This is a genomic window from Meridianimarinicoccus sp. MJW13, from assembly GCF_014901205.1.
Lineage (GTDB): Bacteria > Pseudomonadota > Alphaproteobacteria > Rhodobacterales > Rhodobacteraceae > Meridianimarinicoccus.
This window is the reverse complement of sequence record NZ_JACNMU010000003.1, coordinates 286,120-343,233: the sequence shown is the minus strand read 5'-3', so window position 1 is coordinate 343,233 and position 57,114 is coordinate 286,120. Positions and strand designations below refer to the sequence as shown.

The following is a 57,114-nucleotide window of genomic DNA, read 5'->3' as shown; positions in this document are numbered from 1 at the left end:
ATGCCCGAGATCGACGGCATGATGTTCCTGAAGCGGTTGATGCACCATGACAGTGCGCTGCCGGTGATCCTGATCACCGGTCACGGCGATGTGCCCATGGCGGTCGAGGCGATGCGGATCGGGGCTTTCGACTTTCTGGAAAAGCCCTTCGATCCGGACCGCATGACGGAGATCGTGCAGAAAGCCTGCAACGTGCGGGAAACGGCGCTGAAGAACCGCGCCATCCGCAGCGAATTGTCGGGCGGGTCGTCCGCAGTGTCGAACCTGATCGGCGCCAGCGCCGCGATGCAGGCGCTGCGGGACGAGATCCTCGACGTGGGGCAGGCCGATGGTCACGTGCTGATCGAGGGCGAGACCGGCACCGGCAAGTCGCTGGTAGCCCGTGCCCTGCATGCGGTCGGCGCGCGCGCTTCGCGGCCGCTGGTGCAGGTGTTCTGTGGCCAGCATGACGAAGACAGCCTGATGGCCCGTCTGTTCGGCGGTGCCGACGGTCTGGCCGTCGACAATCCGCCGGCGGTGCAGGAAGCCCGTGGCGGCACCTTGCTGCTGGAAGACATCCAGCTGATGCCCGCCGCGGTCCAGACCCGTCTGGGCGCCTATATCAGCGATCCGGCGCAAGAGGCGATGCCGCGCATCCTGTCGGTTTGCGGACAGACCGTGGAAGGCCTGCCCTGCGATCAGGCCCTGACCGCCGATCTGTTCCATCGGCTTGCCTCGCTTAAGTTGAGCCTGCCGCCGCTGCGCACCCGGGGTGACGACATCCTGATGCTGTTCGCGGAATTCTCGAAAAGCTTCGGCGAGGAATACGGTACCGAAGCCCCGCAACTGACCGCACAGGAAGCCGCGCAGTTCCTGCAGGCGCCCTGGCCGGGCAATGTGCGCCAGTTGATGAACGTGGCCGAACGCGCGGTTCTGCAGGCGCGACGCGGCGGCGGGTCGATCACCTCGCTTCTGATTTCCGACAACGAAGCGGTGTCGGTTCCTTTAACCCAGGAAGGCAAGCCGCTGAAAAAGCACGTGGAAGCCTTCGAGCGCATGTTGATCGACAACACCCTGCGCCGGCACAGCGGGGCCGTGGCCAAGGTCATGGACGAATTGTGCCTGCCGCGCCGGACCCTGAACGAGAAGATGGCGAAATACGGGTTGGTCCGCAGCGACTATACCTGAACACCGTGGCGGTGTTGCATCGAGAAAACTCTGTTTGAGCCATTGTCATTTCACACTTGACGGGTTTAATGAGACATCGGGGCCAAGCGCCCCGAGAGATTTCCCTGCCTTTGCGCTGACCGACCCTTTCGGACCGGGCGCCACAGGCAGACGAAAGACAGCCCCCCTGGGGTAGTATCACGGCCCATCATCAGGCTTCTGCCGCATGGGTTTTCAACGGCGCAGCACGCGCCAAGGACCAGAATGCGATGCATTGCGCACGGAACATGACTGACGCAGCGACGGCCCGGATGGCCGGCCGCGTGTGGCGGCATGGGACTGGGGCAGGCGTCGCCGCAACTAGACACCCCCACCGCAGGCCAGAGCAGATTGCCCACGCGCCTCCGCCGGGTCGGTGCAAAGAGATTACATGGCTAAGAAAATGCTTATCGACGCAACGCATGCGGAAGAGACCCGCGTCGTTGTTGTTGACGGAAACAAGGTCGAGGAATTCGACTTTGAATCGGAGAACAAGCGCCAGATTGCTGGCAACATCTATCTAGCAAAGGTTACGCGGGTCGAACCGTCGCTTCAGGCGGCCTTTGTGGACTATGGCGGAAACCGTCACGGGTTTCTGGCGTTCTCGGAAATCCATCCCGACTATTACCAGATCCCGGTCGCGGATCGCGAGGCGCTGCTGGCCGAGGAACAGGCCTATGCCGATCAGATGCGCGACAATGACGCCGAGGACGGGGAAGAAGAAAAACCTTCGAAACCCCGCCGCTCGCGCACGCGGTCGCGTCGGAAGTCCGACAAATCGAAGGATGCCAATTCTGACACGCCGGTGACCGAGGCTGCGGCCGCGGTTGAGCCCGCGATTCCGGGCATGGATGTGGTCGATCTGGGCGAAGATGACCAGACGCAGGACGCAGCCACGCTGGTGGACGATCTGCCCGCCAAGGTGGATGCCGAGGCTGACGTGACCGTGGACACCGCCGAGGTTGCCCCCGCATCCGAGGCCGAAAGCACTGCCCCCGAAGTGGAGCCTGCCGCCGCCCCCGAGGTTGTTGCCGCCGCCGCCCCCGAGGTTGATGCCGCCCCCGAGACCGTTGACGTTGCCGTGCAGGCAGAGACGCCGCAGGACGAAGTTGCGCCGCAGGCCGACACCCCCGAGAACTCCGAAGACGCTCCGGCAACGGAAACTCCCGCTCCCGCAGATGACGCCGCACCTGAAGAGACCCCCGACACCGACGGCCCGCGCTCCATCGCGGCCAGCACCCCGTCGGACGTGGTGACCAGTGCCGATCCGGAAACCCTGAAAGACACCGACGACGATACCCCGGCGGCCGAGGTGGCCGACGAGCCGGCCGATTCGCTGCCGCCGCTGGCCGATGCCGCCGCGGATGATGACGCCGAACTGCCCATCGAAACGCCCGTCGAAGAAGTCGAGTCCAAGGACGGAGACGATCAGATCGAAGACGTGGCCGATGATGACACGGTCGAGGACATTCGCCCGCCGCGCCGCCCGCGTCCGCGTCGCTACAAGATCCAGGAAGTGGTCAAGGTCCGCCAGATCATGCTGGTGCAAGTGGTCAAGGAAGAACGCGGCAACAAGGGCGCGGCCCTGACCACCTATCTGTCGCTGGCCGGCCGTTATTGCGTGTTGATGCCCAACACCGCCCGTGGCGGCGGCATCAGCCGCAAGATCACCAACGTCGCTGACCGCAAGAAGCTGAAACAGATCGCCGCCGAGATTGACGTGCCCAAGGGCGCGGGCCTGATCGTGCGCACCGCCGGTGCCAAGCGCACCAAGGCCGAGATCAAGCGCGACTATGAATACCTGCAACGCCTGTGGGAACAGATCCGCGAACTGACGCTGAAGTCGGTCGCGCCCGCGAAGATCTATGAAGAAGGCGACCTGATCAAACGCACAATCCGCGACATCTACAACCGCGAGATCGACGAGGTTCTGGTGGAAGGCGAAGGTGGCTATCGCATCGCCAAGGACTTCATGAAGATGATCATGCCGTCCCACGCCAAGAACGTGAAACACTACAACGAACCGATGCCGCTGTTCTCGCGGTTCCAGGTGGAAACCTACCTGAGCGAGATGTTCAATCCGACCGTGCGCCTGAAATCCGGCGGCTACATCGTGATCGGTGTGACCGAGGCGCTGGTGGCCGTGGATGTGAACTCGGGCAAGGCGACCAAGGAAGGCTCGATCGAGGAAACCGCGCTCAAGACCAACCTGGAAGCCGCCGAGGAAGTGGCGCGCCAGTGCCGCCTGCGCGACCTTGCCGGTCTGATCGTCATCGACTTCATCGACATGGAAGAGCGCAAGAACAACGCTGCCGTCGAGAAGCGTCTGAAAGACAAGCTGAAGACCGACCGCGCCCGTATCCAGGTGGGCCGGATCTCGGGGTTCGGCCTGCTGGAAATGTCGCGTCAGCGTCTGCGTCCCGGCATGATCGAGGCCACGACCCAGCCTTGCGCCCATTGCCACGGCACCGGCCTGGTGCGGTCGGACGACAACGTCTCGCTGGCAATTCTGCGGGAGTTGGAGGACGAAGGCACGCGCAACCGCTCGCGCGAGGTGCTGGTGAAAGCCCCGGTGGTCATCGCCAACTACCTGATGAACGCCAAGCGCGAACACATCGCCCATATCGAGACGCGTTACGGCATGGCCGTTCGGGTCGAGGCGGATGTGACCCTGATCAGCCCCGACTACTCGGTCGAGAAGTTCAAGACCGCCACCCGCAAGGTGGAAGTCGCAGCACCCGTGATCTCGATCGACATGTCGAACATGCCCGAGTTCGAGGAAGAGGATGACATCGTCGAGGAGGCCGAAGATGTCACCGTCGAGGCCACCCCCGAGACCCAGCCCGAGGGCGAGCAAGAGCGGACCGAAGCCCGCGAGGATGGAGACGACAAGCCGCGTAAGCGCCGTCGTCGCCGGCGTCGTCGGCGCGGCAATGGTGCCAACGGCGAAAACGGCGAGGCCACTGCGGCAAGCGGCGAAGACGCGGCCGCAGATGCTGGGTCCGAATCTGCTGCCGAAGCTCCGCAGCAGGACGATCCGCAGGTCGCGGCGGCCCCCGTCGATGCCGCACCGCAGGACACGGCAGAGGAAACCCCTCTGACAGAGCCCGAGGCCACACCGGCAGAGGAAACTCCGGCTGTTGTTGCCGAGGTGATCGAGGTTCAAACCGAGGCCGAACCCGCGCCCCAGATGGATGTCGTACCGCAGGCTGATCCTGCCCCGCTGGACAATCCGGCGCCGCAGACCGATGCCGCCCCGGCAGTGGTCCCGCTTGCCGAGGCAGATCTGGCCGAAGCGGTGATCAATGGCGCCACGGTCGAACCGGATGCACCTGAAGAAAGCCCCCCTGCGCCGGACACCGCCCCGGAACCGGAGGCCGAGCCCACTCCGGCCCCGGCCATCCTTGCGGAACCGGTGGTCGAGGAGACCGCTGAAAGCGCGCCCGCAGAGGACGCACCGGCAGAACCGGCCAAGCCGAAAAAGCGCGGATGGTGGTCGGCGGGTCTCTGACCCGCGCCGTCTATCCCTTGCGGATCAGGTAGCGCGTCACCGCGCCTTCGCTGGACTGCGACAGCAGATCGTGCCCCGCTTCATTGCAGAAGTGGGGCACATCTATGACCGCTGCAGGATCATCGGCCAGCAGACACAACACCTGCCCGGACGACAGGCCTTGCAGGCGCTTGCGCGCGCGGAGAACGGGCAGGGGGCACAGCAGCCCCAGGGCGTCGACTTCAAGATCATGGGTCATGGCCAACGAAATAATCCGCACCGCGCACAAAGACCACGGGAATGTGACATTCGGCGACGTGACGCCCCTCGGCGCTTGAGATAAGCCAAAGCCATGTTTGGGATCGAAATCATCGACGCAGGGCTGCTGCCCGCCATGGCCGTGGCGCTGGTCGCCGGAATGCTGTCTTTCCTGTCGCCCTGCGTGCTGCCCATCGTGCCGCCGTATCTGGCTTACATGAGCGGCGTGTCGCTGGCCGACCTGTCCGATCGCGAAAGCACCCAACGCAACCGGGCGATCTTGCCCGCGCTGTTCTTCGTGCTGGGTCTGTCCACGGTGTTCCTGTTCCTGGGCTTCACCGCCTCGGCCATCGGGACGCTGTTTCTCAGCTACCAGGGATATTTCAACACCATCGCCGGCATCCTCGTGATGATCTTCGGTGCTCACTTCATCGGCGTTTATCGCATCGGCATTCTGGATCGCGAAGCACGTCTGGATGCCGGGGACCGCGGCGGCTCGGCCCTTGGTGCCTATGTGCTCGGCCTCGCCTTCGCCTTTGGCTGGACGCCCTGCATCGGGCCGCAACTGGGCGCAATCCTGTCGCTGGCCGCGTCCGAAGCCTCGCTCACCCGCGGCACGCTGCTGTTGTCGATCTATGCCATCGGTCTGGGCGTGCCCTTCCTGCTGGTCGCGGCCTTCCTGCCGCGCCTGACCGGTGTGATGGGCTGGATGAAGCGCCATATGGAGCAGATCGAAAAGGTCATGGGCCTGCTGCTATGGACCATCGGCCTGCTGATGCTGACCGGCGGGTTCTCCTCGTTTTCCTATTGGCTGCTGGAGCATTTCCCGGCGTTGGCCGCCCTTGGGTAATCCCAATGCGCCGCTGATTTTGCAAGGCTCGTCCCGGAAGATTCGAAATACCCGGCATGCGTTAATTCCCGCACGTTTTTGGTGAATTTTATTCTTATAGGTTGTCACACGAAATTGAGAGAAGAATGAACGCGGTATAATTTCTCAATTCATCAGGGGCTGCCGGGAAATTCAGTCGCAAATCCCAATTTGTTCTACCTCAAATTTATTCAATAAATTTGATATATTGGAGGGACTTTCAAAAGGGAGGGTCTACCAATGGCAATGCGCATCCTACTTGCGGCAGGGCTGGTCATGAGTGTCTCTGCACCTTCGGCGATCAATGCCGACAACCCCAACTGGAGCGAGGCAAAGAAGCACCAGATCGAAATCAACCGAGAAGCGAATGCCGGCAAGGGCAACGGTGGTGAATTCCGCGGCAGGAAAACGCCGTCTGAGTCCGGCAGGGATCTTGATCCCGGAAATTCCGGCGATCACAATCAGGCCGGTAAAAAGAAATAGCCTGCCTGACGTAATTCCACGGCTGACGTAGATATTTGCCGTAGCTTCTTCTTGGTAAAAATACTCACGGCCAAAAGCCTGCCACTTATTCGGCGGCAGGCTTTGGGAAGCGCGTGTTCCAGAATGTCTCCAGTTCAGGATCTTCCAGCAATTCTCCTGGATCGGTAAAACGATTGCGCTTCCATCCCGTCGAGGTGCCGCGACAGTGCAGCAGGCTGACCTGTGTCTGGTTGGTGAACAGATCCTGCAACGGGCCGCCAATATGATGAACGGCCCAGCCAAAGCGATCCTGTACGCCGCCTGGGCGCAGGCACCACTTGCGGTTGCACGGACGATCCGGGCTGCGGCGAAACCCATGCGCCGCGTGTCCCACGGGGCCATCGGTGTCGGGGTCCGGATAGACCCAGACTCCGTTCAGCGTGGCCATGCCGACCATGTTCCCCACCGCCAAATCGAAAATGCTGGGTGCGTCGTCGGCCTTGCGGGCGATCTCGTCGATGTCCACGCTCAGCACCGCGCGGGCGCGGGCCAGCGGATCGCGCCGCCCGATGTTCAGCATGGCGGTCTGGAAGAACCGCGGGCTGACCTCCAATTTGCGCGACCGGTCGGTCGGGCCATAGGGATAAGGTGCCGAGATCACCGCCGAGCGGGCCAGTCCCCGCACCTGTGACAGCCGCGCGTTCACCTCGGCCAGCGTGTAGTCGGTCGAGCCGTTGTCGAACAGCACGACGCCCTCGGCCCCATGTGTCTGCGCGTAATAGGCGGCCCAGTCGGCGATCCAATCCAGGCGGTTGTTCTTGTTCACCGCCACAAGGCAGTTCAGCCCGGCGAAGCAATCGCCGATGCCATCGCGAAAGGCGACCGGCGCGGTCTCGCCCTGCCAATCCAGCGTCAGGCTGCCGCGCGGGGCATGCACTTCGACCTGTTCACAGCGTAGCCACTTGCGCCGCGTCACTGCCCGCGTCTTTTTCCCGTTGACCCGCAGCCCCTGCCGGAACGGCCTCCAGAGGTTCAGGAACCGCGGGGCGGTGAACAGATAGCTGCGCCGCTCGGCCAGGTAGACGCAATCGTAGTAGAGCGTCGTGCGATCGAACCGCTCCAGGTATTGCTGGGTGCGGCGGTCGGGTTTGCGCACATGGTCGCGCACGATCGGGCCGTCCGGGTCCAGGACCCGGCCGCAGGCCTCGAGGATCAGGTGGTCACTGTGCAAATCCAAGCTCCTTCACCTGCCGCTCCAGATCATCCATCAGGCTCTTCAGTTCCGGATCTTCGCGCAGATCCCCGTTGGCCTTGTGCCGCGCCTTGAACGGATGCCAGCCGGTGGAACAGGCCCGGCAATGGACGATTTCATGCGCTGTGCTTTCGCGGTTCAGCTTGAACGCCTCGCCGCCGACATGATGCACGTACCAGCCCATCTTGCTGAGCAAGCCACGCGGTGCCACACACCATTTGCGCGGCGTGCGAGTGCGTGTCGGGTTGCGCCAGCGATGCGCCCATTGCGGCGACGGGCCCTGGGTGCCCGGCGCGGGATCGGCCCAATAGACCGGCAGCCGCGCCGCCCCCCAGGGTTTCGATGCCGCCCGGTCGAAAACCGAGGTGCCATCGCGGCTGAGCACCAGCTCATCAATATCACAATTCAGCACCGCCCGCGCCTGCCGCAGGAACGACCCGCGCGCCAGGTTCAGCATGGCCGGTTGCAGGAAATTCGGCCGGGTTTCGCCCTTCAGCACCTTGTCGGTGGTGCCATAGGGGTAGGGGGCCGAGGCCACGCAGATGGATTTCAACCCCGGCACCTGCGCCAATGCCCCGGCCAGATCCTCGGGCGTGTAGTCGGTCGAACCATTGTCGAAGATCAACACCCCCTCCAGCCGATGCTGCCGCACATGGTGCAGTGCCCAGGTCTGCACCCAGAGCAGCGGGTTGTTGCGGTTCATGGTCACCGCGCAGTTCAGGGCGGAAAACGGTGGCGCGTCATCGGTTCGGGGCAGAATCTCGGTCACTTCCGAGGGGCCGTGAAACGTCAGTCGGTCATGCATCCCGGCGACCCGGATCTGGGCGTACTTGTCGAAATCCCGGATGCGCAACCGCAGCGGCGCGTCCTGCGCATCGCGCAACCCTTCGGTCAGCACCGGTCGCAGGTTCATCAGCGGTGGGGCGGTGATCAGCAGGTCGCCACGCTCGGGCCGGCGGACGACGTCGTAGAACAGCGTCGTGCGGTCATAGGCCTGCTGATAGTTCTCGGTGTGCCGCGCGGGCGGGCGCATGTGATCCCGCAGCACCGGGCTGTTGGCGGGCAGGGTCAGGCCGACAAGGCGAAGGGTTTCAGGCGCTTGCATGGGTTCCGCAGTTCTGCCGCGCCCCGGTTCGGGTCCGACGGTCGCAAAAGTGGATCGACCGCGACCCTACAGAGGCGGCTTGGAAATGTCATCTGCTGTCACTTGCACCTGTGACCGGGCGCGGGCCAGCGCCTCTTGCGTGTGCGACAGCACGAACAGGCGGATGGCGGTGGCAAGCCCCACTTCCAGCCCGCGCGCCTCATCGACCTGGGCCGCCAGCGCGTTGACCGACAGCCCGTCCTCGATGGCGATCTGGCGGAAGGCATCCCAGAAGGCATCTTCCAGCGACACGCTGGTGGCATGGCCGTGCAGCGTCAGCGAGCGTTTGCGCGGACGGGCCGTCATGCGTCGGTGGCGTCGTCGCGGCGGGCATGATCCAGCAGACGGGTGACTTTTGCGACCTCGGCGTTGTCGCGGGTCTTCTCGGCGCGGGTGCGGCCATGGCTCACCGCATTGGCATCGGCCTGCCGCTTGCGCTCGGCGCGCACCTTGGCCTTGCGAAACCGCGACAGGTTGATGGGGGTGTCCGCCATGGGTCAGAGATCCCTTGCCGAGAAGGTGTCGCAGGCTTGTGGATTGCCGGTCTGATAGCCTGCCGCGAACCAGCGCTGCCGCTGCTCGCTGGTACCATGGGTGAAACTGTCGGGCACCACCACCCCGCGGCTGGCCTTTTGCAGGGCGTCATCGCCGATCCGCGCGGCGGTATTCAGTGCCTCTTCGATATCGCCGGACTCCAGCACGCCGAAGCGGTCCTGCACGGCGCGGGCCCAAAGGCCTGAATAACAGTCGGCCTGAAGTTCGACCCGCACCGAGATGGCGTTGGATTCGGCCTGGCTGGACTGGGCGCGCAACCGGTTGCTGTGCTCCAGCGCCCCCAGAAGGTTCTGGACGTGATGGCCAACCTCATGCGCCACCACATAGGCCTTGGCGAAATCGCCGCGGGCGCCCAGTTCGGTGTCCATGATCCGGAAGAAATCGGTGTCCAGATAGACCTGCTGATCGTTGGGGCAGTAGAACGGGCCGGTGGCCGCATCCGCCAGCCCGCAGGCCGAAGACGTGCGGCCGGTAAACAGCACCAGCTTCGGCTCCATGTATTGCAGGTTGGAATTGCGGAAGATCTCGCCCCAGACCTCTTCGGTGTCGGCCAGCACGACAGCCACGAATTCCTCGGAGCTGTCGTCGATCTGGTTGGGGCCGGTGGGGGCGGGCGCCGGGCTCATGCCGCCGCCGCCCAGAAAGGGAGTGACATCGACCCCCAGAAAGGCGCCGATCAGGACCACGGCCAAAAGGCCGATTCCGCCCAGTTTTGCGGGGCCGCCCGTCATGCGGCGGCCACGCCGGTCTTCGATGTTACGACTTGTCCGCCGTCCTTGCCAACGCATCTGACCTTCTCCTCCGGTTTCTGGAAGTGTCCCTGAAACCAGAGGGGTGGGTCAACCGTCTGGCGAAGGAAACACCAATCAGCTTTTCGGGCCGATCATGTCTTCGGGGCGCACCACAGCGTCAAAGGTGGCCTCATCCACGAAGCCAAGGGCGATGGCTTCTTCTTTCAGCGTCGTGCCGTTCTTGTGGGCAGTCTTGGCGACCTTGGTGGCATTGTCGTAGCCAATGGTCGGCGCCAGAGCCGTCACCAGCATCAGGCTTTCCTTCATCAGCTTGTCGATGCGCGGCTCGTTCGCCTGGATGCCCAGCAGCATCCGCTGGGTAAAGCTGTCGGCCACGTCGCCCAGAAGCTGGATCGACTGCAGCAGGTTGTAGGACATCATCGGGTTGTAGACGTTCAACTCGAAATGGCCCTGGCTGCCGGCGAATTTTATCGCCGCGTCGTTGCCCATCACATGGGCGGCAACCTGGGTCATGGCCTCGGCCTGGGTCGGGTTGACCTTGCCCGGCATGATCGACGAACCCGGCTCGTTCTCCGGCAGGATCAGTTCGCCCAGACCGGAACGCGGGCCGGAGCCGAGGAAGCGGATGTCGTTGGCGATCTTGTACATGGACCCGGCCACGGTCGCGAGCGCGCCGGACATGAACACCATCGCGTCATGGGCCGACAGGGCTTCGAACTTGTTGGGGGCGGTGACGAAGGGCAGGCCGGTGATCTCGGCCATATGGGCCGCCACGGCCTCGCCCCAGCCCTGCTTGGTGTTCAGGCCGGTGCCGACGGCGGTGCCGCCCTGGGCCAGTTCATAAATGCCCGGCAGCGCGGTCTCGACGCGGGCGATGCCCTGGCGGATCATATGCGCGTAGCCCGAGAATTCCTGGCCCAGCGTCAGCGGCGTGGCATCCTGGGTATGGGTGCGGCCGATCTTGATGATGTCCTTGAACTCTTCCGACTTGGCTTCCAGACCCTCGGCCAGCTTGGTCAGGCCCGGCAGCAGCACGTCGCGCACCGACATGGCGGTGGCGATATGCATGGCGGTCGGGAAGGTGTCGTTGGATGACTGGCCCATGTTGCAATGGTCGTTCGGATGCACCGGGTCTTTCGAGCCGATGACGCCGCCCAGGATCTCGATCGCGCGGTTGGCGATGACCTCGTTTGAGTTCATGTTCGACTGGGTGCCCGAGCCCGTCTGCCAGACCACCAGCGGGAAGTTGTCGTCGAACTTGCCCTCGATCACTTCACCGGCGGCTTCGATCACAGCATCGGCAATGCGGGCGTCCATATCGCCGGTTGCCTTGTTCTGCATGGCGCAGGCTTTCTTGATGACGCCAAGCGCGCGCACAATGGCCACGGGCTGTTTTTCCCAGCCGATGGGGAAGTTCATGATCGACCGCTGGGTCTGGGCGCCCCAATACTTGTCGGCAGGAACTTCAAGCGGTCCGAAGCTGTCGGATTCGGTGCGGGTCTGGGTCATCGGGATATCCTCTGAAAACAGGTTCCCGATGCCTATAAGCGGCGGCTGGAGGGCTGGCAATGCGACGGGGAAGCGGGTTAGCGATATCAGCCGGTTACCCGCGCGCCCTGCCTACTTGCGGAAACTGTCCAGGCTGACGACTTCGGCGTCTTTCGGCCCGGAAGCCTGTTCTGCCTCGGGATCCACGTCCTCGGCCATGGGGGCGGCTTCCAGGTCGTCGTCGTCCTCGTCGTCCTGGGTTTCGAAGCGCAGGCCGAATTCCACAGACGGATCCACGAAGGTGCGGATGGCATCATAGGGAATATACAGCGGCTCGGGCCGGTCGCCGAAATTCAGGGTGATGGCAAAACCGTCGTCATCCACCACCAGATTGTCGAACCAGTGCTGCACGACGATGGTCATTTCTTCCGGGTAGCGGTCCGACAGCCAGTCGGCCATTTGCGCATCGGGGTGCAGCGTATCGAAGGTGATGAAAAAATGATGCTCTCCGGGCAGGCCGTGCTCGGACACCTCTTCCAGCACCTGCCGGATCAGGGTGCGCATGGCGCGGTGCATGAGATTTCCGTAGTCGATGCTGCGTGACATATGGCTCGGCCCTCTTTCCTTTCTAAAGGTCTATCGGAAGGGGGGCGGGAATGAAAAGGGCAGAAAACGCCCATTCTTTCAGATGCCCGCCAGCCCGAGCGCCAGCCCCAGCCCGGCCGACACGGCCAGAACCCGTGGCAGCGGCCAGTGCAGGCGCAACAGGCACAGGGCGGCGATCAGGCCAAGGGCGGCGGCTGGGGTGTCAAAACTGGCCCAGTCGGGGCGCAGCAGGGTGACGGGGCCGAAGCGTACCTCGGTGACCTGTCCGAACAGCACATGCAGGGCGAACCACACCGACAGGTTCAGGATCACCCCCACCACCGCGGCGGTGATCGCCGACAGGGCGCCGGACAGGCGCGGCTGATGCGCCAGCCAGTCGATGTAAGGGGCACCCGCGAAGATCCACAGGAAGCAGGGCACAAAGGTCACCCACAGCACCACCGCGCCCGAGGCCAGTGCCAGCCCCACGCCGCCACGCAGATCGCCCGCCAGCATGCCGACGAATTGCGTCACCAGAATCAGCGGCCCCGGCGTGGTTTCGGCCAGTCCCAGTCCGTCGATCATCTGCTGCGTGCTGATCCAGCCATGCTCGGCCACCACGGCCTGGGTCATATAGGCCAGCACCGCATAGGCGCCGCCGAAAGTCACAACTGCAAGCTTCGAGAAGAACAGCGCCAGATCTGTCAGGAAAGCGGCATCCGCCAGCCACAGGGCCGCGACGGGCAGCAGCCACAACCCGCCCCAGACGGCAATCGTGCGGCGCAGATGCCCGCGCGGCAGGGCGGTTGCGTCGTCAGGGGGCCGGGCGCGGGTGCTGAGAAACCCATAGGTCCCGGCGGCAAGGATGATGGCCGGAAACGGCAGGTGCAGGAAGAAGATGCCCACGAAGGACAGCCCGGCGATGGCCCAGCGGTCGGTGGACTTCAGCGCCTTGCGGCTGACCCGCAGCAGGGCCTCCAACACGATCACCACCACCGTGGCCTTGATGCCCACGAACAGCGCCGCCACCAGAGGCAGCGTGCCGAACCGGGCATAGAGCAGGGACAGCGCCGCGATCACCGCCGCACCGGGCAGCACGAACAGCGCCCCGCCCAGCAGCCCGCCGGGCACCCCGCGCAACCGCCATCCGGCATAGGTGGCTAGCTGCATCGCCTCGGGGCCGGGCAGCATCATGCAGAAGGACAGGGCGCGCAGGAACTGGTCCTCGGTCAGCCAGGGGCGATCCTCGACCAGCTCGCGATGCATCAGCGCGATCTGCGCCGCCGGGCCGCCAAAGGACAACAGGCCGATGCGGCCGAACACGCGCCAGAGTGCGCCAAGGGAAGGGGAAGGCGAGGCCATGCGAATGTGTGACCGCCACGGGCCAAGGGCGCAAGCCGAAGCCTGCGGGTGTCACGACAGCGTCGCATGTTGGGGGGGAAGTGCAGGTTTCTGTTGCCAGGTACCTGCGAACCCCGCCAGCCGCTGCAAAGCGACTGGACTTAAGATTTCGGTATTAGGCACTGCTTACGCAGCGACTGCCACCGGAGCACGATTGTTGTTTGCAACTATGCTTTTTGAACCGATAACGGTGGTATCTCACCGAGACAAAGCTAACCCCTTTAGACGTCCGTCGATCCTGTTTCGGCCCCATGATCCCCAAACAAAGGATTTTTGGTGGAGCCGCCGGGTACCGCCCCCGGGTCCAGTCCGTGTATTACGAGCGCGTTTATGTCCATAGTTCCGAAGAACAATCCAAATGTAGGCGCTGATGCGGCCATGTGCAAGCGGCCGCAGGCAGGATCGGGCTTGATTTGTCGTTTGGACGCGATACAACGGGGATAGAATATTAGAACGGTTCTAAAAAAGGTGGATCCATGTTGTCCCGTTTCACCGGCCGTCGGCGGTTTTCCGACCTGACCGAGCAGGAAGTGCTCGCCCTTGCGATTTCGTCCGAGGAGGACGACAGCCAGATCTACCGCAGTTTCGCCGCGCGACTGCGTGAAAGCTATCCGGCCAGCGCAAAGATCTTCGAAGGCATGGCGCGCGAGGAAGAAGGGCACGCGCAGCGGTTGATCGACCTGCACAAGGCGCGGTTCGGTGACACCATCCCCCTGATCCGGCGCGAGCACATCGCCGATTTCTACACCCGCAAGCCGGTCTGGCTGATGGAGAACCTGTCGCTGGACGACATTCGCGGGCAGGCCGAGGAAATGGAACGTGGCGCGCAACGCTATTACGAGGCCGCCGCTCGCCGCAGCACCGATGCCGACACCCGCGCGCTTCTGAACGATCTGGCCGCCATCGAGGCCGGGCATGAGGCCAGGGCCGCCGATCTGGCCGAACAGCATCTGACCGAAAGCGCCAAGGATGCCGAGGAAAAGACCCGGCACCGGCAGTTCGTGCTGACCTGGGTGCAGCCTGGACTGGCAGGGTTGATGGACGGCTCGGTCTCGACGCTGGCACCGATTTTCGCCGCGGCCTTTGCCACGCAGGACACCTGGCAGACTTTCCAGGTCGGGCTTGCGGCCTCGATCGGGGCGGGCATCTCGATGGGCTTCACCGAAGCGGCCTCGGACGATGGCGAAATCTCGGGCCGGGGGGCAGCATGGAAACGCGGCGTGGCCTCGGGGGTGATGACCACGATCGGCGGGCTTGGCCACGCGCTGCCCTACCTGATCCCGGATTTCTGGACCGCGACCACGATTGCCGTAATCGTCGTCTTCATCGAGCTTTGGGCCATCGCTTGGATCCAGAACAAATACATGGACACGCCGTTCTTCCGGGCAACCCTGCAGGTGGTTCTGGGCGGCGCGCTGGTGCTGGCCGCAGGCATCCTGATCGGCGTCGGTTAGCGACGCCCTGTCTGCCAGACAAGGAAAAGGCCCCGAAGTGGGGCCTTTCTTGTCAGGGGCTTAGAAGCCGGCCTTGATGCGTTCGAACTCTTTGACCATCTGCTCGCGCAGGCGGATGTCCATGGGCACCTGGTTCAGGACCGGCCCGTCGATGGGGTTCAACCCGACCTCTTCCAGCGTGGCGGCGTCGATGGCCTCCATGGCAGCGGCATTGCCGTGACCATAGCCCCATTCGGTGACGATATATTCGGCGACCGAGGGTTGCAGGAAGCTTTCCATGAAGTCATGCGCCTTGGCCTCGTCGCCCGGACCGTCCTTGATGTTGACGTAGCCGCAGAACCACATGGAAGATCCTTCCTGCGGCTCGCGTTCAAAGGCAATCGGCTGGCCCTCGTCGGCCAGTTGCACCGGGGTTTCGTTCCAGGCCCAGCTCAGCAGCACCTCGCCGGTGCCCATCAGTTGCGCCAGTTCGGCGCCATCGGTCCAATAGGTGCGCACAAGCGGATGCACTTCGCGCAACCAGGCGCTGGCCTTCTGGAAATCCTCCTCGGTGGCCTGCGTCCAATCGGTGGTGCCGGTGGCCAGATAGGCCAGCGCATAGGCATCATCGACCACATCGGGCAGCGAGATCCGCCCCGCCAGCGCCGGGTTGGTGAAGACCTGAAGCGTCGAGACATCCTCGGGCGTCAACTCATCAGTGTTATAGGCGATGGCGGTGGCGCCCATGTCGCCGGGGATGAAATAGACCTTGCCATCCTGCACGAAGGTCGGGTCGGTGCGGAACACCTCGGCCACCTGCATGTAGCTGGGGATCTTCGACACGTCCCAGGGTTCGATCAGGTCGGCCTCGATCCACTTCTGGACGGATTGCGGGCAGGGGTGGGCCACATCCGCGCGAAAGCCCGAGCGCAACTTCTGAAACGCTTCTTCCTCATCCCCGAAGAAGGAATAAGTCGGCATGTCGCCATGTTTTGCGGCGTAGGCTTCCCAATAGGGATCTTCCTCGAACCCCGACCAGTCAAGGATCAGCAACTCGCCGTCGTCGGCCTGTGCCGGCAGGGTCAGGGCCAACAGCGATACGCCGGCCAGAAGGGAGAGAGAGGAACGCATCTGTTGGAGACTCCTTGTTTTTCTGCACATCGACCCGATCTTTTTGACCATGGCCGCAATCACATTTGATTGACGTGGCAACCAACGGTAGGCAAGGCCGGGAAAATCCGTCAAGCATGACCCAAGGACGGCATTAACGGATTCCGGGCCGCTTTCACGCGATACAACCGGATAAAACGACAAGGGGAAACGATGTTCAAAGCACTGGTGGTTCAGAAGAACGAAGCCGGAGAAACCTCGGCCGCGATCGAAGACGTGTCCGTAGATCGCCTGCCCGAGGGTGACGTGATTGTGGCCGTCGAATATTCGACGGTGAACTACAAGGACGGGCTGTGCCTTGGATCGGGCGGCGGGCTGGTGCGCACTTATCCGCATGTGCCGGGCGTTGATTTCGCGGGCGTGGTCGAAAGCTCCGACGATCCGCGCTTCACCCCCGGCGACCGGGTGGTGCTGAACGGCTGGCGCGTCGGCGAAAACCGCTGGGGCGGCTACGCCGAGAAAGCCCGCGTCAAGGCCGACTGGCTGGTGAAACTGCCCGAGGCGATCACCACCCGGCAGGCGATGGCGGTGGGTACGGCGGGCTATACTTCGATGCTGTCGGTCATTGCGCTGGAAAACCACGGGCTGACGCCTGACAAGGGTCCGGTTCTGGTCACCGGGGCTGCCGGCGGTGTGGGCTCGGTCGCCACGGCGATCCTTGCCAACCTCGGGTACGAGGTGGCCGGTGTGACCGGGCGGCCCGAGACCGACGACTACCTGAAATCGCTGGGCGTGTCGCAGATCGTGCCGCGCGACGAGATCAACGAGACCGTCAAGCGTCCGCTGGAGACCGAAACCTGGGCCGGCTGCATCGATGCCGTCGGCGGGCCGATGCTGGCGCGGGTGCTGGGACAGATCAAATACGGCGGATCGGTGGCCGCCGTGGGACTGGCGGGCGGAGCCAATCTGCCCGCAAGCGTCGTTCCCTTCCTGCTGCGCGGAGTCAACCTGCTGGGCATCGACAGCGTGATGCGGCCCATCGAGGACCGGGTCGAGGCGTGGAATCGTCTGGCCACCGACCTGCCCATGGACAAGCTTGAAGCGATGATCCAACCCGCGACCCTTGCCGATCTGCCGCGACTGGGGGCGGATATCCTGAAAGGACAGGTGCAGGGCCGCGTTGTGGTCGATGTGCACGCCTGAGTGATCCGACCCCGATCCCGCGCCGTAAGATATTGTAAAGGCATTTGACGCGCGTGGGGGCGGTATGAGTAGCAAGGATCCGGTCATCTGGTGGGTCAGGCGTGATATGCGCCTGGCCGACAACCCCGCGCTGCGTGCGGCCATCGACCGGGACGTCCCGGTCCTGCCTGTGTTCATCTACGACGAAGTCATGGAAACCCACGGCGCGCTTCCCGGATGGCGGCTGGCGCTGGGGGCGGAGGCGCTGGACAAGCGCCTGCGCGACGCCGATAGTCGCCTGATCCTGCGCCGGGGCAGGGCGCTTGATACCCTGCGGGCGCTGATTGCCGAAACCGGGGCGACGGCGGTCTACTGGTCGCGTCTTGTGGACCCGGACAGTCGCGCGCGCGACAGTTCGGTCAAATCCGCGCTTGTCGACGACGGCATCGACGCGCGCAGCTTCGCGGGCCATCTGCTGTTCGAACCCTGGACCGTGGACACCAAGCAGGGCGGCTATTATCGGGTTTATTCGCCCTATTGGCGGGCCGTGAAGGATCGTGATCCCGGCCTGCCGCTGGCCACACCTGCGCGCATTCCGGCCCCCGACACCTGGCCCGCGTCAGAGACCATTGCCGACTGGCAGCTTGATGCCGCCCTGAACCGCGGGGCCCAGGTGGTCCGCCCGCATCTGGGGGTCGGAGAGGAGGCCGCCGAAACCCGTTTGGCGCGGTTTCTGGACGGGCCGGTCGACGACTACCGCAAGATGCGGGATTTCCCGGCAGAGCCCGCGACCTCGTTCCTCAGCGAGAACCTGACCCATGGCGAGATCAGCCCACGCCGGTTGTGGCACGCCGGGCAAGAGGCCGCGCGGCAAGGCGCGAAGGGGGCCGATCATTTCCTGAAGGAGTTGGTCTGGCGCGAATTCGCCCACCATTTGGCCTTTCACACACCCCGGATCACCACCGACAACTGGCGCGAGGGCTGGGATCGCTTCGGCTGGTCCGGCAAGGAAGACAGCCCCGAGGTGATGGCCTGGAAACAGGGGCGCACCGGGGTGCCCTTCGTCGATGCCGCCATGCGCGAGATGTATGTGACCGGCCATATGCACAATCGGGGGCGGATGATCGTCGGATCTTATCTGACCAAGCATCTGATGACGCATTGGAAAATCGGGCAGGCGTGGTTCGCCGACTGCCTGCGCGACTGGGACCCGGCCTCTAACGCCATGGGGTGGCAATGGGTTGCCGGCAGCGGCCCCGATGCGGCACCCTATTTCCGGATTTTCAATCCGGTGACACAATTGGAAAAGTTCGATCCCGGCCACGGGTATTCCGGGCGCTGGCTGGCCGAAGGACGCGCCAACCCCTCTGCCGATGCGTTGGCCTATTTCGATGCCGTGCCCCGATCCTGGGGCCTGAGCGCCAAGGATGCCTATCCCGACCCGGTGGTCGGCCTGGCCGAGGGGCGCAAACGCGCGCTGGCCGCCTATGAGGCACGGGATTTTTGAAAGACGCGGGGGGACAACCTCGCCACTGCAACAGGACAAAGGAACGAAGATGACATTCTTGACCAGCACCAAAGGGCAGACCGATTTGCCGCGTTACTTCGGGGCGGCTTTTGCCCAGGCCGCGCGGCTTCCCTGCGGGCGTCTGGATGTGCATCTGGACGACGGGCGGGTGTTTCGCGTCGAGGGGGCATCGCCCGGTCCGGTAGCGGAAGTGCACATTCACAACCGTGAAGTGTTCGCGCGCCTGCTGCGCGAGGGCGACCTTGGGTTTTCGGAAGCCTATATGGACGGGTGGTGGAGCACGCCGGACCTTCAGGCTTTCATGGATCTGATCAACACCGCCGACGACGCCATGCTGAACGGATTCCCGGCCATGGGACTGGTGCGGGCGCTGGAGCGGCTGCGGTTCTGGCTTCAGTCGAACTCGCGGCGTCAGGCCAGGAAGAACATCTCGCACCACTACGATCTGGGCAATGATTTCTATGGTCAGTGGCTGGACGAGACGATGACTTATTCGTCGGCCCTGTTCGACACCGGGCAGGAAAGTCTGGAAGCCGCCCAGACCGCGAAATACGCCGCGATGGTGGATGGCATGGACGTGGCACCGGGCGAGCATGTGCTGGAGATCGGCTGTGGCTGGGGCGGGTTCGCAGAGTATGCCGCGAAAGAACGGGGCCTGAAGGTGACCGGGCTGACCATCAGCAAGGAACAATACGACTATGCCCGCGCGCGTATGGCACGGATCGGCCTGTCGGATCGCGTCGAGATCAAGTTGCAGGATTACCGCGAAGAAACCGGGCAGTACGATGGCATCGCGTCCATCGAGATGTTCGAAGCGGTGGGCGAGAAATACTGGCCGGTCTACTTCAAGACCCTGCGCAACCGCCTGAAACCGGGCCGTGCCGCCACCTTGCAGATCATCACCATCGAGGATCCCCGCTTTGACGCCTACCGCAAGCAGGTGGATTTCATCCAGAAGTATATCTTCCCCGGAGGTTTCCTGCCCAGTCCTAGCGTGCTGCGTCGCGAGGTGGAAAAGGCGGGCCTTGCGGTGGCGGGATCCATCGAGTTCGGCGAGAGCTACAGCCAGACCCTGCGCCGCTGGGCCGAATCCTTCAATAATCGCTGGGACGAGATCTCGCGCATGGGCTTCGATGATCGGTTCCGGCGCATGTGGGACTTTTATCTGACCTCCTGCGCGGCGGCCTTCCGCACCGGAGTCTGCGATGTGACCCAGATCACCGTGCGCGCGCCCGCCTGACCCGTCGCGGGGGTGGGGCCATCTGACGGCTGGACCCGCCCGCGCCAAGAAGGCACCAACGGGCGACAGGCGCAAGGAGATCGCATGGCGAGCTACAAGGTTCAGGGCCCGTTGGCCGACGAGACATTGCTGACGACCGTGTTGGGCAGCGGCGCCTACCAACTGGCACACCTGAGCGATCCCGAAGGCTGGCCGCAGGCCGACCTGACGCTGATCACCGCCGAGGCTCAGGCGCGTCTGGACTACTATCTGGCCGCGCATGGGCTGGACCTGTCCACGGAGTTTGCACAACTCCTGCCGGACAATCAGATACTTGCGGGACGAACCTTCAGTGCGGACGTCTGGACGCCACGGTGGCGCAACATCTGGCGTGCGGCGGCGGAAGAGATCATGCTGCACCGGACGTCGCGCTCGCCCGAGACGCTGACGACCTGGTTGAACAACATCTGGTCGCGCGCGGATTCGCGACTGCGTGCGCAGGCGGCGCGGCGGGTTTGCCCCAGCGGGTTGGATCGCGATGACCTGACCGTCCAGCACAAGTCCTATGGCTACTATCAGTATTTTACCGTGGTCGATTACATCTATGACCACGCCCATTTCGACGGCACCCGCAGCGAGGCCCTGACGCGCGGGGTGTTCATGGCTTCCGACGCGGTGACGGTTCTGCCCTATGACCCGGTCCGCGACCGGGTGCTGGTGATCGAGCAGTTGCGCGCCGCGCCGCTGGCGCGCGGCGATCGCGGGCTCTGGCTGATGGAACCCGTGGCGGGCCGGATCGAACCGGCTGACGATCCCGAGGACACCGCCATCCGCGAAGCCTGGGAAGAAGCGCATGTGCAGGTGACGGGGCTGCACAAGATCGGCGAATACTACCCCTCGACCGGCGCGTTTTCCGAGTACCTGTATTCCTTCATCGGACTGGCGGATCTGCCCGACGATGCCGGAAAACTGGCGGGTCTGGACATCGAGGGTGAGGACATCCGCGGCCATGTCATGAGTCGCACCGGGTTGATGGCCGCCATCACGCGCGGTGACATTCCCGTGGGGCCATTGATGATTTCCGCCTACTGGCTTGATGCAAACCACCACAGGCTTGGTGCGGGCGGTTGAAACCGCCGCCTTGCGTGCCTAGACAAGGCAGACACATCTGCATTCTGGAGTTCCAATGGCGATTTACCCTGACCTGGCATCCGCAATCGGCAACACGCCCCTGATCCGCCTGAACAAGGTCAGTGACGCCACCGGCTGCGAGATACTCGGCAAGGCCGAATTCCTCAATCCGGGCCAGTCGGTCAAGGATCGCGCCGCGCTTTATATCATCCGCGACGCGGTCGCCAAGGGCCAGTTGAAACCCGGCGGCACCATTGTCGAAGGCACGGCGGGAAACACCGGCATCGGGCTGGCGCTGGTGGGCTGCTCCATGGGGTTCCGCACGGTGATCGTGATCCCCGAGACCCAGAGCGAGGAAAAGAAGGAGATGATCCGTCTGGCCGGGGCCGAACTGGTGCAGGTGCCGGCGGCCCCCTATCGCAATCCCAACAACTACGTCCGCTATTCAGGCCGTCTGGCCGAGAAGCTTGCCAAGACCGAGCCCAACGGCGCCATCTGGGCCAACCAGTTCGACAATGTCGCCAACCGGCAGGCGCATGTCGAGACCACCGCTCCCGAGGTCTGGGACCAGACCGGCGGCAAGGTCGATGGCTTCATCTGCGCGGTCGGCTCGGGCGGCACCATCGCCGGGGTGGCCGAAGTGCTTCAACCCAAGGGCGTGAAAATCGGTCTGGCCGATCCCGAGGGCGCGGCGCTGTACAACTTCTACACACAGGGTGAGTTGAAGGCCGAGGGCGGCTCGATCACCGAAGGCATCGGGCAGGGGCGGATCACCGCCAACCTTGAAGGCTTTACGCCCGACATGTCCTACCAGATCCCCGACGCGGAAGCCTTGCCCTATGTCTTCGACCTGCTGCAGGAAGAAGGACTGTGTCTGGGCGGATCCTCGGCCATCAACATCGCCGGCGCGGTACGCATGGCCCGGGACATGGGGCCGGGCCACACCATCGTGACGATCCTGTGCGACTATGGCACCCGCTATCAGTCCAAGCTGTTCAACCCGGCCTTCCTGAAGGAAAAGGGGCTGCCCGTGCCAGCATGGCTGGATCGGGCCCCTGCCAGACTTCCCGCCGTGTACGAGGATTGACACGCATGATGACGCGCATCGCGGCGCATGTGCGCCTTGCGGCGATGCTGGTGTTGCTTCTGGCGGCACCGCTGTCAGCGCAGGATCTCACCGAGGAGACCTTCGCCGACTGGGAAAGCATGGCGGGACGCATCGAGCGTGTGCTGGAGGCCGACACCGCCGATGATGCGACGTTGGAACGGCTGCGCAACGATCTGGCCGAGTATCGAGAGCGGTTTCTGGCCGCGCAGAACACCAATGAATCCCAGGTCGAGCGGATCGAGCGTCAGCTTTCTGCCCTGGGACCGGCCCCTGCTGAAGGCGAGGCCGAAGCCGAAGAGGTCGCCAACCGTCGCGCGGCACTGAACACGCAGCTTCTGGAACTGCGCCAACCGGTCCTGCGCGCCACCGAGGCCTTTGTCGAAGCAGACGGGCTGGTCAGCGAGATCGATGCCGTGCTGCGGGACCGACAGGCGCGGCAGGTTCTGAAACGGTACTCCAGCCCGATCAACCCGTTCAATTGGGGATCGCTGCTCGGCGATTTCTCAAAGGCCTTTGGCCGCCTGCCGAGCGAGATCCTCCTGATTCTGCGGGACGAACACCAGCGCCAGTCGATCATCGACAATCTGCCAAGTGTGTTGATCTCGTTTTTGGCGGGCATCTTTCTTCTGTTCCGCAGCCGCCACTGGCTGGAAAAAGCCTTCCAGAAAACAGCCAAGATCCGAAATCGCGTGCTGCAGCATGTCGTCCGGGTGGTCCTGGCGGCGGCGCAACTGGTGCTGCCCTGGGCCGGTCTTGGCCTGCTGCTGGTCGGGCTGCAACTGACCGGGCTGTTCGGCCGGACGGGCAGCGCGCTTCTGGCCGGCTTTGCCTCTTTCGGGTTCATGCTGATTTCGGGGATCTGGCTGACACGCCACCTTTTCCCCAAGGAGGGTCCCGACGAAACACCGCTGCGCCTGCAAAACTCGCAGGTTTCCGGCGGACGGATGCTGTCGCGCACCATGGTGTTGACCCTGGCGCTTGAGCAGGGGCTGAGCACCTTTTCCCAACGCATGCAGTTCATGCCGCAGACCGAAGCCTATGTCGGCCTGTTGCTGAGCTTCATTTGTGCCTATGCGCTGCTACGCATGGGCCGGTTGTTCCGCCACACGGTCGCCCAGGACATCTCGAAGGATCACGGGTTCTCGAACGGGGTGGTCAACTTCCTTGCTCTGGCCGGGATGTTCCTTGCGGTCGTCGGCCCGCTTGCGGGCATTGCCGGCTATGCGGTGCTCAGCAAGCAACTGGTGTTTTCCACCGCCGGCACCTTTCTGGTGTTGGGTCTGATCTCTCTGCTGGATCGCGAGTTCAGGCAGACCATACAGATGTATCGGACCAGCCGCGGCAAGGACGAGGCTGACGAGGGTCTTCTCCCGACGCTGGTCGCGGCGGCGCTGATCCTGGTGTCGTTGCCGTTCATTGCGCTGATCTGGGGCGCGCGGGTCACCGACCTGACCGAGATCCTGGCCAAGGTACGCGAGGGCTTCAGGGTCGGCGAGATACAGCTGTCGCCCATGGTGTTCTTCACACTGGCTGTGGCGTTCGCGGCGGGCGCGGGCCTGACCCGGCTGGTGCAGGGTGCCCTGCGCAACACGGTTCTGCCCAAGACCCGGCTGGATCTGGGGGCGCGCACAGCCATCGTTTCGGGCGTTGGCTACATCGGGTATTTCCTGGCCGCGATCGTTTCGGTGACGCTGGCGGGCATTGATCTTTCGAACCTCGCGATCCTGGCCTCGGCGCTGGCGGTCGGCATCGGTTTCGGCTTGCAGACCATCGTGTCGAACTTCGTGTCCGGCATCATCCTGCTGGTGGAGCGTCCGGTGTCGGAAGGCGACTGGATCGAGGTGGGCGGCGTCATGGGCTATGTCCGCCGCATCTCGGTGCGCGCCACAAGGATCGAAACCTTCGACCGCACCGATGTGATCATTCCCAACGCCGATCTGGTCTCGGGGCAGGTTACCAACTGGACCCGAGGCAATCTCATCGGTCGCGTTATCGTGCCGGTGGGCGTGGCCTATGGCACCGACACCCGCAAGGTCGAAAAGATCCTGCTCGAGATCGCCAACGAGCATCCCATGGTGGTGATTTCGCCGCCGCCATCGGTCTACCTGATGGGGTTCGGCGCAGACTCGGTCGACTTCGAGATCCGCGCCATCCTGCGGGACGTCAACTTCCTGCTGGGCGTGAAGTCCGACATGAACCACGAGATCGCCCGCCGCTTCGCGGAAGAAGACATCGAGATCCCCTTCGCACAGCGCGACCTGTGGCTGCGCAATCCCGAAGCCCTCGGCGAAATGGCAGGCTCGGGGGCTGCCCCCAAGGTCACCCCCATGATGCCGCCGCCCCAGCAAACGCGCGGAGCCGACCCGGGGGAGCCCGAAGGCGACGATCCCGACTAGGCCCTGACTGCGGGGGTGGTTTCGGCACGGCAGGGCAGGGATCGAGGCCGGGTCGCGACGCAGCCGCGCGCGGTTTGCATCGGTGTGGAAGAATGCAGCCGCGAGCGACAACGACCCCACCGGCTGTCGCGTCAAACGTCTGGCATCCAGTACGAAAAAACACCAAAACCACCTTGCCCTCGGTTCCCGATCTCTGCTAACCGTCCGCCTCACGGAGAGGTGGCCGAGTGGTCGAAGGCGCACGCCTGGAAAGTGTGTAGGCGGGAAACCGTCTCCAGGGTTCGAATCCCTGTCTCTCCGCCACTTGCCCCCGCGAAAGCGTTCTCCCGATCCGGCTGCGGCCGGATTTTTCCGTTGTTTTGGAGGGTTATGCGGGAGGGGCTGTTCACCAGCTCCGGTGCGAAGAGGGCCCAAAGCGTTCTCTCGGGGCCGATATTCTCCGGACCTGTTGACTGCGCCAATCTGGTGAAAAGCTTACAAGCATCTGTTCTGTAACCTATTTTTTCCGGCGTCCACGCGGACTCCGATCCCGGTTCCATTTGGTTGACATGCCACTGGCGTCGAACTCCCGATCTGACCGTGGCGCTCTCGCGGGTCGTTGACCTGCCGCCTTCATTGTGATCATTCTGACCACAAATCAGGGAGGGGCCCATGAAGGCCGTGTCTGCCCGTGAGGCCAAGCATCACTTCGGCCAGTTGATCGACGAGGCGCGGGCCGAGCCCGTTGTGGTCGAGAAGCATGGGCGCCCGGTAGTCGTCGTCCTTGCGGTCGAGGAGTACCAGCGGCTGACCGGCCGGACCGTGGAACCCTCCGGCAAGAAACGAGAGGACGAGCGGTAGCGCATGCCGATACTGAACTGGCTGACACGGGACGAGGACATCCGCACGGCGCAGCATGTGCCCTATCGCTTGCTGGAGGAAGTCCCGGATCAGTCGGCGGGCGACGGTGGCGCGGGCAACATGCTGATCCAGGGCGACAACCTGGAAGCGCTGAAGGCCCTGCTGCCCTTCTATGCCGGTCGGGTGAAATGCATCTACATCGACCCGCCCTACAACACGCGCTCCGCCTTCGAGCACTACGACGACAACCTCGAGCACACGCAATGGCTGGCCATGATGTGGCCCCGGCTGGAACTGCTCCGCGATCTTCTGGCCGAGGATGGCTCGATCTGGGTGTCCATCGACGACAACGAGGGGCACTACCTAAAGGTCATCATGGATGAGGTGTTCGGGCGACGAAATTTTATCGCCAACACTCTCTGGCAGAAGGTCTTTTCGCCGAAGAACACTGCGCGCCATTTTTCAGATGATCACGACCATATCCTCGTTTTTGCCAGGAATGCCGATAAGTGGGTGCCAAACCCCATGCCGCGTTCCGACCGCATGAACAAAGGCTACAAGAACCCGGACAATGATCCACGCGGCCCTTGGACTTCCGGCGACGTTTCCGCGCGAAATTTCTACGGTGCCGGAAGATATGCGATTACCTGTCCCAGCGGCCGGGTGATCGCAGGTCCTCCGAATGGCATGTATTGGCGCGTGTCGGAGGAGCGGTTCTGGGAGATGGACCGCGACGGCAGGATCTGGTGGGGCAAGGACGGCAACAACACTCCGCGCATAAAGCGCTTCCTTGCAGAGGTGAAGCAGGGAGTCGTACCCCAGACTTTGTGGATGAACACTGAGGTTGGAAACACCCAAGAGGCCAAGAAGGAAGTCGTAGCTCTGTTCGGTGAAGTAAATTTCATGACTCCGAAACCCGAGCGCTTAATTCAACGCATCATTAACATTGCAACCGATCCGAACGACCTTGTGCTCGATTCCTTCCTCGGGTCCGGCACAACCGCCGCCGTCGCTCATAAGATGGGCCGCCGATACATCGGCATCGAAATGGGCGAGCATGCCCACACACACTGCGCGCCGCGCCTGCAGAAGGTCATCGACGGTGAACAAGGCGGCATTTCGGAGAGCGCGGGTTGGAAGGGCGGCGGCGGTTTCCGCTTCTACCGGCTCGGCCCTCCCGTCTTCGACCAGGAAGGTCACATCCGGCAGGACATCCGCTTCCCCGTGCTGGCAGCGCATATCTGGTTCTCGGAAACCGACCGTCCGTGGGACGGCAGTGGCGAGAACCCGCTGCTCGGCATCCATGACGGCCGCGCGCACGCGCTGCTCTACAACGGCATCCTTGGCGACAAGAGGCCTGGCGGCGGCAACGTGCTGACCCGCTCGACCCTCGCCCTGATCTGTGAGGATATCGCCAAGCTGGCGCCGGACTTCGACGGCCCGCTGACCGTCTATGGAGAACAATCCCGGCTGACGCCCGCGACGCTCGACCGTGAGCGCATCACCTTCAAGCAGACGCCCTACGACGTCAAAGCGCGGGCCTGAGGGGGTATCGGATGAAACTGAAGCAATACCAGACCGATACTCTCTCCGTTCTCCGCCGGTTCTTCGAAGAGGCGCGCGTGGCGGGCCCGAAGGGCGCGTACGAGGCGATCACCAAGGAGCCGGACCAGACCAAGCGGCTCGGCCGGTACGGCGGCAGCTACACGCCGCTCGCGGAGTTGCCGGCCGTTCCCTATGTCTGCCTGCGCCTGCCCACCGGGGGCGGCAAGACGATCCTCGGGGCCCACTCCATCGGCGTCGCGCGCGACGCCTGGGTGGAGAAGGACTATCCGATGGTCCTGTGGCTGGTTCCGTCGAACACGATCCGGCTTCAGACGGCTGAGGCGCTGAAGAACGCCCGCCATCCCTATCGGCAAGCGCTGGACGAGGCCTTCGACGGCCGGGTGCGCGTGTTCGACATCGCCGATTTCACCCACATCCGCCCGCACGACATCCGCGACCATTGCTGCATCGTCGTGGGCACGATCCAGACCCTGCGCGTGTCGAACACCGAGGGCCGGAAGGTCTATTCCCACAACGAGAACATGGAACCGCACTTTTCGGCGCTGCCCAAGAGCCTGCCGGGGCTGGAAACGCTGGAAGGCGGCGGCGTGAAGTTCTCTTTCGCCAATCTGATGCATATCCACCGGCCGCTGATGATCGTGGACGAGGCGCACAACGCGGTTACCGGCCTGACGCGCGAAATGCAGGCACGGGTCAATCCATCGGCGATCATCGAGTTCACGGCGACGCCGCGGCTCAACTCGAACATCCTGCACAGCGTGACGGCACAGGAGCTGAAGCTCGAGGAGATGATCAAGCTGCCGATCATGCTGTCCGAGCACGACACCTGGCAGAACGCCGTGAATGGGGCCGTCTCGTCACGGGCGTCGCTGGCCGAGGAAGCAGAGAAGGACACGGCGTACATCCGACCCATCGTCCTGTTCCAGGCGCAGCCCAAGAACCAGGAGGTGACGGTCGAGGTGCTGAAGAAGCACCTGATGGAGGTCGAGCAGATCCCCGAACACAAGATCGCCGTGGCCACCGGCGATCAGCGCGAACTGGACGGCATCAACCTGTTCGATCCGAAATGCCCGATCGAGTACGTCATCACAGTCGAGGCGCTAAAGGAGGGCTGGGATTGTTCCTTCGCCTATGCTTTCTGCTCGGTCTCGCGGATCCAGAGCGCGGTGGACGTCGAGCAGTTGCTGGGGCGAGTCCTGCGGATGCCTTATGCCAAGCGCCGCAAGGCCGAGGATTTGAACCGCGCCTATGCGTTCCTGTCGGAGCCGTCGTTCGGCGAGGCGGCGCGGTCGCTGGCCGACAAGCTGGTGGCCATGGGCTTCGAGGAGGATGAGGCGCTCGACAACATCGAACCTGCGCAGACCTCGCTCGATGCAGATACCGGCCTCTTCGGCCCGCGCGACAAGCCGAAGCCGACCTTCAAGCACACGGTGACGGCGACACCTGAGGTGGTTGCCGAACTGAAGAAGCGCGAAGGGGTGAGCGTTCGCGAAACCGACGATGGGAAGGTCGAGATCGCCGTGACGGGGCGTGTTGACGGCGGCCTCGAAAAGGCGATCGTCGAGGCTCTCCCCGAGACCGAACGAACGGGGTTCTCGGCGGCCGTCACCAAGTATCGCGTCGAAGTGAAGGACCAGCTATCGCCTGCAGAACAGGGCGAGGCGTTCGAGGTCCCCCGCCTGGTCTCCGAGATCCAGGGCGAGTTCGAGTTCGCCGACACTGACGTGTTCATGGAGTTTCACGACTGGTCGCTGCTCGACCACTCGTCGAAACTGGGTGAAGGCGAGTTCGCGATCCGCGAGACGGCACGCAGCTTCGAAATCGACCTCGACGGCAACCGCATAACCTACCAGTTCGCGGACGAAGAGGAGCAACTGGCACTCGACGTCGATGTTGAAGGCTGGACACCGGAGGCGCTGGTGTTCTGGCTCGACCGCCAAGTGCGCCAGCCGGACATCCATCAGAGCGAATTGCTCCGCTGGCTGCGCGACCTTGTCGGCCACCTGATCACCGTACGCGGCATGCACATCGCGGCGCTGATGCGGTGCAAGTTCATCCTCGCCCGCAAGGTTCGCGAGAAGCTCGCCGCCATCCGTCAGCAGGAACGCGATGGCGTCTACCAGCGGTATCTTTTCGCCCCGGAGGCCAAGGTCGACGTGTCCTTCGACCAAGCCTTCGCGTTCAAGGACGGGATGTACTGGGATCAGCGCCGGTATCGTGGGCGCTGGAAACCTCGTAAGCATTTCCTTGGGCCGGACCATGTACCTGCTTTCGACGGGGCCGAGAACGGTGAAGAATTCCAATGCGCGCAAGCCATCGACAGCTTGCCGGGCCTCAAGTTCTGGATCCGCAACGTGGCCCGCCACCCCAACTCGTTCTGGTTGCCGACGGCCACGGACAAGTTCTATCCGGATTTCGTGGCTCAGTTGGAGGACGGCCGACTGCTCGTCGTGGAGTACAAGGGCGCCCACATCGCCGATGGCCCCGACACCGCCGAAAAGCGGACCATCGGTCAGCTATGGGAGAGGACGAGCAGTGAGAGGGGCCTGTTCATTGTGGTCGAGAGAACCGTCGATGGACTGGGCATGCGTGATCAGATCATCGGGAAACTCAGCGCCCACATCTAAAGGACGTAATCGCGAAGGTAGACAACTCATGCGTGCTAAGCGGTTAATCCGGAAATGCTGTAACCCTATCAAGTCACCGCTATTCGAGCTCGATAATCACCACGGAAGGGACCTAGCCACTCGCAACCCTAGCGAGTGGGACCTATTCTTAATGACATGACAGGCCCCGCCTCACACGACCGACATGGCTCCAACGCCGGGCGCGGCTTCCGCTTCCAAGACGCGGTTGCCGCCTTGCTGGCTGTGCGTGTCTGGGCGGGGATCGATGCGCCGGCGACGATTATCCCCGAGGGCAACGACGACATCGAGCGGAGAGGATCCAATCGTACATGGCTGGTCCAGGTGAAAAGCCGACGCGAGCACATGGGCGAGACACCCCTCGCCACTGCCCGCGACTATGTGAAGGACCTGTGGACCCGCCATGACAAGTTCACGCCGGCTCCCGGAACGCTCGAACTGATCCTTGAGAGACCGATCGTCGACCATCCGCCCCAGGCCGACAACACGATTGCCCCGAACGCCCGCCTCAGGTCTAGGCTTCCTGGTGGCGCGCTTGGCAAAGCCCTGCTCGCCAAGACGATCATCCAGCACGTCCCGGAACCGCACGAGGTGGCTATAGCAACGATCGTCGCGAAGACGGGCTGCAGCCCGCTGACTGCACAAATCTGCTTCGCGCAGTTGCTCGTCGAGATCGGGAACCTATCCAACCAGAACGGCCGTCTGCAGTCAGCGGACTATCGGGGGCTTTCCGCGAGCGACACGGATTCTGTCATCACCACCACGCTCGAGGCGGTCGACATCGATGCGATCGAGCAGGCGATATTGGATGGCGCTTGCGAGCCCGTCGACTTCCTGACGCCTCTCGACGACCCGGAGTTCTACCTCGGCGTTGATGTCCAGGCCGGCCACGTGGCCGCAGGACTCGTCGTCCCGCGAGCCGAACCCGAGGCGGGACTGGCACATGGGCTTGAGCTCCGCCGCGCCGCGCTCGTAGTCGGACCGTCGGGTGCTGGCAAGTCAGCCATCATGTGGCAGACCGCCCATGGTCTTCGGCACACGGTGCGATGGTATCGGCTACTTCGCATCGAGCAGCGCGATCTACCTAACTTGCGTCGGCTGCTCCGAGCGCTGCGCGCCAGTGCCGACGCGCCAGTTGGGTTTGTCGTGGACGACATCGGCCGGCGCGGCGCCGAGGGATGGGATGCGCTCACCCGCGAACTCAACACGATCCCGGGCGCCTTGTTGCTCGGCTCAATCCGCGAGGAGGACCTCTTCCTACTCGAAGGTCGCTCGCGTGCAGCAGAGATCCGGGCCGAGCCAGACAACGACCTAGCGAAGCGCATCTTCGACGAGCTCAATCGGAGTGGGAAGACCCAGTGGGGCGGGTGGCGCGAGCCCTGGGCGCTGAGCAATGGCCTCGTCCTCGAATACACACACATCCTGAGCGCCGGGGAACGCTTCGAGCAAACGCTGAGCGAGCAGGTTGACGCTCGGCTGCGTGACCAGGAGCGCACAACCGAGCTTGCGACGTTGCGGATTGTATCACTTGCCGCCGCCGCCGGCGCGGCCGTCGACCTGCGGCAACTTCCGCAGGTTTTGGAGTTCTCGGCGGACAGCATCGCGCGTGGACTGCGGCGCCTGGTTGAGGAACATCTTGTGCGCGACGGTGGGGACAGCCTCCTCACAGGCCTACACCAGCTTCGCTCCGCCGAACTCGTCCGTCTTACGCACCGTAATGTACCACCCTTCATTAGTGACACCTTTGCACAGGCGGTGCGCTCGGTGCCCGCTGCGAACGTCGAGCAACTGATCGCTGACTCCGTGCGCCACCGGGGCGTATCGACGGCAGACGCTGTGGGGATTGTTGCCGAGTACATTCGGCAGAGCCCTAGCATTGCTACCCTTTCGGCCGCCTTGCGCGGGTTCGGAACCGTTCGGATCGCGACAGCGGTCGACCTGTGGCTCGAGACTCCCGAGGTTCGGGCGCTTCCGGCAACGCAGATCGGTACCGCGATGATGCTGAGCTTCGCTGGCACCTCGCTCTCCGGCATTAACGAGAATCTAGCGCGCGCGACGGAGGCTGGAGCTCGGCTCGCCGAGCTACGCGAGGAGTATGTCAACGATCCGCGCACGGCTTTGCTTGAAGCGCTGCCCCAAAGCACCTTGGCCGCCGTGATCACGCCCGTGGCCGATGTCGTAGGACTGGATCAGTTGCTGTCGGCTCTGATGGGCTTGCCTCTCCACCCCAAACTCGCTGACGCGCTGACATCCAGGCCTGCGGACCTTCTCGGGGCACCGTTCGATCCGGTAGTGCGATTGCTAGGCTCGCTGGCGGCCATCGATCGCGAACGGGCAGTCGCCTGGGTCGACGCCGCCGGCGCAGAAGCGTTGATCGCCCGCATACCCTCTGAGATCCCTTGGGCGGTCCAGCCCTTGTTGGAGGATGCACCGGAAGGAAGCTTGATACGAGTCGACCACTACCACCTCGGCATCCCCGGCGCCGACAACGCCCACGACGAGGTCGTGCGGCTCTGCGAAGCGGCGCTTGCCCTGTCCCCTCGATCCGACGTTGCCGCCTCGTCGGCGATTCTTCCTAACGGAGAGCTCGCAAGTTTCGCAGGCCATAACCTTGCCGAGAAACGGATACCCCGCGCCAACCTACCTCCGGCAGCGCTGCCGGCGTGGAACCGTCTCTGGGGCGAGACCATCGGAGCACGCATCGCGACGACGAGCCAGACGGCTTATCTCGCGGCTGCCTCACAGCTACTCGACCGACTTGTCCCGGCACTACAGCGCATCATCAACACGATCCTGATCGGCAAGAGCGTGGTAAACGCCCAGCTCACCTCCGCGAATGCCGTTCACGATGCCGCGCGCGAACTCACTCCGCCGAACGTGGTAGCCGTCGGTGCAGAAAAGGACACGCAGGGGGTTCACGTCACGCCGCTTCAGAACGTTCTTTTCTCGGCGAGCACCGACGTAATTCGCCGCTTCCATCAACTGCCGAACGGAGCACCGGCCTTCATTGGCTGGATGGCCTCGTTGATAGACAACGTCGACAACGCCTATGCGAACGAGCCCTGGCATCTGATCGGTGGCCCCCCAGCGTCGCTCGGTAGGTTGCGGGAGATGCTCGTGGCGATCAGGAATATTGCCGGCGATGTAGCTGGCGGGACCTACCCTCCTTCGTTGAAGCACCGCGCCTTGATTGGTCAGGCGCGGCCGAACAACGCGTTGCGCCTCATCGGCACCCGCTTCGCTGCTGCAATGGGCGCCGGTCGCACTCGTTTCGCGAACGAGCTGAGGGATGCTCTCGCCGACCAAGGTATCACGGCGCAGGTCCGAGCGCTCGAGGCAACGGACGCGATCGTTCCCTGGCCGCCGAGCGAGATGGCCGTGCTGATCCCGATCGACAGTCTCGAAGAGCTTGAGGTTTTCGACGTCGCGGCTAACGCTGCCCGCGCCGCCGCCCACGAATATATGAACGTCACCGCCATCCCGGTGATTGGAGGCCGCCTCGCACCGACCTGGGGCAAGTCGGGCCACAGTCTCATGGTCAACCTCTTCGACCGTGCCGCGGAATGGCCTGCCCGCCTCGGGATGCCGGCCTTCATGCCGATCGCTTCCGCCTTGTTCGACGCCGTCGCTGCATCCGCTGCTTCACTGCAGTCAATGGACCACCTCAGCCTTGGCATCGACGGTCGGCCGAGTGCAGAGATCGATGCGCGTGCAGCGCTTGAAGATCAACTCGCAAGCGGACGTGACGAACTGGCCTCATTGACCGCACTGCTGGGCACCGACCTGGCGGAAGCGGCTGCGAATTGCATTGATGAGATCCGCTTCGGCGAGATGAACTACATTGACGCCTCGCATTCGGCCATGAATGGTCGCGAGGTCGCGGAACTGATGCTGCTGGTCAGCTTGCTACGCATCCGACTCGATCAAGCGGAGATCGATGCGATTGAATAAAACCCGCAGCTCGAGCCGCTGCTCAGAGTGGCCGCTCGACCACCACCTGGTCGATGTCCGCTTCAAGCCATAAATTCGGTCGTCCAGCTGGGATCTGGCAGCTTCAGAAAGCTGCCATCTCGTCGGAGGCTGCCACGGCAATCAGGTGAGGTTCTGTAGCTGCTCGATCCACCCCATTGAAAATGGCTCCAACATCCGCGCCAACGTTACCTCTGGCCGCTGCCTGCCGTCCAAGATCGCCTCAACGATGTCGGGCGCGAGCAGTGTCAGGCGCAGGACGCGCGTCATGTAGGAGAGCGCGATGCCTTCGCGATCCGCGAGCTCGGCGATTGTTGCGTACTCACCCGACTCCAACATCCGCTTCCATCGGAACGCGCGCGCCAGAGCCTTGATCAGCGTGTTTTCGGTCCGGCGCGGCTGCACGGCACCGTCCGGCATCTGCATCTCCTTCCGCCCACCGCGCTTCGCGACGCGAAATGGGACGTGGAGCGTCACGGTGTCGGGGATCGGTGCGCCGAGTGTCATGCTGCGGCCTCGATTTCGCCGGCCAGAAACTCGCGCGTGAGGCCACGAAGGCCGTCCACCCGTAGCCGGACGTTCAAGCCATCCACGCCGATGTCGACGCGCTCGACCAGCAGCGCCACGATGCGGGCCTGCTCGGCGGGGAAGAGTTCGTCCCAAAGTGGGTCGAGCTGCTGCAGGGCCCTGCGAGCGTCGGCTTCGGTGATGTCGTCGGCGTGAGCGCGCGCGACCTTCCACGTGCCCGCCACGATCTCGGGCTGGCGGAACACAGTCCGCAGCTGGTCGATGACAGCCGCTTCGATCTCGCCTGCGGGCACACGACCGATCGGGCACGACCCGGCACCGTGCTTCAGCACCGTCTGGCTGACGTAGTAGCGGTACAGCCGGTCGCCCTTTCGGGTGTGCGTCGGCGAGAAGGCGGCGCCGTCCGGCCCGAACAGCAGCCCTTTCAGCAGCGCGGGCGTCTCGGCGCGGGTGCGGGCGGCCCTCTTGCGGGGGCTCTCCTGCAGGATGGCGTGGGCGCGGTCCCATATCTCGCGGTCGATGATGGCGTCGTGCTCGCCGGGATAGCTGTCGCCCTTGTGGACCGCCTCGCCGATGTAGGCGCGGTTGCTGAGCATCCGATAGATGTATTTCTTGTCTATCCGGTTGCCGCGCGGCGTCCGGATCCCGCGTACGCCAACCTCCCGCGCCAGTTCCGTGCAGGACCCGATCTCCGAGAATCTGGCGAAGATCCAGCGGACGTGCGCGGCGGCTTCCTCGTCCACCAGCAGTTTGCGGTTTTCCACCCGGTAGCCGTAGGGTGGCACTCCACCCATCCACATCCCCTTCTTCCGGCTGGCGGCGACCTTGTCGCGGATGCGCTCGGCCGTCACCTCCCGCTCGAACTGGGCGAAGGACAGCAGGATGTTCAGCGTCAGCCGCCCCATCGACGTGGTCGTGTTGAAGCTCTGCGTGACCGACACGAAGGTTACGCCGTTCCGGTCGAACACCTCCACCAGCTTGGCGAAATCCGCCAGCGAGCGGCTGAGGCGGTCGATCTTGTAGACCACCACCACGTCGACCAGCCCGTCCTCGATGTCCTCCAGCAGGCGCGTCAATCCCGGGCGTTCCAACGTGCCGCCCGAGATACCACCGTCGTCATACTGATCGCGGACAAGCACCCAGCCCTCGGAGCGCTGGCTGGCTATGTACGCCTCGCAGGCCTCTCGCTGGGCGTGGAGCGAGTTGAACTCCTGCTCCAGCCCTTCCTCGGAGGATTTGCGGGTGTAGACCGCGCAGCGCAGCTTGCGGACGATCTTGGTTTTTTCGGGCGGCTTTGTCATGTCCGCCCCCTGTGGTTCTTGAGCCCGAAGAAGATCCAGCCGTTCCAGCGCGTGCCGGTGATCGCGCGGGCGATGGCGGACAGCGACTTGTAGGGTCGCCCCTGCCACTCGAAGCCGTCGGCGGTGACGGTGACGATCTGTTCGACGCCCTGCCACTCGCGCAGCAGCCGCGTGCCAGTGATCGGGCGGTCGCGATCGGCGCGGATGCTCCGCTTCGCCCGATCGCCGCCGTCCAGTTCGTCGCCCAGCCGTTCCAGCCGCCTGATTGTCTCGGGCTTCAGCCCGCCGTAGGCGAGTTCCTGGATGCGATAGGCTAGGCGTGATTCAAGGTAGCGCCGGTTGAAGGGCGGCGGCTCGCTGTCGAACAGGTCGCGCCACTGTTTCTTCAGGTCGGGCGTCGGCGTGGTCTTGAGCGCGGCTAGGCGCGCGGGGATGGGATCGGGCTTGTTCATGCATTTCTCCGGTGCGTTGGAGTTGCATGACGGCATTGGTCGGGCGGATAGTGTAGGCAACGTTCTCCAGTATCCTCAGATACTTCGCCCCCATCCCGCATCCGTAGCCGAACCAGCCCGAGCGCCAACAGACCGCATAATTCGGCACGGCGCTCTGCGGGCGTCATCTGGTCGGGCGGGAGCGGATTGGGGCGTTTCATGCATGCCTCGGAGCAGTCGTCTCCTCTGGCCTCTACTCGTTGATGTCGGAAAGCGTCCCAAGCGATCCCGCACAGGTTGAAGAATCGATCAAAAGAACGTAACAGGAACACTTGTCTTGCAGGAAAGGGGATTCGTCGTGGCCGGCAATTTGAAAAAGTTCGTGAACCCCCGGTTCATCAAGACAATCGATCTCGCCCTGATGAGGCCGCTGCTGGCGCGGCACGAGGGCAAGTACAAAGGCTTCTCCGTCGACCTGCTGGACCAGGAGGAGGATGCCGCCCGCGAAGCGCTGGAGAAGCTGCTGACCGGTGCCGAGGACAGCTATCCCGAGGGGCTGCGCGGCGATCTGCACCGCATCGCGGAACTGGGCGATGCCCGCGGCCTCGAGATCATCCAGGCGCAGGCTGCCCGTCAGGGCGTCGATCTGTTCCCCGACATGAAGACCGGCGACGAGGACTCGCCGAACAAGGCGCATGATCCCAAGCACATCGCCGTCCGGGTGTTTCTGGAGCATCCCGATCTGTTTGACGCGGCCGCCGATCACATGGCGATGCTCACCGCCGACCGCCTCCATGAATATGCCGGGCGGGAACGTGGCGTCGCGATCGATCTGACGGCGGAGAAGGTCGAGGCGTTCCGGACGGCCGTTGCTGCGCTCTTCCGTGACGCGTTTCTCGGGGACTACTGCCGGGTGGGCGACTACGACGACGATGACGAGATCAACCTCGTGGTCAGCCACGGCTCCATGGTTTCGACCATGCCGGTCGTCGAGGGCCAGGTCGAACGGGTCATCAGCGTGCGCCAGATTTCCCACGCCGTGCTGCGATACTCCGAGAACACCGGCATGCTGCGACTGGCCCGCATCCGGAAGGCGCATCAGCCCGAGATCGCGGAACTCTTCGCCTCGATCATCCTCGACAGGCCCGGCTTCTTCGACGGCGACGATGCGCAGGACCTCTATACCCTGCGCCCGGTCGAACTGGCCGGACCGGGCTTCGCCTTCGACGCCGCCTACGATCCACTGATCGACAAGGTGCTGATCATCGAGGCGGCGGCCGACCTGATGGCACCCGGCAAGAAGGGGTATCCCCGTGTGGTGCGCACGCTGCGCTCGCGGGATCTCGGCGGTGATGCGCTCCAGCATTTCGGCAGCACGCCGGTCTCTTTCGGCGGCGCCTGGCGGCTGGGCGAGCTCGTGTTCCGGATCCTGTTCAAGGGTGACGGCAAGCGCCAGCCGCAGGTCACGGTCAAGCTGCGGCCCCCGGGCGTCGTGCAGTTCCGCCGTACCCAACATGAGGCGCGGGTGATGAAGCTGATCGAACGGAACGGGCTGATGAATGACCGAGACGATTTTGAGGTTGTTGACGCGGCTGAGTGAGGCTGGCGACGACGCAATCCTGCCCGGCGAGCTTGCCGCGCCGTTCTTTGGTCCGGTCTTCGACCGGCTGCTGGCGAAACGTGTCCTTGTCGAACAGGCGCCGCTCGCCGATTGGGACGTCTGCGATGCCTGTGAATGCGGGCTCCCCTGTCGGTCGATCCGGAAAGCTGGCGATGGATATCGTGCTGAATGTCCGCTCGACCGCCGGCAGGACATCGATCTCACCGAGGACGATCTGCGCGTGTTCCGCATTGGTGGTGACGCGCTGGCATCCGTGATCGGCGCGGCGGCGGGATTCCGGGCGGCTCCGAAACGCGCCGCGGCGAACTTCTGGCGGCTCGGCGATACGCCAACGGGTCGGGCGGTGTTTCTTTCACTGGAGCCTGCAGCCATGACCGGCGACGGCATCATCGTATCGTTGCGCCAGGCGGCGCAGGGCTCGGACGTCACGATCCTCGCGCCGCAGTTGCCCGAAGAGATTGTCCGGCGACACCAGGATGCGGGCTTTCATCTGGTCGAAACCCTCGCGGTACTGATTCCTGCCTCGGATGGCCTCGGCGTCGCAATCGATGTCGCGGCTCTGGCGCCGGTTCCGCTGGCGCCCGTGCTTCGTGTGCGAAGGGCAACGGCCGAGGTTCAATGGGACGGTCGCTCCGTCATTCTGTCGCGTCAGATTTTCCCCGTGTTCGAACGCCTGCTGGAGAAAGCGATGTCGCGCGATCAGGTCGCCTCCGGAGCCCATGTCGAAGGCACGACGGCGCGCGAGGCCAAGGATTTGATCCGCGAGCTGCGCGACGCGTTCAAGGCGGCAGGGTTTACCGATGCCGAGAGCAAGGCCCTGATTGCGACAGTGCGAAACAGGGGCTACCGGCTTGGCGTTCAGGCTGCAGAGATCGTAGCCGACGGTTGACCCCTCTCGGTCTATCCGGATTTCGCTACGATCAGTAACTTACTGTGGACCGATAGACGTCTGCCTGCGCATGATCGCTACAACGAACACGGTACTACATGATAGGATTTATTGGTGTGATGGGCCGGCTAAATGACACTCGGAAATCAGGCGAGAGCTTGCAGTGATTTTGTTTTATTATGATGAAGTGAAATATAATCCGCCTCAACAAGATAGTTTTTGGTTGGGAGGTATCGCGGTATCGAGCGCAATTGTTGCTGAGGTTGAAAATATGGTAAATGCTGTTTCTCAGGATGCGTTCGGCAGCAGTCTTCTCAGGAAGAACACCGAGTTTCACGGTAAGGAGATTTGCCGTGGAAACGGTCATTTCAAAGGTGTTTCGGAAGATATCCGAATTTCATATTTGAAGCGTCTACTCGAAATAATAGCGAGAGATGATGTTCTTAGAATACACATTGAGATCAGGCCAGGCAACATTACACACTCTTCTAAACCTCACGACGAGATTGCCTTCATGTACCTGACAGAGCAGTTCAACAGTTTACTTCATGAGCATGACACGATTGGAATGATGTTTGGGGATTATGATGAGCCTGCTATTGGCACTTCGGTAGCGAGCTTAAGTCGCTTCCGAAGGGGGGGCACTGAGTGGAGCCGAGCAAAGGAAATAGATCGGATCATTGATACTGTGCATTTCGCCAAATCGCACCACAGTCGCATGATTCAACTGGCAGACATATTCCTTTACTGCCTGCAGTTCATATACGGCGACAATTCGGCTCCATGGCGCAATCGCTTACAAGATGTCATCCGGGCGTCCAATATACACATTTGCGCGAAGTCGAGAACATGGCCGACCGAAAAAATGTGGTATCGTTGAACTGCGACCGACGTCCGTGAGGACTGGCAAGGTTGTGCACCAATGCGCTGTCAGTCGCGGATTACATGTGCAAACGGGTGAGCCGTGTTGTCAAGCTCTTCCGCCGCCTGCCCGCTGATCGACCGTATGCTGCTTAAGTCGAGTATCGCTGAACGCGTGGGCTCCCTTTTCTGAACAGGCAGTGTCTTCGCCTACGGTGACTGGCTAGCCAGACCGGCGCGGCCCACCAAACCCCCACCTTATTCCCACCCCGTTCCCACCTGCGCGGCGACCGCATCCGGCACCTTGGGCTCATCAGAAACGATGACCGAGGCGCACAGCGATGCAGATCGAACTTTCCCCCGACGACATTGAAACCATCATCCGCGAGGCCGATGCGGCGGCACAGCGGCTCCGACGCAAGCTGTGTCTGCCGGTCTTCGAACGCGAGGATCTGGGCCAGGACCTTCTGGTCGATCTGCTGCGCCGCTTGCCCGCCTACGATCCCTCGCGCGGCAGCATCGGCGCCTTCGCCAACATCGTCCTGCGCAACCAATCCTCGCGGATCGCGATGCGCCACCACCGCCAGCGCCGTGCGCAGGGTGGGTCGCTGTTCTCGCTCGAGGTGCCGCTGGCCGGCGCCCGCGAGCCGGTCGGCAACACGCTGACCGAGAACGACGGGCTTGCCGCCTGGAACGGCCAGACCTGCTGCGCCGCGGCTGTGACCGAACTTCACCACGCCCTGCAGGCCGCCCTCGCGCGGCTGCCGGCCGAGGATCGCCGGTTCTGCGCGGCGCTGGCGCATCGCCCCGTCACCGCGCTCGCGGCCGAGGGTTTCGGCAGCCGGTCCGCGCTCTACCGCCGCCTCGCCGATCTTCGTCACGTCCTCACCGCCCACGGTCTTGGTCCCGCCTGGGACGATCTCGCGGCGGCCTGAGTAGAGGCGAAAGGAGGAGATCATGTTCATGGGCACCACACCCTTCATCACGGTCCGCGCCCGCCGACCGCTCACCGAGATCGAGTTCTGCGCCTGGGTGGCGCAGGCCGTGCCGGGCGACCGGCTGGAATACCATCGCGGCTTTCTGGTCCTCGACATCTTCCCGATGTTCGCCCGGCTCCCGGATCAACAGCGCGCGGAACTGGCCCGGCTCGGGTCCCGCGCCTTTTGGGCCGCCGAACAGGGCCTCGTGCACCTGGTGCAGGAGCGCACGGGCCCCGACCAGTTCGCCTACATCGCCGTCGCCCGCCCCAAGCCGAAGGCCGCAGCCGTGTCGTTGTCCGCGCTCCTGCTCGCCGAGCGAGAGGCCGCGTGATGACCGCCTTCCAATCCCTTTTTGCCGATCATGGAGACCCTTACATGCCGTTCCCCGCGAACACTCCCACCGTCGACGACCTGCCGGGCCTCGGCCTGCAGGACATCGCCCAGCTGCCCGTCGAACTGCTGGCCATCCTGCAGCGCGACGTCGATGAGCGCATCAAGCGGGACAAGGCCGCGAAGGCCCGCCTCGATGGCGCGCTAACGGTCCGTTACGCCACCCGCGCCACCGAGGAGCGGCAGGCCGCAGGCAAGGACACCGGCACAGTCCGCTTTGACGACGGTGATTTCACCGTGGTCGCCGATCTGCCGAAGCGGGTGGATTGGGATCAGGACCGTCTCGCTGCCATGGTCGAGCGCATCAGCGCCGCCGGGGACGATCCCGCGCAGTATGTCGACATCGCGTTCAAGGTGCCTGAGCGCAAATACGCCGCCTGGCCCGATGCGATCCGTGCTGGTTTCGAGCCCGCGCGCACCGTCCGGCCCGGCACGCTGAAGATCGAGATCGTCCCGCAGGGGGGCGATCAATGAGCCTTCCGATCATCAGCGCCGACCAGCGACTGGCCGAACCGCGCGGGATCAAGGGCTGCATCTTCGGCAAGTCCGGCATCGGGAAGACCTCGCTCCTCTGGACCCTTAACGCATCGACGACCCTGTTCATGGATCTCGAGGCGGGCGATCTCGCCATCGAGGGCTGGGCGGGTGACAGCATCCGGCCGCGAACCTGGACGGAATGCCGGGATTTCGCGGTGTTCATCGGCGGGCCCAACCCGGCGCTGCGCGACGAGCAGCCCTACAGCCCGGCACATTACAGGGCGGTCTGCGACCGCTTCGGCGATCCGGCCGCGCTCGACCGCTACGACACGATCTTCGTGGACTCGATCACCGTGGCGGGTCGGCTGTGCTTCGGCTGGTGCAAGGGCCAGCCCGAGGCGCTGTCGGAGAAGACCGGCAAGCCGGATGTGCGCGGGGCCTACGGGTTGCACGGCCGCGAGATGATCGGCTGGCTCACCCATCTCCAGCACACACGGGCGAAGAACGTCTGGTTCGTCGGAATCCTCGACGAGAAGCTCGACGACTTCAATCGCAAGGTGTTCCAGCCGCAGATCGACGGCTCGAAGACCGGGTTGGAGCTGCCGGGGATCGTCGACGAGGTGATCACCATGGCCGAGCTGAAGGCCGATGGCGATCCCTATCGCGCCTTCGTCTGCCAGACGATCAACCTGTGGGGCTTTCCGGCCAAGGACCGCTCCGGTCGGCTGGATCAGGTCGAGGAGCCTCACCTCGGCCGCCTGATGACGAAGATCCGCGCCCCCGTCCCGCCAGCGCCCAGGCGCCTGACCTACACCCCGCCGCCCGCCGATGCGGCGGCCGACGCCCCATCCCAACCGCAATCCTGATCAGAAAAGGAGGTTCCCCATGGGTTCCTGGAACGATTTCAACGACGCGCAGAGCAACACCAACCTGATCCCCAAGGGCACGCTGGCCAAGGTGCGCCTGACCATCCGCCCCGGCGGCTTCGACGATGCCTCGCAAGGCTGGACCGGGGGCTATGCCACGCGCGGCTCGACGGGTGCTGTGTACCTCAACGGCGAGTTCACCGTGACCGAGGGCCAGTACGCCCGGCGCAAGATCTTCACCCTGATCGGGCTCTACAGCCCGAAGGGGCCGGACTGGGCGAACATGGGCCGCAGCCTCGTGCGCGGCATGCTGAACTCGGCCCGCGGGATTTCCGACAAAGACATGTCGGCCGAGGCGCAGGCGGCGCGGCGGATCAACGGCTTCGCCGATCTCGACGGAATCGAGTTCATCGCCCGCATCGATATCGGCACCGACGCCAGCGGCGACGACAAGAACGAGATCCGCAGCGCGGTCACGCCGGATCATCGCGATTACGCGCAGATCATGGGGACGGCGCCGCTGCAGTTCGGCGGACACGGTGCAGCCGGGCATGTCCCGCAGCAGACCGCCCCTGCGGCACCCGCACATCAGCCCGGCCAGCCCGCGTCCGCCCCCGGCGCCGCCGGTCGGCCGAGCTGGGCGCAGTAAGGGGGAGACCGGCCATGCGCCTGCGCCCCCGCCAGAAGTCTTTCGTCGAGCGCAGTGTGGCTGCGCTCGCCTCCCGCGGCAACACGCTGGGCGTGGCGCCCACCGGCGCGGGCAAGACCATCATGCTCTCGGCGGTCACCGGCGAGATGATCGGCGACGGCGCCAAGGCCTGCGTGCTGGCCCATCGCGACGAGTTGACGGCGCAGAACCGTGCCAAGTTCCAGCGCGTGGTGCCGGGCGTCGCAACCTCGGTCATCGATGCCACCGAGAAATCCTGGAACGGCCAGGTCGCCTTCGCCATGGTGCCGACGCTGGCGCGGGCTTCGAACCTTGCTGACATGCCGCGCCTCGACCTGCTGGTCGTCGACGAGGCGCACCATGCCGTCGCCGACAGCTATCGCCGCATCATCGACCGGGTGCGCAATGCCAATCCCGACGCCTGCATCTTCGGGGTCACGGCGACGCCGAACCGGGGCGACAGGAAAGGTCTGCGCGAGGTCTTCGACAATGTCGCCGATCAGGTGCGGCTGGGCGAGCTGATCGCCTCGGGTCACCTAGTGCCGCCGCGCACCTTCGTCATCGACGTGGGCGTGCAGGACGAACTGCGCTCGGTCCGAAAGACCATGTCGGATTTCGACATGGCGGAGGTGGCGGGCATCATGGACCGCGCCCCCGTCACCGACGAGGTGATCCGCCACTGGAAAGAAAAGGCGGGCGACCGGCAGACCGTGGTGTTCTGCTCCACCGTCGCCCATGCCGAGCATGTCACCGATGCGTTCAGGGCGGCGGGCGTGTCCGCGGCGCTGATCCACGGCGATCTGGCGGCCGAGACCCGCAAGGCAATCCTCACCGATTACGCGGCGGGGGATCTCCGCGTCGTCGTCAATGTCGCGGTGCTGACCGAGGGCTGGGACCACCCGCCCACCTCCTGCGTCGTGCTGCTGCGCCCCAGCTCCTACAAGTCAACCATGATCCAGATGGTCGGGCGCGGCCTGCGCATCGTCGATCCCGAGGAATACCCCGGTGTCGTGAAAACCGACTGCGTGGTTCTGGATTTCGGCACCTCGAGCCTGATCCACGGCACGCTGGAACAGGATGTCGATCTCGACGGGCGCGTTCCGACGCTGGGGGAAGCCCCCACGAAGCTCTGCCCCGAATGCAAGGCCGAGATCCCGATCGCGGTCACCGAATGCCCGATCTGCGGGTGCGAGTTGCCGCGCGAAGGCGCGGAGCCCATCGACAGTTTCGTCATGACCGAGCTCGACCTTCTCGAGCAATCGAGTTTCGCGTGGGTGGACCTGTTCGGCGACGACGCCGCGCTGATGGCCAACGGCTTCCACGCCTGGGGCGGCGTGTTCTTCCTCGAGGGCCGCTGGCACGCGGTCGGGGGCGCCAAAGGCAAGGCGACGCGGCTCCTGAGCGTGGGCGAGCGCATCGTCTGTCTCGCGCAGGCCGACGACTGGCTGAACACCCACGAGACCGACGAGAGCGCCTTCAAGTCGAAGGGCTGGCTGAAGCAGGACGCGACGGAAAAGCAGCTGAACTGCCTGCCGCCCGAGTTCCGGCGCGACTACGGCCTTACCAGATATCGCGCCTCCGCGCTGATCTCGTTCCAGTTCAACAAGCGCGACATCCGGCGCCTCGTCACGGCGGCCGAGCCCGAGCGGAGGGCGGCGTGAATCATGTCGCGCAAGTCCCATCCCCGCCCGCAGCGCCTGCGGATTGCCCGGAGCGTATTCGGCTCTGGCACCCGCGCCTCAAGCCTTGCGCCGTCTGTCTGCGCCCCGCGCGCGGCTTCGGTTTCTTCAACCCCATCAAACCCCGCCCCCGCGAACACCGCTGGTTCTGCTCGATGCACTGCCAGGCGTTCTTCGCGGCTCGCCACCGGAAAGGACTGACCATGCAGGGAACCACTGAAGAAGAACGCCTCGCCATAGCTCTGGTGATGAAGCGGCTCGGCACGACCATGGACGAGATCGGCTGGGACAAGCGGCTGCGGGACCTGGATGCGACAGAGGTCACCGCGCTGATCGAGGAGGTTCTGGAAGGCTACAGCGCCGAGATGTCCCGCATCGCCGCCAGGAGCGAGGTGCCGTTCTGATGCTGGATTTCAACCCGCGCCCCTCCATGGCCGAGCGGATCAACGCGCTGGTCGATGCAGCACTCATCGCCGAGCGGGAGGCCACGCCGCCCCGGACCTATCTCGGCGCGTCCCGTCTGGGGCATGCCTGCGAACGCGCGCTGCAGTTCGAGTTCGCAGGCGCGCCCAAGGATGAGGGCGCGGATTTCGGCGGGCAGACGCTGCGCATCTTCGCCATCGGCCATCAGCTCGAGGATCTGGCGATCCGCTGGCTGCGGGTGGCGGGGCTCGACCTCTACACCCGCAAGGGCAATCGGCCCGATGGGGATCAGTTCGGATTCTCCGTCGCGGGCGGTCGCATTCGTGGCCATGTCGACGGGATCGTGGCCGGCGCCCCGGCCGCGCTCGGTCTTCGCACCCCGGCGCTCTGGGAATGCAAGACGATGAACGCGAAGAACTGGCGGGCCTGCGTCAAGGACGGGGTCGCCGTCTCCAAGCCCGTCTATGCCGCCCAGATCGCGATCTACCAGGCTTACATGGAGCCCTCGGTGCCAGGCATTTCCTCGGCCCCGGCGCTGTTCACGGCGATCAACAAGGACACGGCCGAACTGCATCACGAGCAGGTCGCCTTCGATGCCGATCTGGCGCAGCGCATGTCCGACCGCGCGGTGCGGATCCTGCAGGCCACCGACGCGGGCGAGCTGCTGCCCCGCATCGCCGCAAGCCGCGACTTCTTCGAATGCCGGTTCTGCGCCCATGCCGAACGGTGCTGGGGGTTGGCGGCATGAGCGACGACAAGATCATCCACTTCAACCCGTGGCGGGATTTCAACGATGCGGCGCCGCTGCCCGATCCCTTCGCCGTGGAACCGGACTCCGCGCAGATCGCGCGCTTCGTCGACGTGGTCTTCGGCTATTCCGAGGGACTGATCCCGGTCCGTGGCTTCGTCGACAAGGGTCAGGGCAAGGACGGCCGGCCCCACAACATCTGGATCGACGCGAACGGCACGGCGCCCGACAAGCTCGCCACCTTCGCCGCCTGGGGCGCGCGCGAGGGCGCGGCGGTCTATGTCATTCCCGGCACGGTGGCGGAGACCGGACAGGCGCGTGCCGTCGATGTCCTGCAAATGCAGAGCGTCGTCGTCGATCTGGACGCGGGCGACATCCCCGCCAAGCTCGATCACCTCGTCCACCATATCGGGCGACCGACGCTGATCGTCGAGAGCGGCGGGCGCACAGCCGATGGCGCGACCAAGCTCCATGTCTGGTGGAAGCTGACCGAGCCCGCCGAAGGCGCCGATCTCGCGCGGCTTTGCCGGTTGCGGGGCGATATCGCGCTCAAGGTCGGCGGCGACATGCATTTCCGCTCGGCGCACCAGCCCATCCGCGTGCCCGGCACGGTGTATCACAAGGGCGGACAGGAACGGCTCGTCCTGATCCGTGAAGCCAGCGATCTCGAGTTCGATCTGGCCGACATGCTCGAGCGCGCGGGCGAGATGCCGCCCATGCCCGGCGTCGGCATGGCGACGGCCGAGCCGCGTGAGAAACCCTGCGTGGACGTAGCCCTTACCACACCGGTCCGCGAGGGCGGCCAGGACGCCTGGACGCGGTTCGAAGGCGTCAGCATGGCCATCGGACACTATGTCCGAATGGCCCATGAGGGGCGGATGAGCCGGGAGGAAGCCTGGCGCGCGATCGGCGAATACAACGCGGCGATGATCCGGCCGAACTGGCCGGAAGACCGTCTATGGGTCGAATACGAGCGGCTCTGGTCGCTACACATCGTGAGGAACGGCCCGCCGCTCATTCGGAACGACGGCGCTCCTGCGGCAAGAGAGATCGCCACCTTCACCCTGGGCGCGCTGCTGGACGACGGCACTCCGATGCCCGACGACATCATCGGCCCGCGCGTCCTGACCCCGGGCGGCATGCTGGTGCTCGGCGGCGCGCCCAAGGTCGGCAAGAGCGATCTCGTCATCAGCTGGCTGGTGCAGATGGCTGCCGGTGTGCCGTTCCTTGGCTTCACGCCGCCACGGCCGCTGCGCGTGTTCTATCTGCAGGCCGAGATCCAGTACCATTATCTGCGCGAACGGATGCAGCAGATCGGCCTGCCGCCCGGGGTGATGGCCGCCGCCCGCGAAAATCTTGTGGTCACGCCGAAGCTGAAACTGCTGCTCGATGAGGGTGGCAGCGCGCTCGTCGCGCAGGCGATCCAGCAGGCGTTCCCGGCCGAACCCGTCGACATCCTGTGCATCGACCCGATCCGCAACCTGTTCGACGGAGGACCTGACGGCGGTGGCGAGAACGACAACGCCGCGATGATGTTCTTTCTCAAGGACCGGGTCGAGGTGCTGCGCGACCACGTGAACCCCGACTGCGGAATCATCCTGATCCACCACACCAAGAAGCTGAGCAAGCACCAGGTGAAGGAGGATCCGTTCCTCGCGCTTTCGGGTGCCAGCGCCCTGCGGGGCTTCTACACCTCCGGGCTGATCCTGCACCGCCCGGACGAGGACGCGTCCGAGCGCAAGCTGGAGATCGAGTTGCGCAACGGCCCCGCGCTGCCCTCGAAGCTGATCGACAAGCGCGACGGCCAATGGGTCGAGATCAACCCTATGAACGAGCGCCTGGTGCGCGCCGAGGTGGGCGCCAAGCATGACGCCGAGCGCATGCGCAAGCACGACGTCATCCTCGGCCTGCTCTACGAGGAGGCGCGACGCGGCAAGCTCTACACATTGGCGCAGTTCTCCGAAGCTTTTGAGAATACCGGGGGCCTCGGCGGGCGGACCATCGTCCACGACCGACTCAGCGTTCTCGCCACCAAGGGCAAGGTCAAGTTCATCCGCGGCCCCGCCGCCACGCGCATCGGCTTGGCCGCGGAGCGGAGCAAGTACGGCTATCTCTGCGTCGAGGGAATGCTGTTCGGCACGGGCGGTGAGACCGTCGATCCCGACACGGGCGAGGTCAAGCCGGAGCTGATCCCGGCGCTGCCCAGCCACTACAAATGCCCGCAGACCGGGGCCGTTCTGCCCGTCGAGAACCCCTCCGTCTGGGTCTATCAGGAGGAGGACGAGGCATGACAATTCACACCGTTCCGCGCCGCAAATTCTGGCTCCGCAGCCCCGGATTCTGGCCAGAATCCGCAGATTCTGCTCCCCGCGCGAATTCTGGAATCTGGCTTTTCCGATTTCATTTCAGTGGCTTGGAAGGTGCTTCCCAGAATCCGGAAGGGCCTTTCCGGATTCTGCTCCGGAGTCTGGAAGTTCTGTTTCTGATCAATGCCTTGGAGCAGATTTCAGAATTCGGAAAACGCCCCCCTAAAGGGGTAGGTGACCTCCCCGCCAAGCGCGGGAGGGTCACCACCTACCCCTGGGCAATCTCGCGGGCTGGATGCCCCGCCCGTCACCCCATCGAGCAGCAACCCGGAAAGGAGCCGATCATGGCCCACGCATCTCTGACCCCGACACCCATGAGCGCCCCGTTCCCGGGCGTGCCGGTCGTCCTCGCCCTCGATCTCGGCACCACGACTGGCTGGGCCCTGCAGGCGGCGGACGGTCTGATCACCAGCGGTACCGTGTCCTTCCGGCCCAGCCGCTACGACGGCGGAGGCATGCGCTACCTGCGGTTCCGGGGCTGGCTCGAGCAGCTGGCCAACGACGCCGGCGCCATCACCGCCATCCATTTCGAGGAGGTGCGCAGGCACGTCGGCACCGACGCGGCCCATGTTTATGGCGGGCTGCTCGCCACGTTGACGTCGTGGGCGGAGACCGCGGGCGTCGCCTATCAGGGCGTGCCGGTCGGCACCATCAAACGCCACGCCACCGGCAAGGGCAACGCGAACAAGGACGCCATGATGGCGGCCGCCCGGGCGCGCGGCTTCTCGCCCGCCGACGACAACGAGGCCGACGCCATCGCGATCCTGCTCTGGGCGCTGGAGACCCGGGGAGGTGTGCAATGAACGGCATGCGGTTCACGCCGAAGGGATACGGCGGTCACCGTCGCAATCCCGACGAGGTCAAGCGCGACGGCTGGAAGGAACAGGGGCTGCTGGCCGTCGCCGTCGATGACGACCGCCTGACCTGGCCCGAGCGCGAACTGGTGCGCCAGCTCGGCGAGCGGCTCTACGGCAAGCGGGAACGGGAGGCGCGTCATGGGTGAGTGGACCACAGCACAGGTGCAGGATCGGCTGGAACTTGCGGCGGGCGTGATGCGGCAGATGCCGGGCGTGATGCCACAGGGCTTCTTCAACGCATGGCCAGAGTACTTCCACAGCTTCGCCGACAAGGTCGGCCAGGAGCCGCAGATGCGTCGCCCGAGGCCCAGCCCGCGACAGATCACGCAGGCCGAGGAAGCGATGCTCTGGCTGCGCTGGCTCGAGCCCGAGGATGGGCGCCTGGTCTGGGCCCGCGCAGACGGCATGGCGTGGAAGCCGATCTGCTGGCAGTTCGGTCTGTCGCGCACGGCCGCGACCAAGCGCTGGCAGTACGGCCTTGCGGTGATCACCTGGCGGCTGAACGGTCGCATACCGTCGCCCCGGCGCTCGCAGCAGTTCGTCATCGAGAACGCCAATCGCCTGTCAAGAAAAATCGTCCTTTGAGGAAATTTTCGGGTGTACATCGCAGGGCCTTACACATTTCGTCGAGGCCGTTAGAAAACCAATATGCTCGGGAGAGGAGCGCGCAGGCAGACGCCGCGCCGCTGGCTTCCGGGGTCCAGTGAAGGGTCCAGCCGGGGTCCAATGGGCTAACCCATTGAGTTCTTGGTTCCTTCCTCGTGATATTCGTATGCTGGCGGGCGAAGCGCGGGACATCGCCAGCGACAGGGCCGGATTTTTTAGGAAGCCACCCGGAAGCCGGAGCGACGCGCACCCCGCGCAAACACCAATGAACGCTGGCCTTCCGACCGGACACCGCTGGTGCCCGCTGGACCCCGTGTGGAGTCCGGCCCGGCATCCGGAGTCCGGAAGCCACCGGCATCCACCCGACCGAGGAACCTTGCCCACCATGACGCTGAGCTTCGCCCCGGACGCGATCGAGACCTGGCCGCTTGCGCGCCTGCAGCCCTACGCGAAGAACGCGAAGGCGCACGGGCCGGACCAGGTCGCGAAGATCGCCGCCAGCATGGCCGAGTTCGGCTGGACCGTGCCCTGCCTCGTGGCAGAAGGCGGAGAGCTGATAGCGGGCCACGGGCGCGTCCTGGCCGCGACGCAGCTTGGGCTGACCGAAGCGCCGGTGATCGTGCTGGGGCACCTGACCGAGGCGCAGCGGCGGGCCTACCGGATCGCGGACAACAAGCTGACCGAACTCGGCACCTGGGACGAGGCGCTGCTGTCGGCGGAACTGAACGATCTGCTGGCCGAGGATTTCGACCTGTCGCTGGTCGGGTTCTCCGACGGCGAGTTGGACAACCTGCTGGCCTACGTCGCGGAAGACGACGGGGAAGAAGGTGGCGCCGGGGGCTCAGTGCCGCCGGTGACCATCCCCGAACCGCCGCGCAACCCGGCGTCGCGCACTGGCGATCTCTGGATCCTCGGCGATCACCGGCTGCTCTGCGGCGACAGCACCAGCGCGGTCGATGTGCGCCGTCTGATGAATGGCGAGCGGGCGATCCTGTTCGCGACCGATCCGCCGTATCTCGTCGATTACGACGGCTCGAACCACCCGACCCGGAACAAGGATTGGTCGGCGTCCTACGGCACGACCTGGGACGACAGTTCTCAAGGCGCGGAACTCTACGACGGCTTCATCGCCGCCGCCGTCGCCGAGGCGATCACCGAGGACGCGGCATGGTACTGCTGGCACGCCTCGCGCCGCCAGGCGATGCTCGAAGCCTGCTGGGAGAAGGCGGGCGCTTTCGTGCACCAGCAGATCATCTGGGTGAAGGATCGTGGGGTTCTCACCCGCTCGCATTACCTCTGGAAGCATGAGCCCTGCTTCATGGGCTGGCGCCGCCCGAACCGCCCGCCGAAGGTCGCCGAGCAGACGCTGCCCTCGACCTGGGAGATGCCGTCCTTCGCCAAGGACGAGCGCCCCGACCACCCGACGCCGAAACCGCTCGACGCCTTCGGCATCCCGATGCGCCAGCATGTGGCGCGCGGCGGGCTTTGCTACGAGCCGTTCTCGGGCTCCGGCTCACAGATCATGGCGGGCGAAGCCAATGGCCGCCGCGTCTTCGCGATGGAAATCAGCCCGGCCTACGTCGATGTCGCCGTCGAACGCTGGCAGGCCGAGACGGGCCGCGAAGCGATCCTTGACGGCGACGGACGGACCTTCGCGCTGGTGAGGACCGAGCGGCTGGGCAACGACGCCGAACCCCCGGCCGATACGCCGGACCCAGACGCCGCCCCCGAACCCGCGCGTAAGCGCAAGACCGCCGCGTGACATGCATGGCCTGGCTTTACCTTCCTCCGGACGCGCTTCCGGAGCCGGAGACGCATGCCTCTTCGGCCTCTCCCTCTGCTCCGGCGCAGGTGGTCTCGACCTCGGGCTCACTATCGCCATCCCCGGATATCGTGCTGTGGGCCATGTCGAACGGGAAACCTTCGCCGCAGCCACTCTCGTGGCGCGGATGGAAGACGCGTCCCTGGATCAGGCTGCTGTCTGGGACGAGGTTGGAACCTTCGACGGCCGCCCTTGGCGCGGCGCGGTGGACATCGTCACTGCGGGCTATCCGTGCCAGCCGTTCTCCGTCGCGGGCAAGCGCCGGGGCGCGGACGACCCGCGCCACCTCTGGCCGCATGTCGCCCGCATCATCGGCGATGTCGAGCCGCCCTTCGTCTTCCTCGAGAATGTCGCCCATCATCTCCGCCTCGGCTTCCCCGAAGTCGCCAGCGGATTGGTCGGCATGGGCTACAAGCTTGCGGCAGGCCTCTTCACGGCGGCGGAAGTCGACGCGCCCCACAAGCGCGAGCGGCTCTTCATCCTCGCCATCCGCGAGGGGGACGAGCTGGCCGACCCCGCGCGCCTGCTCTGGTACCCGGTCGAGCGGCGGGAACCGGACCGAGCTGCTGCAGCTGTGGCCGACGCCCCGCGCCAGCGCCAACGAGAACCGGCAGACCAAACCCACGCCATCGCAGGCCGCGGGGCAGCACGGCATGAACCTCGCGACGACGGCCGCGATGTGGCCCACGCCGATGGCGAACGATGGGTGCAAGCCGAGCGCGGGCAACCGGCGGACAGCGGACCTGACCCATTCGGCTGGGATGTGGATGACGCCGACGGCCCGCGATCACAAGGATGGCGCGACGAGCCTTGCCAACACGCCGGTGAACGGCCTGCTTGGCCGCCAGGTCCTGGTGACGCCAATGGCTGGGAGCGATACCTCCGAGCTGCGCCGGACCTTGAACCCGCTGTTCGTCGAGGCGCTGATGGGCTGGCCCACCGGGTGGACCGGCTTCGCCTCTGTGGCAACGGAGTGGTCCCGCTGGTTGCAGCGCATGCGCTGCGAACTCTGGCGGCTGAATTGCTGGCCGATGGATGAAGCAGCGGCATGAAGCAGTCCCGCCTCATGTCGCTGGTCGAATCCGTCGCCAACGTGATCGTCGGCTACGGCGTTGCGGTCGTCACGCAGATCCTGATCTTCCCGGTCTTCGGGCTGCAAACGACGCTGGCGCAGAACCTGAAGATGGGCGCCATCTTCACCATCGTGTCGATAGCTCGTTCCTTCGCCTTGCGGCGGGTGTTCGAGGCGATCCGGATGCGCGCACCCACACCACAAAGTGCTGCGGACCACGGTGCTGGCGAGGCAAGGTCGAAGGATGCTATCCGCAGGGTCCTTTAGTGCGCTTCCGCATTCCGGTTCACCGGGTCGGCGAATGGCGCATCGGGTTCGCAGACATAGAACAGGGCCATGCGCGCAGGGGCATCGCCCCTGTTGCTCCCGGTCATGTTCACGCCAGAAGGCTCGACAAAGGCCTGCCCGGCCTCGATGAGGATCGGGTCCCGATCATCCAGCTCGAGCGTGAATGCGCCCTCGATCATGTACACCGTCACCGGGAACCGGTGGGAATGGTAAGGGGTGACATCGCCGGGCAGCAAGGTTGCGAACAGCACGCGCACTTCCTGGTCGGCGGACGTTGGCAGCCCCTTGACCACCTCTCGGTGAAGCGGTGTCAGCTTTGCCATACCGTTGTCCTGCGCACTGCGTGTCACGCCGACCGTCAGGCCAGCAGTCATAGTTTCGACATCGGTTCTCTCGTGCATGTCAGCCTCCATCTCTGTGGTCAGGCTACCAGCGGGCCCGCGACAGCGGCAGCAGCAAGTCTGGCTAAACGCGCTGCAAAAATGCATAACATAGGCATGTTCGACTGGGACGACCTGCGCCACCTGATTGCCGTGTCCCGGCAGGGAAGCACCCTTGCCGCCGCGAAGACGCTGGGCGTGAACCAGTCAACGGTTCATCGCCGACTTGCGGAACTGGAAAAACGCATCGGGCTGACGTTGATGAAGAGGTATCCAACGGGCTACCGCCTGTCGGAATTGGGCGAGGTGTTGATCGACCATGTTCTTGCAGTGGAAACCGCGGTGGTGACGCTGGAACAGCACATCCGGACCTTGAAACTGGACCTGAAGGGGACCATCCGCCTAACCTGCCCGGAACCTACCGTGCCGCGCATCATGGCGACCGGGCTACTGGACCGGTTCCACTCCCGCTATCCCGGCCTTCAGGTTCAATTCGTCACCAGCGATCAGTATCTCGACCTGACCAGGGGTGAGGCGGATGTCGCCTTTCGTTCGGGCGAGCCCATGGACGACAGCCTCGTGGGCCGCAAAATCTGCGACTCGATCTGGGCGATCTATGCCAGCAAGAGCTACGTCGCGCATTATGGGCGCCCCGGCAGCATCTCCGACCTCGCTGATCATGCCCTGATCGGTTTCGACGGCATTATGCAGAACCACCGGGTAGCGAAATGGCTTCCGACTGCGGTTCCAAACGCGCGTATCGTCAGCCGGAACAACAGTATGCTCGGAACGCTGTCGGCAGTTAAGGCGGGGGTCGGCATTGCACCGCTGCCAACCACGCTGGGGGATGCTGAGGACGCTCTGGTTCAGGTCCTTCCGCCCGTCGATGCACTCACGCGCAGCTGGTATCTGCTGACCCCGGCTGATCTGCGGAAGACGCCGCGAATTGCGGCTTTCGTCGATCAGGTACTTGAAGACATCCCGGCCCTTCGGAAGGCATTGGTCGGATAGCACGGATTTCGAACTTGACCCCTGAGGATCCCTAATGACAGACCAAGCCGCCGCCCCATGCGGGACGGCGGTCATCAACTTGTCGGGGTCGCTCGCGTCAGGCGGCGGGGAGTTTGTACACGCGCCCCCGATCATCGATCTTCTCCGAGGTCACCTCGAGCCCGAGTTTCTTCTTCAGCGCCCCGGCCATCGCGCCGCGCACCGTGTGCGACTGCCAGCCCGTCGCGGCCATGATCTCCTCGATGGTCGCGCCGTCCGGCGCGCGCAGCATGGCGATCAGCGTTGCCTGCTTGGTGCCCTCGCGCGGCGTGCGCGCCTTGGGCGCGGCCTTCGGTTCGGTCGGGGTGTCCGGCGCGGGCTCCTCACTCGGCGCGTCCGTCGCGCCAGCCGGCGCGGGGTTCGCGTCCTCGGGCTCGATGCCGATGGCGGCAAGGCCTGCGTCGGTGGCGATCAGCGTGACGCCGTGTCCGTCGCCGGTCTCGCGCCAGACGGGCTCGCCCTTGCGCGTGTCGGCGTCGACCTCCTCGAGGAAGCCCTTGGCGAGCATCGCGCCGACCACCTTGGCGGCGGCGCCGCCGCGCAGGCTCTCGGGCAGCGGCAGGGCGATGCGGTCGTCGCGCTGGGCGGCGGCGCTGAGGATGATGGCTTGGGTATCGGAAATCTTGGTCATGGGGTCGTCTCCGTATTCGGGCCCGCGTCATGCGGTACCTCCTACGACCCCGAGCCGCGCATGGCGCGCGGCGGGAGTTCCGGCGGGGCCGGAGATCAGCGGGCGTGCTCGCCCTCGCCGAAGGCGCTGTCGGTAATGCGCTTCAGGAGGCTGGCGTAGTGTTCGAGGGTGCCGACCATGGCCCAGCCCGCCTCGTCGGGGGCGCAGTTGAAATGGTCGTCGCTGAGCGCCTGCAGGCGGGCGAGCATCTCGTCGATCTCGGCCTTCTTGCCGATGAAGGCGGCGAGCGCGGCTTCCTTGTTCCGGCGCGCCTTCTCGGCGCGGAGTTCGTGGCGCGGGGTGGTGATCGGGTTCAGGCGCGTGGTCATCGTGCTGGCTCCTTAGGTCGAGTTGCATCGCTTCGTTGGAGTGACGTTCGCTCTATCCGGGGCGCTTATCAACTCGATAAGCACATGATTCTGAATGATAATCGGAGCCGTCGATGCAGGGCATGAGCGAGCGCCAGTACGCCGCCCATGTCGGCCTGTCGCGGGGCGCGATCCAGAAAGCGAAGACGGCCGAGCGCCTGGTTCTCTATCCCGACGGCAGCATCAACGCGGCCGCCAGCGACGCCCGACGTGCCGAGACGACGGACCCGTCGAAGACGAGAAAGCCGCCCGCGCCGAAGCTGAAACCCGTTCCAGAGGCGGCAGTGGCGGCCGTCGGCGACACGCTCCGCGAACAGGGTCTGGCGGTTCCCGCCGTCGGCGGCGGCACGACCTTCCTGCAGGCGAAGACCGCGAACGAGGTGCTGAAGGCGCAGGAGCGGCGCATCCGGCTCCAGAAGCTGAAGGGGGAGTTGATCGAGCGGGCCCGCGCGCTGGCGCTGGTGTTCCGGCTGGCGCGGGAGGAACGGGACGCGTGGGTGAACTGGCCTGCACGCGCGGCGGCGCTGATGGCGGCCGAGCTCTCGGCCTCGTGCAGCGACGCGACGGGCCAGCAGATCACTGTGGAGCCAGCCGCGATGCAGAAGGTGCTGGAGAAACATGTACGCGCCCACCTCGACGAACTCGCCGAGGTCCGGCCCGACTTTCGGTGATGATGATGGCCTGACGGACTTCGACGGCGCGGGCGAGATCCTGCGCGCCTGGGGCAACGGGCTGCGGCCCGACCCGGACCTGACTGTCTCGGAATGGGCGGACCGGCACCGGATGCTCTCGGGCCGCGCCTCGGCCGAACCCGGGCGGTATCGCACGTTGCGCACGCCCTACATGCGCGAGATCATGGACCGGCTGTCGCCCGGCGATCCCACGCAGCGGATCGTGTTCATGAAGGCCGCGCAGGTCGGCGCGACGGAAGCCGGAAACAACTGGATTGGGTTCGCGATCCACCAGGCGCCGGGTCCGATGCTGGCGGTCCAGCCCACGGTGGAACTGGCCAAGCGGAACTCGCGGCAGCGGATCGACCCGCTGATCGACGAGAGCCCCGAGCTGCGGGAGCGGGTGAAGCCCGCGCGATCCCGCGACGCGGGTAACACGATGCTGTCGAAGGAGTTCGCGGGCGGCATCCTGATCATGACCGGCGCGAACTCGGCGGTCGGGCTGCGCTCGACCCCGGCGCGCTACATCTTCCTCGACGAGGTCGACGCCTATCCTGCCTCGGCCGACGAGGAAGGCGATCCGGTCACGCTGGCCGAGGCGCGGTCGCTGACCTTCGCCCACCGGCGCAAGGTTCTGCTGGTCTCGACCCCGACCATCCGGGGGCTGAGCCGGATCGAACGAGAATACGAGGCCAGCGACCAGCGGCGGTTCTTCGTGCCGTGCCCGCATTGTGGCCACGCGCAATGGCTGAAGTTCGACCGGCTGCGCTGGCAGAAGGGCCGCCCGGAGACGGCGGAATATCACTGCGAGGGCTGCGAGAGGCCCATCGCGGAGCACCACAAGACGGCGATGCTGGAGGGTGGCGAATGGCGGGCGACCGCCTCGGCCGCCGATCCGACCACGGTCGGGTATCACCTCTCGGCGCTCTATTCGCCGATCGGCTGGCTGAGCTGGGAGCGGATCGTGCGGGCATGGGACGCGGCACAGGGGTCGGACGAGGCGATCAAGGCCTTCCGCAACACGATCCTCGGCGAGACATGGGTCGAGACCGGCGAAGCCCCGGACTGGCAGCGGCTCTATGACCGGCGCGAGCGCTGGACATCCGGCACGGTGCCTGCGGGCGGGCTGTTCCTGAGCGCTGGAGCCGACGTTCAGAAGGACCGGATCGAGGTCGATGTCTGGGCCTGGGGTCGCGGACTGGAAAGCTGGCTCGTCGACCATGTCGTGATCGAGGGCGGGCCGGATCGGCATGACGCCTGGTCGGAGCTGACCGCGCTGCTGGACCGGTCCTGGCCACACGAACGCGGCGCGCATCTCAGGATCGCGCGGCTCGCCATCGACACCGGCTACGAGGCTCCGGCCGTCTATTCCTGGTCGCGGGCGCAGGGGTTCGCGCAGGTGTCGCCGGTCAAGGGCGTCGAGGGGTTCAACCGCTCGAGCCCGGTCTCGGGCCCGACCTTCGTGGACGCGACCGAGGGCGGCAAGCGTTTGCGGCGCGGCGCGCGGCTCTGGACGGTCGCGGTGTCGACCTTCAA

General features: G+C 64.6%; 52 protein-coding genes, 1 tRNA gene, 1 other RNA gene and 1 pseudogene (2 of these 55 cut by a window edge). 38 read left to right on the top strand and 17 right to left on the bottom strand.

The features are described from left to right. On the top strand, nt 1–1,167 hold the 3' portion of the coding sequence (locus H8B03_RS07275) for a sigma-54 dependent transcriptional regulator (protein ID WP_193141056.1). It extends 159 nt beyond the left edge of the window; only the last 1,167 of its 1,326 coding nucleotides appear in the window; its start codon lies beyond the left edge, outside the window; it ends in the stop codon at nt 1,165–1,167. Between the two features lie 409 nt (nt 1,168–1,576). Further along, nucleotides 1,577–4,696 carry a ribonuclease E/G gene (locus H8B03_RS07270; protein WP_193141055.1) on the top strand — a complete coding sequence of 1,040 codons (3,120 nt, stop codon included), beginning with the start codon at nt 1,577–1,579 and terminating at the stop codon, nt 4,694–4,696. 10 nt (nt 4,697–4,706) lie between these two features. Here H8B03_RS07270 and H8B03_RS07265 read toward each other — a convergent pair whose 3' ends face one another. Next, the gene (locus H8B03_RS07265) at nt 4,707–4,934 is read right to left on the bottom strand and encodes a sulfurtransferase TusA family protein (RefSeq protein ID WP_193141054.1); all 228 of its coding nucleotides are present in this window, start codon (nt 4,932–4,934) and stop codon (nt 4,707–4,709) included. Between the two features lie 93 nt (nt 4,935–5,027). Here H8B03_RS07265 and H8B03_RS07260 point away from each other — a divergent pair, with 93 nt between their 5' ends. After that, nucleotides 5,028–5,783, top strand: a complete 756-nt coding sequence (locus tag H8B03_RS07260; protein WP_193141053.1) for a cytochrome c biogenesis CcdA family protein — start codon at nt 5,028–5,030, stop codon at nt 5,781–5,783. 258 nt (nt 5,784–6,041) lie between these two features. Further along, on the top strand, nt 6,042–6,284 hold the full coding sequence (locus H8B03_RS07255; protein ID WP_193141052.1) for a hypothetical protein: 243 nt from the start codon (nt 6,042–6,044) through the stop codon (nt 6,282–6,284). Between the two features lie 85 nt (nt 6,285–6,369). Here H8B03_RS07255 and H8B03_RS07250 read toward each other — a convergent pair whose 3' ends face one another. The 9 genes from H8B03_RS07250 to ssrA form a co-directional block, all read right to left on the bottom strand. Next, nucleotides 6,370–7,494 (bottom strand): hypothetical protein, encoded by a 1,125-nt coding sequence (locus tag H8B03_RS07250; RefSeq protein ID WP_193141051.1) that lies wholly within the window; start codon nt 7,492–7,494, stop codon nt 6,370–6,372. After that, nucleotides 7,484–8,620, bottom strand: a complete 1,137-nt coding sequence (locus H8B03_RS07245; RefSeq protein ID WP_193141050.1) for a hypothetical protein — start codon at nt 8,618–8,620, stop codon at nt 7,484–7,486. The genes H8B03_RS07250 and H8B03_RS07245 overlap by 11 nt, the downstream gene beginning before the upstream one ends. Nucleotides 8,621–8,686: 66 nt before the next feature. Further along, nucleotides 8,687–8,965 (bottom strand): ribbon-helix-helix domain-containing protein, encoded by a 279-nt coding sequence (locus H8B03_RS07240; RefSeq protein ID WP_193141049.1) that lies wholly within the window; start codon nt 8,963–8,965, stop codon nt 8,687–8,689. Beyond that, complete coding sequence (locus tag H8B03_RS07235; RefSeq protein WP_193141048.1) at nt 8,962–9,153, bottom strand: DUF4169 family protein; 192 nt, start codon at nt 9,151–9,153, stop codon at nt 8,962–8,964. The genes H8B03_RS07240 and H8B03_RS07235 overlap by 4 nt, the downstream gene beginning before the upstream one ends. A 3-nt stretch (nt 9,154–9,156) precedes the next feature. Beyond that, nucleotides 9,157–10,002: a neutral zinc metallopeptidase gene (locus H8B03_RS07230; protein ID WP_193141047.1), complete on the bottom strand. Its 846-nt coding sequence runs from the start codon at nt 10,000–10,002 to the stop codon at nt 9,157–9,159. 78 nt (nt 10,003–10,080) lie between these two features. After that, nucleotides 10,081–11,475, bottom strand: a complete 1,395-nt coding sequence (gene fumC / locus H8B03_RS07225; RefSeq protein WP_193141046.1) for a class II fumarate hydratase — start codon at nt 11,473–11,475, stop codon at nt 10,081–10,083. Between the two features lie 111 nt (nt 11,476–11,586). Then, on the bottom strand, nt 11,587–12,060 hold the full coding sequence (locus H8B03_RS07220; protein ID WP_193141045.1) for an SspB family protein: 474 nt from the start codon (nt 12,058–12,060) through the stop codon (nt 11,587–11,589). A gap of 78 nt (nt 12,061–12,138) precedes the next feature. Further along, nucleotides 12,139–13,401, bottom strand: a complete 1,263-nt coding sequence (chrA, locus tag H8B03_RS07215; protein WP_193141044.1) for a chromate efflux transporter — start codon at nt 13,399–13,401, stop codon at nt 12,139–12,141. A gap of 79 nt (nt 13,402–13,480) precedes the next feature. Further along, nucleotides 13,481–13,830: a transfer-messenger RNA gene (gene ssrA / locus H8B03_RS07210) on the bottom strand. A gap of 86 nt (nt 13,831–13,916) precedes the next feature. Here ssrA and mbfA point away from each other — a divergent pair. Further along, nucleotides 13,917–14,894 carry an iron exporter MbfA gene (gene mbfA / locus H8B03_RS07205; RefSeq protein ID WP_193141043.1) on the top strand — a complete coding sequence of 326 codons (978 nt, stop codon included), beginning with the start codon at nt 13,917–13,919 and terminating at the stop codon, nt 14,892–14,894. Between the two features lie 60 nt (nt 14,895–14,954). Here the strand turns inward: mbfA and H8B03_RS07200 are convergent, their stop codons facing one another. Beyond that, complete coding sequence (locus H8B03_RS07200) at nt 14,955–16,004, bottom strand: extracellular solute-binding protein (RefSeq protein WP_193141042.1); 1,050 nt, start codon at nt 16,002–16,004, stop codon at nt 14,955–14,957. Nucleotides 16,005–16,196: 192 nt separating this feature from the next. Here H8B03_RS07200 and H8B03_RS07195 point away from each other — a divergent pair, with 192 nt between their 5' ends. From H8B03_RS07195 to H8B03_RS07145, 11 genes are all read left to right on the top strand, one after another. Next, nucleotides 16,197–17,186: an MDR family oxidoreductase gene (locus H8B03_RS07195; RefSeq protein ID WP_193141041.1), complete on the top strand. Its 990-nt coding sequence runs from the start codon at nt 16,197–16,199 to the stop codon at nt 17,184–17,186. Nucleotides 17,187–17,250: 64 nt separating this feature from the next. Next, nucleotides 17,251–18,672 (top strand): deoxyribodipyrimidine photo-lyase, encoded by a 1,422-nt coding sequence (locus H8B03_RS07190; protein WP_193141040.1) that lies wholly within the window; start codon nt 17,251–17,253, stop codon nt 18,670–18,672. Between the two features lie 49 nt (nt 18,673–18,721). Then, on the top strand, nt 18,722–19,933 hold the full coding sequence (locus H8B03_RS07185; protein ID WP_193141039.1) for a cyclopropane-fatty-acyl-phospholipid synthase family protein: 1,212 nt from the start codon (nt 18,722–18,724) through the stop codon (nt 19,931–19,933). 84 nt (nt 19,934–20,017) lie between these two features. Then, nucleotides 20,018–21,043 carry an NUDIX domain-containing protein gene (locus tag H8B03_RS07180; RefSeq protein ID WP_193141038.1) on the top strand — a complete coding sequence of 342 codons (1,026 nt, stop codon included), beginning with the start codon at nt 20,018–20,020 and terminating at the stop codon, nt 21,041–21,043. Nucleotides 21,044–21,098: 55 nt separating this feature from the next. Beyond that, complete coding sequence (locus tag H8B03_RS07175; protein ID WP_193141037.1) at nt 21,099–22,130, top strand: cysteine synthase A; 1,032 nt, start codon at nt 21,099–21,101, stop codon at nt 22,128–22,130. A 5-nt stretch (nt 22,131–22,135) separates the two neighbouring features. Continuing rightward, nucleotides 22,136–24,547 (top strand): DUF3772 domain-containing protein, encoded by a 2,412-nt coding sequence (locus H8B03_RS07170; RefSeq protein ID WP_193141036.1) that lies wholly within the window; start codon nt 22,136–22,138, stop codon nt 24,545–24,547. A 213-nt stretch (nt 24,548–24,760) separates the two neighbouring features. Continuing rightward, nucleotides 24,761–24,850 (top strand) — tRNA-Ser (locus H8B03_RS07165). A gap of 348 nt (nt 24,851–25,198) precedes the next feature. Further along, nucleotides 25,199–25,387, top strand: coding sequence for a type II toxin-antitoxin system Phd/YefM family antitoxin (locus tag H8B03_RS07160; RefSeq protein ID WP_011910684.1), 189 nt, complete (start codon nt 25,199–25,201; stop codon nt 25,385–25,387). A gap of 3 nt (nt 25,388–25,390) precedes the next feature. Continuing rightward, complete coding sequence (locus H8B03_RS07155; RefSeq protein WP_193141035.1) at nt 25,391–26,932, top strand: site-specific DNA-methyltransferase; 1,542 nt, start codon at nt 25,391–25,393, stop codon at nt 26,930–26,932. 11 nt (nt 26,933–26,943) lie between these two features. Continuing rightward, a complete protein-coding gene (locus H8B03_RS07150; protein WP_193141034.1) occupies nt 26,944–29,580 on the top strand; it encodes a DEAD/DEAH box helicase in 2,637 nt (878 codons plus the stop codon). 156 nt (nt 29,581–29,736) lie between these two features. Next, nucleotides 29,737–33,549, top strand: a complete 3,813-nt coding sequence (locus H8B03_RS07145; protein WP_193141033.1) for a hypothetical protein — start codon at nt 29,737–29,739, stop codon at nt 33,547–33,549. 141 nt (nt 33,550–33,690) lie between these two features. Here H8B03_RS07145 and H8B03_RS07140 read toward each other — a convergent pair whose 3' ends face one another. Genes H8B03_RS07140 through H8B03_RS07130 form a run of 3 tightly spaced genes read right to left on the bottom strand, consistent with a single transcriptional unit; the run spans nt 33,691 to nt 35,848 of the window. Continuing rightward, on the bottom strand, nt 33,691–34,074 hold the full coding sequence (locus tag H8B03_RS07140; RefSeq protein ID WP_193141032.1) for a hypothetical protein: 384 nt from the start codon (nt 34,072–34,074) through the stop codon (nt 33,691–33,693). Further along, a complete protein-coding gene (locus H8B03_RS07135; RefSeq protein ID WP_193141031.1) occupies nt 34,071–35,396 on the bottom strand; it encodes a recombinase family protein in 1,326 nt (441 codons plus the stop codon). Before H8B03_RS07135 ends, H8B03_RS07140 begins: the two co-directional genes overlap by 4 nt. Further along, nucleotides 35,393–35,848, bottom strand: a complete 456-nt coding sequence (locus H8B03_RS07130; protein WP_193141030.1) for a DUF2924 domain-containing protein — start codon at nt 35,846–35,848, stop codon at nt 35,393–35,395. The genes H8B03_RS07135 and H8B03_RS07130 overlap by 4 nt, the downstream gene beginning before the upstream one ends. 337 nt (nt 35,849–36,185) lie before the next feature. Here H8B03_RS07130 and H8B03_RS07125 point away from each other — a divergent pair, with 337 nt between their 5' ends. From H8B03_RS07125 to H8B03_RS07040, 19 genes and pseudogenes are all read left to right on the top strand, one after another. Continuing rightward, a complete protein-coding gene (locus H8B03_RS07125; protein WP_193141029.1) occupies nt 36,186–37,427 on the top strand; it encodes a hypothetical protein in 1,242 nt (413 codons plus the stop codon). Beyond that, the gene (locus tag H8B03_RS07120) at nt 37,387–38,337 is read left to right on the top strand and encodes a hypothetical protein (protein ID WP_193141028.1); all 951 of its coding nucleotides are present in this window, start codon (nt 37,387–37,389) and stop codon (nt 38,335–38,337) included. Before H8B03_RS07125 ends, H8B03_RS07120 begins: the two co-directional genes overlap by 41 nt. A 163-nt stretch (nt 38,338–38,500) precedes the next feature. After that, nucleotides 38,501–39,217 (top strand): DUF3800 domain-containing protein, encoded by a 717-nt coding sequence (locus H8B03_RS07115; protein ID WP_193141027.1) that lies wholly within the window; start codon nt 38,501–38,503, stop codon nt 39,215–39,217. A 322-nt stretch (nt 39,218–39,539) separates the two neighbouring features. Beyond that, nucleotides 39,540–40,133 (top strand): sigma factor, encoded by a 594-nt coding sequence (locus tag H8B03_RS07110; RefSeq protein ID WP_193141026.1) that lies wholly within the window; start codon nt 39,540–39,542, stop codon nt 40,131–40,133. A 22-nt stretch (nt 40,134–40,155) separates the two neighbouring features. Then, a complete protein-coding gene (locus H8B03_RS07105) occupies nt 40,156–40,509 on the top strand; it encodes a hypothetical protein (RefSeq protein ID WP_170309480.1) in 354 nt (117 codons plus the stop codon). Continuing rightward, nucleotides 40,509–41,042, top strand: a complete 534-nt coding sequence (locus H8B03_RS07100; protein WP_226925761.1) for a hypothetical protein — start codon at nt 40,509–40,511, stop codon at nt 41,040–41,042. The genes H8B03_RS07105 and H8B03_RS07100 overlap by 1 nt, the downstream gene beginning before the upstream one ends. Further along, nucleotides 41,039–41,911, top strand: a complete 873-nt coding sequence (locus H8B03_RS07095) for an ATP-binding protein (protein WP_193141025.1) — start codon at nt 41,039–41,041, stop codon at nt 41,909–41,911. Before H8B03_RS07100 ends, H8B03_RS07095 begins: the two co-directional genes overlap by 4 nt. 19 nt (nt 41,912–41,930) lie before the next feature. Further along, nucleotides 41,931–42,560, top strand: a complete 630-nt coding sequence (locus H8B03_RS07090) for a hypothetical protein (protein ID WP_193141024.1) — start codon at nt 41,931–41,933, stop codon at nt 42,558–42,560. A gap of 14 nt (nt 42,561–42,574) precedes the next feature. Beyond that, nucleotides 42,575–44,239: a DEAD/DEAH box helicase gene (locus H8B03_RS07085; RefSeq protein ID WP_193141023.1), complete on the top strand. Its 1,665-nt coding sequence runs from the start codon at nt 42,575–42,577 to the stop codon at nt 44,237–44,239. A 221-nt stretch (nt 44,240–44,460) separates the two neighbouring features. Beyond that, nucleotides 44,461–44,661 (top strand): DUF6511 domain-containing protein, encoded by a 201-nt coding sequence (locus tag H8B03_RS07080; RefSeq protein WP_193141022.1) that lies wholly within the window; start codon nt 44,461–44,463, stop codon nt 44,659–44,661. Further along, nucleotides 44,661–45,428 (top strand): hypothetical protein, encoded by a 768-nt coding sequence (locus H8B03_RS07075; RefSeq protein ID WP_193141021.1) that lies wholly within the window; start codon nt 44,661–44,663, stop codon nt 45,426–45,428. The genes H8B03_RS07080 and H8B03_RS07075 overlap by 1 nt, the downstream gene beginning before the upstream one ends. After that, nucleotides 45,425–47,719: an AAA family ATPase gene (locus H8B03_RS07070; protein WP_226925760.1), complete on the top strand. Its 2,295-nt coding sequence runs from the start codon at nt 45,425–45,427 to the stop codon at nt 47,717–47,719. The genes H8B03_RS07075 and H8B03_RS07070 overlap by 4 nt, the downstream gene beginning before the upstream one ends. 359 nt (nt 47,720–48,078) lie before the next feature. Continuing rightward, nucleotides 48,079–48,597 (top strand): hypothetical protein, encoded by a 519-nt coding sequence (locus H8B03_RS07065; RefSeq protein ID WP_193141019.1) that lies wholly within the window; start codon nt 48,079–48,081, stop codon nt 48,595–48,597. A 5-nt stretch (nt 48,598–48,602) separates the two neighbouring features. After that, a complete protein-coding gene (locus H8B03_RS07060; RefSeq protein ID WP_167550348.1) occupies nt 48,603–48,797 on the top strand; it encodes a hypothetical protein in 195 nt (64 codons plus the stop codon). Continuing rightward, the gene (locus tag H8B03_RS07055) at nt 48,790–49,236 is read left to right on the top strand and encodes a DUF6362 family protein (RefSeq protein WP_193141018.1); all 447 of its coding nucleotides are present in this window, start codon (nt 48,790–48,792) and stop codon (nt 49,234–49,236) included. Before H8B03_RS07060 ends, H8B03_RS07055 begins: the two co-directional genes overlap by 8 nt. Before the next feature lie 406 nt (nt 49,237–49,642). Beyond that, nucleotides 49,643–51,019, top strand: coding sequence for a site-specific DNA-methyltransferase (locus H8B03_RS07050; protein WP_193141017.1), 1,377 nt, complete (start codon nt 49,643–49,645; stop codon nt 51,017–51,019). Nucleotide 51,020: 1 nt separating this feature from the next. Beyond that, a pseudogene (locus H8B03_RS18975) lies at nt 51,021–51,530 on the top strand (DNA cytosine methyltransferase); the annotation flags it as partial. Between the two features lie 202 nt (nt 51,531–51,732). Beyond that, a complete protein-coding gene (locus tag H8B03_RS18970; protein ID WP_226925801.1) occupies nt 51,733–52,131 on the top strand; it encodes a hypothetical protein in 399 nt (132 codons plus the stop codon). After that, nucleotides 52,128–52,418, top strand: coding sequence for a hypothetical protein (locus H8B03_RS07040; protein WP_193141015.1), 291 nt, complete (start codon nt 52,128–52,130; stop codon nt 52,416–52,418). The genes H8B03_RS18970 and H8B03_RS07040 overlap by 4 nt, the downstream gene beginning before the upstream one ends. Here H8B03_RS07040 and H8B03_RS07035 read toward each other — a convergent pair. Further along, nucleotides 52,415–52,840, bottom strand: a complete 426-nt coding sequence (locus tag H8B03_RS07035; protein WP_193141014.1) for a cupin domain-containing protein — start codon at nt 52,838–52,840, stop codon at nt 52,415–52,417. The genes H8B03_RS07040 and H8B03_RS07035 overlap by 4 nt on opposite strands. Before the next feature lie 96 nt (nt 52,841–52,936). Between H8B03_RS07035 and H8B03_RS07030 the strand changes: the two genes are divergently transcribed. Next, nucleotides 52,937–53,830 (top strand): LysR family transcriptional regulator, encoded by an 894-nt coding sequence (locus tag H8B03_RS07030; RefSeq protein ID WP_193141013.1) that lies wholly within the window; start codon nt 52,937–52,939, stop codon nt 53,828–53,830. Nucleotides 53,831–53,927: 97 nt separating this feature from the next. Here H8B03_RS07030 and H8B03_RS07025 read toward each other — a convergent pair whose 3' ends face one another. Continuing rightward, on the bottom strand, nt 53,928–54,500 hold the full coding sequence (locus H8B03_RS07025) for a DUF3489 domain-containing protein (protein ID WP_193141012.1): 573 nt from the start codon (nt 54,498–54,500) through the stop codon (nt 53,928–53,930). Between the two features lie 95 nt (nt 54,501–54,595). Beyond that, the gene (locus tag H8B03_RS07020) at nt 54,596–54,868 is read right to left on the bottom strand and encodes a hypothetical protein (protein ID WP_036751164.1); all 273 of its coding nucleotides are present in this window, start codon (nt 54,866–54,868) and stop codon (nt 54,596–54,598) included. A 113-nt stretch (nt 54,869–54,981) separates the two neighbouring features. On the opposite strand from H8B03_RS07020, the gene H8B03_RS07015 reads away from it, so the two are divergent. Beyond that, nucleotides 54,982–55,578 carry a hypothetical protein gene (locus tag H8B03_RS07015; RefSeq protein WP_028030847.1) on the top strand — a complete coding sequence of 199 codons (597 nt, stop codon included), beginning with the start codon at nt 54,982–54,984 and terminating at the stop codon, nt 55,576–55,578. Further along, nucleotides 55,526–57,114 carry the 5' portion of a phage terminase large subunit family protein gene (locus H8B03_RS07010; protein WP_193141011.1) on the top strand. The gene runs 415 nt beyond the window's last position, so 1,589 of the gene's 2,004 nt are visible here — the first part of the coding sequence; it begins with the start codon at nt 55,526–55,528; its stop codon lies beyond the right edge, outside the window. The genes H8B03_RS07015 and H8B03_RS07010 overlap by 53 nt, the downstream gene beginning before the upstream one ends.

Bases quoted from the DNA above. Each gene is read 5' to 3' on its own strand.
- H8B03_RS07060 (WP_167550348.1), top strand. From the start codon at position 48,603: ATGCGGTTCACGCCGAAGGGATACGGCGGTCACCGTCGCAATCCCGAC.
- H8B03_RS07070 (WP_226925760.1), top strand. From the start codon at position 45,425: ATGAGCGACGACAAGATCATCCACTTCAACCCGTGGCGGGATTTCAAC.
- H8B03_RS07175 (WP_193141037.1), top strand. From the start codon at position 21,099: ATGGCGATTTACCCTGACCTGGCATCCGCAATCGGCAACACGCCCCTG.
- H8B03_RS07105 (WP_170309480.1), top strand. From the start codon at position 40,156: ATGTTCATGGGCACCACACCCTTCATCACGGTCCGCGCCCGCCGACCG.
- H8B03_RS07240 (WP_193141049.1), bottom strand. From the start codon at position 8,965: ATGACGGCCCGTCCGCGCAAACGCTCGCTGACGCTGCACGGCCATGCC.
- H8B03_RS07265 (WP_193141054.1), bottom strand. From the start codon at position 4,934: ATGACCCATGATCTTGAAGTCGACGCCCTGGGGCTGCTGTGCCCCCTG.
- H8B03_RS07245 (WP_193141050.1), bottom strand. From the start codon at position 8,620: ATGCAAGCGCCTGAAACCCTTCGCCTTGTCGGCCTGACCCTGCCCGCC.
- H8B03_RS07065 (WP_193141019.1), top strand. From the start codon at position 48,079: ATGGCCCACGCATCTCTGACCCCGACACCCATGAGCGCCCCGTTCCCG.
- H8B03_RS07050 (WP_193141017.1), top strand. From the start codon at position 49,643: ATGACGCTGAGCTTCGCCCCGGACGCGATCGAGACCTGGCCGCTTGCG.
- H8B03_RS07220 (WP_193141045.1), bottom strand. From the start codon at position 12,060: ATGTCACGCAGCATCGACTACGGAAATCTCATGCACCGCGCCATGCGC.
- H8B03_RS07185 (WP_193141039.1), top strand. From the start codon at position 18,722: ATGACATTCTTGACCAGCACCAAAGGGCAGACCGATTTGCCGCGTTAC.
- H8B03_RS07180 (WP_193141038.1), top strand. From the start codon at position 20,018: ATGGCGAGCTACAAGGTTCAGGGCCCGTTGGCCGACGAGACATTGCTG.
- H8B03_RS07095 (WP_193141025.1), top strand. From the start codon at position 41,039: ATGAGCCTTCCGATCATCAGCGCCGACCAGCGACTGGCCGAACCGCGC.
- H8B03_RS07110 (WP_193141026.1), top strand. From the start codon at position 39,540: ATGCAGATCGAACTTTCCCCCGACGACATTGAAACCATCATCCGCGAG.
- H8B03_RS07055 (WP_193141018.1), top strand. From the start codon at position 48,790: ATGGGTGAGTGGACCACAGCACAGGTGCAGGATCGGCTGGAACTTGCG.
- chrA (WP_193141044.1), bottom strand. From the start codon at position 13,401: ATGGCCTCGCCTTCCCCTTCCCTTGGCGCACTCTGGCGCGTGTTCGGC.
- H8B03_RS07135 (WP_193141031.1), bottom strand. From the start codon at position 35,396: ATGACAAAGCCGCCCGAAAAAACCAAGATCGTCCGCAAGCTGCGCTGC.
- H8B03_RS07150 (WP_193141034.1), top strand. From the start codon at position 26,944: ATGAAACTGAAGCAATACCAGACCGATACTCTCTCCGTTCTCCGCCGG.
- H8B03_RS07130 (WP_193141030.1), bottom strand. From the start codon at position 35,848: ATGAACAAGCCCGATCCCATCCCCGCGCGCCTAGCCGCGCTCAAGACC.
- H8B03_RS07190 (WP_193141040.1), top strand. From the start codon at position 17,251: ATGAGTAGCAAGGATCCGGTCATCTGGTGGGTCAGGCGTGATATGCGC.
- fumC (WP_193141046.1), bottom strand. From the start codon at position 11,475: ATGACCCAGACCCGCACCGAATCCGACAGCTTCGGACCGCTTGAAGTT.
- H8B03_RS07075 (WP_193141021.1), top strand. From the start codon at position 44,661: ATGCTGGATTTCAACCCGCGCCCCTCCATGGCCGAGCGGATCAACGCG.
- H8B03_RS07090 (WP_193141024.1), top strand. From the start codon at position 41,931: ATGGGTTCCTGGAACGATTTCAACGACGCGCAGAGCAACACCAACCTG.
- H8B03_RS07235 (WP_193141048.1), bottom strand. From the start codon at position 9,153: ATGGCGGACACCCCCATCAACCTGTCGCGGTTTCGCAAGGCCAAGGTG.
- H8B03_RS07085 (WP_193141023.1), top strand. From the start codon at position 42,575: ATGCGCCTGCGCCCCCGCCAGAAGTCTTTCGTCGAGCGCAGTGTGGCT.
- mbfA (WP_193141043.1), top strand. From the start codon at position 13,917: ATGTTGTCCCGTTTCACCGGCCGTCGGCGGTTTTCCGACCTGACCGAG.
- H8B03_RS07195 (WP_193141041.1), top strand. From the start codon at position 16,197: ATGTTCAAAGCACTGGTGGTTCAGAAGAACGAAGCCGGAGAAACCTCG.
- H8B03_RS07145 (WP_193141033.1), top strand. From the start codon at position 29,737: ATGACAGGCCCCGCCTCACACGACCGACATGGCTCCAACGCCGGGCGC.
- H8B03_RS07200 (WP_193141042.1), bottom strand. From the start codon at position 16,004: ATGCGTTCCTCTCTCTCCCTTCTGGCCGGCGTATCGCTGTTGGCCCTG.
- H8B03_RS07160 (WP_011910684.1), top strand. From the start codon at position 25,199: ATGAAGGCCGTGTCTGCCCGTGAGGCCAAGCATCACTTCGGCCAGTTG.
- H8B03_RS07120 (WP_193141028.1), top strand. From the start codon at position 37,387: ATGACCGAGACGATTTTGAGGTTGTTGACGCGGCTGAGTGAGGCTGGC.
- H8B03_RS07170 (WP_193141036.1), top strand. From the start codon at position 22,136: ATGATGACGCGCATCGCGGCGCATGTGCGCCTTGCGGCGATGCTGGTG.
- H8B03_RS07025 (WP_193141012.1), bottom strand. From the start codon at position 54,500: ATGACCAAGATTTCCGATACCCAAGCCATCATCCTCAGCGCCGCCGCC.
- H8B03_RS07030 (WP_193141013.1), top strand. From the start codon at position 52,937: ATGTTCGACTGGGACGACCTGCGCCACCTGATTGCCGTGTCCCGGCAG.
- H8B03_RS07100 (WP_226925761.1), top strand. From the start codon at position 40,509: ATGACCGCCTTCCAATCCCTTTTTGCCGATCATGGAGACCCTTACATG.
- H8B03_RS07020 (WP_036751164.1), bottom strand. From the start codon at position 54,868: ATGACCACGCGCCTGAACCCGATCACCACCCCGCGCCACGAACTCCGC.
- H8B03_RS07155 (WP_193141035.1), top strand. From the start codon at position 25,391: ATGCCGATACTGAACTGGCTGACACGGGACGAGGACATCCGCACGGCG.
- H8B03_RS07040 (WP_193141015.1), top strand. From the start codon at position 52,128: ATGAAGCAGTCCCGCCTCATGTCGCTGGTCGAATCCGTCGCCAACGTG.
- H8B03_RS07230 (WP_193141047.1), bottom strand. From the start codon at position 10,002: ATGCGTTGGCAAGGACGGCGGACAAGTCGTAACATCGAAGACCGGCGT.
- H8B03_RS07260 (WP_193141053.1), top strand. From the start codon at position 5,028: ATGTTTGGGATCGAAATCATCGACGCAGGGCTGCTGCCCGCCATGGCC.
- H8B03_RS07080 (WP_193141022.1), top strand. From the start codon at position 44,461: ATGCAGGGAACCACTGAAGAAGAACGCCTCGCCATAGCTCTGGTGATG.
- H8B03_RS07035 (WP_193141014.1), bottom strand. From the start codon at position 52,840: ATGCACGAGAGAACCGATGTCGAAACTATGACTGCTGGCCTGACGGTC.
- H8B03_RS07015 (WP_028030847.1), top strand. From the start codon at position 54,982: ATGCAGGGCATGAGCGAGCGCCAGTACGCCGCCCATGTCGGCCTGTCG.
- H8B03_RS07255 (WP_193141052.1), top strand. From the start codon at position 6,042: ATGGCAATGCGCATCCTACTTGCGGCAGGGCTGGTCATGAGTGTCTCT.
- H8B03_RS18970 (WP_226925801.1), top strand. From the start codon at position 51,733: ATGAACCTCGCGACGACGGCCGCGATGTGGCCCACGCCGATGGCGAAC.
- H8B03_RS07270 (WP_193141055.1), top strand. From the start codon at position 1,577: ATGGCTAAGAAAATGCTTATCGACGCAACGCATGCGGAAGAGACCCGC.
- H8B03_RS07140 (WP_193141032.1), bottom strand. From the start codon at position 34,074: ATGACACTCGGCGCACCGATCCCCGACACCGTGACGCTCCACGTCCCA.